Consider the following 53,665-nt stretch of genomic DNA (forward strand, 5'->3'; position numbering starts at 1 on the left):
TTCCGCGCCTTTTTCTCCGTAACGTAGCAGTTTCATCGGGTTCTCCTGTTTGTCTGTCGAACATGCAAACCGGGGTCAGACGCTCATGCCGCCATCAATGACGTGCACCGCACCTGAGGTGTATGAAGACGCGTCAGAGCCCAAGTAAAGGATCAGTTGCGCGATTTCCTCGACGCTGCCGATGCGCCCCATGGGCTGGCGGTCGACGAACTGTTGATAGACCTGAGCCTCGGAAACACCTTGTTGCTCGGCCTGGGCAGCGATGCGCGTGCGCAGCGACGGCGAATCCACCGTACCCGGACAAATAGCATTGCAACGAATGCCCTGCCCAATGAAATCTGTGGCCACCGACTTGGTCAGCCCGATTACCGCCGCCTTGCTGGCACTGTAGGCAAAGCGATTGGGCACGCCCTTCACGCTTGAAGCCACGGATGACATGTTGATGATCGAACCGCCGCCACGGGCAAGCATGCCGGGTAGAAACGCCTGAATCATGCGGTACATGGCCGTGACGTTCAGGTCCATGGAACGCTGCCAGCCGGTCTCGTCACAGTCCAGAATAGTTCCTGCGTGCACGTACCCTGCGCAGTTGAACAGCACATCCACCGGGCCGATCCGCTGGCAGGCCAGTCGAATGTCATGCGCCGATGTCACGTCCAGCCGAATGGCTTCAATTCCGTCGATGCCTTGCAGATCGTGCAGATCGATGTCGGTCGCAATGACCTCGGCACCAGCGTTCGCAAACGCCTTGGCACTGGCCAGACCGATGCCCTGCCCCGCCGCCGTTATAAGGACTCGCTTGTCGTTCATGATGCTTCTCCTTGCGAAAGAACAGCACCGACAACCCTAGTTTGCCAACACGCTGCGCGCCGAGAATCGGACCGATGCCGCTGATTCACGCTGAACTGAAAGTCTGCACGTAGACGCCTTCATTTCGATGACGTCGATGGGCTTGCCGTGCAGATCTGGTCGAAGCTAACCCGATAAACCTTTCAGATGCCTGAACACGACAGCCAATTAGAGGGCTGCCACATGGCGTTTTCTTAATAAATCGACGCTCTGGTTGGTGATAAAAACGATCGATCTGCAACAGCGCGGGCAGCGTTGAATCAGACCCACGTTTTTCCAACCGCGGAGGTTCCTCGCATGAACGACTATCTGTTAGGTCATTCCTCAGCAGAACTGGAGCGCCTTAAATTCCAGGCGAACATTCTGTCGCCCATCACCACGCGCCTGCTGATAGAAAGTGGCCTGGAGGAAGGCATGCATGTGCTGGACCTCGGCAGTGGGCCGGGCGACGTCGCCATGCTGGCGGGCAGACTGGTCGGGCCGACGGGCAGTGTCACAGGAATTGATCGCAGCCCCGAAGCCGTCGAACTTGCAAACTTCAGAGCCGCGGAAGCAGGGTTGAGAAACGTAAGGTTTGAGGTCTGTGATATTCAGGACTTTCAGAGCCCGTCACCTTTCGACTGCGTCGTGGGGCGCTGTGTGACGATCCATCAGCGCGATCCGGTCGCTTTTCTGCGTCAGGCGGCAAGCTTGGTCAAGCAAGGAGGAACACTGGCGCTGCATGAGGTGTTCATGGCGAACTTGCCGATGGAGTCGTACCCAAATATCCCTATGCTGACCACTGCGGGCCAACTTATCTGCGCAGCCTTCGACACCGGTGGCGTAACGCACGGCACTGCGGCACACCTGATCAAACACTTTTCAGAGGCCGGGCTGCCCCAACCTGAGCTCTTCTGTCAGCGGCACGTTGGCGGGGGCGAGCGCTCATTCATGTACCGCTGGGCCGCGGAAACGTTGAAAACCGTGTATCCGCACCTGATCAGTATCGGGCGGGTCACTGCCGACCCGGAATACCTGGAAACGTTTGAAGACCGACTGAGAGCCGAGGCAGTGGCCACCCGCGCCCAGATAATTGGGCCGAACCAGATCACCGCCTGGGTCAGGCTATGACAAGCGGCGTTTGAGTAAAAAGATCGAGGCGCAACGTCTGCGGTCATAATTAATACACATCATGAGTACTAATATCATCGCCAGTCGAACGGCCCCTGCCATCATGCGCCGGGGTCGTTCTTTTTTAGCTGGCAAGCGGTGTCCAGACTCAGGCTGAACCTGCTCCACCCAGCGCAGAAATCCTTGATGTCATCAGGAAAAACGTCATGAACAACTGTTCGATAACGCGCTCCCGTCGATTTCCGGTTACCCGTCTTGCGCTGCTCATCTCCCTGAATTCAGTGTGCCTGTTCAGCCCATCCAGCCAAGCCGATGACACACCTGCGGCACCCGTTGACGAAGCGGCGACAACACTTGGCACCGTGTCGGTCATCGGGCAGGGCGAGACGCGGCAGGTGCAGCGTGTCACGCAGAAAGATGTCGAGGCCTATTCCGCGGGTACCAGCCCACTGAAAGTTCTGCAGCGCCTGCCTGGGGTCAACTTCCAGTCCGGTGATCCGCTGGGACGCGAAGAAGGCAGTCAGCGCATCAGCCTGCGCGGATTCGACATGCACCACCTGGGCTACACGCTGGACGGCGTCACGCTGGGCAACATGAGCTTCGGCAACTTCAACGGACTGAGCATCACCCGGGCGATCATTGCCGAGAACATCAAGGCCAGCGAAGTGGCGCCGGGGATCGGCTCGCTGGGCACCGCGTCTAACAGTGATCTGGGCGGCACCATTCAGTTCACCACGTCCGACCCGGACAAGGAATTCGGCGCGCGCCTGTCGCAGACGCTGGGCAGCTATGACACCCGCCGCGAATTTATCCGCGTGGACACCGGCGAGTACAACGGCCTGTCCGCCTATGTGTCGGGCGAGAAATACGACGCAGACGCCTGGAAAGGCCACAACAATCCACAGCAGTCGGACGCGGTGAACGCCAAGGTCAATTACAACTTCGGCGACAACCGCATCAGTTTCTTTCACAGCACCTCATCCCACGAAGAGGCCAACCTGCCCTCGTTGTCGCAGAGCATCATTCAGCGACTGGGCTACAACTGGAGCTACTACACGCCGGACTGGACCCGCGCGGTCAATGCGGCCAACGGTATCTACACAGGCGGCGTGACCAGCGCGTCCGATGCAACTTACAACGCCAGCAGTCTGCGCGATGACGAACTGGACATTCTCAACGGCAACTTCTCCCTGACCGACGATCTGGTGCTGGACACCACGGTCTACCACCACCACGACTCCGGCCGGGGCAACTCGTATTACCCGTTCATCTTCACCAGCGGCTCGACGACGGTGCCCAGCAACTCGATCCGCAGCACGGTGTACGGCATCGACCGTACCGGCTTCCAGACATCGCTTACCTACTACCTGGGCCAGCATGAAATCCAGGGCGGTTTCTGGATTCAATCGAACAAGAACGACATCGCCCGTTACCTGTTCGATACCACCAACGCGACGCCGCAGAACCACATCGTCAAAACCAACGGTCTGCCGCTGGCGGCCACGGTGCTGGACCAGGACTACAACGACCTGACCCGACAGTTTTACCTGCGCGACACCTACACCCTGCTCGACGACCGTTTGAAGCTTGAGTTCGGCGCCAAGAACACCGTGACAACGTCCACCGCAAGGGGCAAGGGCGGTGGTTACGCCAGCGGTTCGCTGGAAGCGCGGGATCGATTCCTGCCGCAGGTGGGCGCGACGTACAAGCTCGATGACGAGGATGAAGTCTTCACCTCGTACTCCGAGAACATGGCCGCATTCCCCAGCGGCGGCTACAGCCCGTTCTTCACCACGCAGACCGCAGTCGATGCGCAGAACGGCTTCAAGGACCTCAAACCGGAAACCTCGAAGACCGTTGAACTGGGCGTACGGCGCAGCACTGCGCTGTATTCGGCCTCGGCGGCGATCTACAGCACGAAGTTCGATAACCGTCTGGTGGCCATCACCAATTGCACCGGTATCGTGATCTGCCAGAACGGCGTGGCCAACGTCGGTTCCGTGACCAGCCGGGGCATGGAGTTGTCATTCGGCCTGACGCCCGATGAGCACTGGCGCTGGTCCAACTCCCTGTCCTACAACCACAGCACCTACGATGACGACTACGTCAGCGGCGGCAACACCGTACCTGTGAAAGGCAAGACGGTCGTCGATACGCCGAAACTGATGTACGCCAGCAACCTGGACTGGAACTGGGAGCACTGGAACGCGGGGCTGCAAGGCAATTACCTCAGCAAGCGTTACTACACCTACACCAATGATTCGAGCGTGAGCGGCTACTGGGTGGCGAACGCCAACCTGGGGTATGACTTCGGCAAACTGGGCGCGGTGAAGGACACGAGTCTGTCGCTGAACGTGGTCAACCTGTTCGACAAACGCTACATCTCCACGCTCAACACCGACGCCAGCGCGGCCACCGACCCACTGGGCAACCTGCAGATTCTGCAGGTCGGTACGCCGCGCAGTGCGTTCGTGACGTTAGGTGTCAAGCTCTGAGGCTAACTGCACTCAGACGAAAAAGCGGTCCTTGAGCGGTACCAGCGCCGCACCGATGGCGGCAGCATCGCCATTGGTTTCGCTGAGCAACAACTTGGGACGCGGTGGCGGCGCCTGATAACGATGCGTCCCCCAGAAGGTGGTGGACGCGATCAGACGCCGTCCCAGCGCAGGCGGCAACTGCCCGCCGAACACCACGGCCTGAGGGTCGAACATACCCGCCAGCGCATTGACCAGCCGGTCCAGCGTCGGCTGGGTGCGCTCGATCCAGGTGTCGACACCCGGCCAGTCAGGATCGAAACGCGCGCGCAGGTCCTCGACAGAGTCCACCTCGATGCCATTTTTGTGCAGTTCCTCGACCAGATAACGCAACGCCGGTCGATTGACCGCTTCTTCGTCGGTATAGAGCGTGATCTCGCCTGCGTTGCCGTGACTGCCGAAGTACGGCTTGCCGTTGATGACCACGCCAGCACCAAAACCATAATTGAACGACAAGTAGATGAAGTTGCTGGCCCAGGCGCCCGCGCCCACCAGGCTCTCGCCGATGGCGGCCGTGGTCGCGTTGTTCTCGAGCCACACCGGCATGTTGAACCGCTCTTCCAGCACGGGCTGCAGATCCATCAACGACCAGTCACGCAAGGGCTCTGGCGCATTGACCTGACGGTTCTCGAGAAAGAAACCGGCGATGGCGAAGCCCATGCCCACCACACGCTCAGGCTTGATGCCGTTGCGCTGCAGGACTCGCTCGATGGTCTTCTGCAGTGCGTCCAGCGTGCTGTTGCGGCTCAATGGCGGCGTACGCAGGACGACCTGCTCCAGCAGGTTGCAGCTCAGGTCAGACACGCAGACCACCGCCGATCCTGTGTTGATCGAAACGCCAATGGAATAGACCGCCTCGTTGACCAGCTCGATGCGCGGGCTGGGCTGACCCCGGCCGTTCCTGACCCGCTCGCCACTGCGCAGCAGACCCCGACCGATCAGTTCCTCGATCAGTCGGTGTACGGATTGCTGCGCCAGATCCATCTCCGCCGAAACGGTGGCGCGAGTGATCGAGCCTCGACGACGAAGGATGTCCAGCAGTTTGCGTTCATTGAGGCTCAGCGAAGCGTGCGTATCAGGTTGCGTATCGCGATCAAGGGGCATGGGTTCGACAGTCAGAAAGAGGATTAAAACAGTCCGTGTGTAGAGCAGTGTATCGCCCCGCCACAAACCAAATACTTCAATCATGAAAATTTAATAATGGAGCTGCAGGTAACAAATACTACACATTACCTGTATTAGATAGCTTCCAGTTCACACGGGGTGCTTTCATGCTTTCAATCAGTCATACGCTCTGGGCGTTGACCTTGCTGGCCATCACCGGCCAGGCCAGCGCCACCGAGTTCTGGTACAGCCATAGCGGTCCGACAGCCTCGGCCATTGCCGATCTGTGCAGGCAGTTCAATGCCGAACGCGACGAACAGGACCGCCTGCACTGCATCCGCCAGGGCACTTATGAACAGACCCTGCAGAAGACCGTTGCCGCATACCGGGCCGGTATCAGCCCGGCGCTGGTCGAAATCTACGACGTCGCCACGCCTGACATGTTGCTGGGAGCCGCCACTGTTCCTGTCGAAGCCTTGATGTCCCGGCAGCAGAGAGCCTATTCGGCAGACACCTTTCTGCCTGCGCTCAAACGCTACTACTCCGACGAACATGGCGTGCTGGCCGCCCAACCGTTCGCCGTCTCGACTGCCGTGCTTTACGTCCACCGCGACGCACTGGCCACTGCGGGAATCACTGAAACACCGACCACCTGGACAGCCTTTTCCACGGCGCTGCGTGCCCTCAAGAACAACCACCATGAGTGCCCCATGGCGACCGACTTCTCGCCGTGGATCTGGCTGGAACAGACCAGCGCGGCCCAGGGTTCCGCCATCGCAGTCCGGTCCGGTGGCGTGGACCGGTATCGATTCGATCAGGGCACGCATTTGCAGTTGATGAACGATCTGGCGCAATGGAGCCGTGAAGGCCTGGTGCGACATCAAGAGTCGACTCGCAGTGGTCAGCAGGCACTGGCCTTTGCCAGCGACGAATGCGCGATGCTGCTGGATTCCACAGGTTCATGGAATACGGTACGCAGCACACTCAAGCCCGATATCGACGTCACTCTGATGCCGATTTACCCCGACACCCAAAGGCAGTCCAACCTGCCAGGCGGCTCTTCGCTGTGGGTCATGCAAGGGCATTCCACACACGAGTACGACGTCGTGTCGGAGTTTCTCGCGTTCGTGCTGCGTCCCGATAATCAGCGTGTGTTCAGCTCCCGCACCGGCTATCTGCCTGTGACCCAGGCGACGGCCAAAGCGGTTCGAAACGACGAGCGTGCCGCGCTGGCGATCAAGGTGGGTCTGTCGTCTCTCGATGACATCGACAGCGCGCCGGACAATCCACTGCGCTGTGGCTTCATCACCCTGATGCGGGTGATCTGGTCGCAGGAGACCGGGAACGCACTGGCAGGTCGGCAGAACATGGGGCGTGCCCTGAGCCAGACCGCTCTGCGCGGAAACGAATTGCTCGGCCTGTTTCAACAGATGCATCAGCCGCTTGCTCAGAATCAACAGAGCGAACGGCAGCCATGAAGGCCAGTGGATACTTCCCGCAGCCACGCGTGGCGTTGTTGTTCGCATTGCCGCAATTACTGGCGCTCGCCCTGTTTTTCTACTGGCCGGCGCTTCAGGCCATCTGGTGGTCGTTCCATCTGGTCTTGCCGTTCGGTGGGCATGAAGTGTTCGTGGGCCTGAGCAATTACTGGCGCGTGCTAAGGGATCCGGGCGTGCTCGCCTCTCTGGGCTCTACCCTGATCTTCAGCCTGTCGAGCGTCGCGCTGTCAATGCTCATCGCCCTGACACTGGCGCTGTGTCTTGAGCTGAAACTGCGCGGCAACGCCGTGTTTCGCAACCTGCTGATCTGGCCCTACGCAGTCTCCGGCGCCACCATCGGCATCGTCTTTCACGTGCTGGCCAACCCGGTCATGGGCATTCTGGCCTGGCTCAATGCAGTGGTGCCCGGCACATGGGCGCCTTACGCCAACCCGCTGCAAGGCATGCTGCTGTTGATCGTCGCCTACGCCTGGTGTCTGGTGCCGTTCAATTTCGTCATGCTGGTGGCGAGCCTGAAATCGGTTCCGGACGATTACCTCGCGGCAGCAGCGCTGGACGGCGCAGGCCCGTGGCGGCGCATGATCGACATGCAACTGCCGCTGATTGCGCCCTATTTGCTGTTCATCTTCATCATCGACCTGCTGGAAAGCCTCTCCAACAGTTTCGGGCTGATCGACACCCTCACCCAGGGCGGCCCCGGCGACACCACGCAGGTACTGGCCTATAAGATTTACACCGACGGCTTCCGCGGACTGGACCTGGCAGGGTCTTCAACGCTGTCAGTGCTCATGCTGTCGGCGGTCGTGCTGCTGAGCGTCGCGCAGTTCAAGCTCATGTCGCGGCTCAAACGACGCGGGGTGAAGCCATGATCCAGCACAACCGACTGCTCAACCTCGGCGCTTACCTGCTGCTGACCCTGGGGCTGATTTTCGCGCTGGGCCCGCTCTATATCGCAGTCTGCTCGGCCACCGTGGACAACCCGCAACTGCTGGAACATGGCCTGGCGGTTGTTCCGGGCGACCAGTTGCTGGTGAACCTGCAGAAAGTCACTCAGCGTCTGGACCTGTTGCGCCTGCTGGGCAACAGCCTGATCGTCGCGATCATGGTGGTCATCGGCAAGCTCGCGCTCTCGGCACTGACCGCGTTTGCCGTGGTGTACTTTCGCAGTCGCTACACCACCTGGATTTTCTTCGCTGTGCTGGGCGCGTTGTTGCTGCCGCTCGAAGTACGCATCATCCCGACCTACGCCGTGGCGAGTGATCTGCTCGGCCCGCTGCGTACCGTGCTGCGCTGGCTGGGCATCGAAAGCCTGCCGGTGCCGACTCTCAACCTTCTCGACAGTTACACCGGTTTGGCGCTGCCACTGATCGCCTCGGCCACCGGCACGTTCCTGTTCCGGCAGTTTTACCAGACGCTGCCCGCCGAGCTGGTTGAAGCAGCGCGCATGGACGGTGCCGGGCCGTGGCGCTTTTTCATCGACATTCTGGTGCCGCTGTCAAAAACCAATTTCGCGGCGCTGGGCACGCTGGTGTTCATCGGCGCCTGGAAAGACTACCTGTGGCCGCTGGTTGCGACCAATCGCGAAGACATGCGCACGCTGGTGCTGGGCGTGGCCAGCTTTCTGCCCACCGATGCCAGCCAGCTTCCCGAATGGAACCTGCTGATGGCCGCCGCCGTTGTCAGCATGCTGCCCCCTATCCTCGTCATTGCGCTCATGCAGCGATGGTTCGTCAAAGGCCTGATCGGAGTCGGCAAATGACCGCGCTTCTTCCTGTTACCGATTTCCCGACTGCGCGTTCACCCCAGATAACCCTCAGGAATCTGCACAAATCACAGAGTTCGGGACCGCTCTTTCAAGGGCTGGATCTGGTGTTCAAAGCCGGTGAACTGAACGTGATTCTGGGTCCGTCCGGCTGCGGAAAGTCCACCCTGTTGCGCATGATCGCCGGGCTGGAGGACGTCACTCAGGGCCAGATTCTGATGGGGGAGCGCGACGTCACAAAGCTGCCGCCCAAGGAGCGCGGCTGCGCCATGGTGTTCCAGAACTATGCGCTCTACCCGCACATGAGCGTTGCCGACAACATCGGCTACCCGCTCAAAATGGCGGGCATCGCCTACAAACAACGCGTGCTGCAAATCAAGGAGTGCGCCACCTCGCTGGGGCTGGAAACCCTGTTGGAGCGCAAGCCGGGCGAGCTGTCCGGTGGTCAGCGCCAGCGTGTAGCCATTGGCCGTGCCTTGATCCGCAAACCGCCCGTGCTGCTTTTCGACGAACCGCTGTGCAATCTGGACAGCGCGCTGCGCCATGAAATGCGCCTGTTGATTCGTCGCCTGCATCAACAGACCGGCGCAACGATTTTGTACGTCACCCACGATCAAACCGAAGCGATGACGCTTGCCGAGCATGTGGTGATTCTCAACCAGGGCCGTGTCGAACAGATCGGCACGCCAAGCGACATTTATGACCGGCCCGCCAGCACGTTCGTCGCGGGTTTTATCGGCACACCGCCCATGAACCTGCTGCCGGTTTATTGCCTGGAAGACAAGACCCTGACGCTGGCTGACGGGCAACGACTCCCCCTCAAACTGCACCTGTCTGGCGACAGTCCGGGCAAATGGCTCATGGGGCTGAGACCCGAGGCATTCAGTCTCAGCCAGGACGGTGTTCGCGCTGTCGTGGAGTCCTCGGAAAATCTCGGCAGCCACAGCCTGATCTACTGCCAACTGGCCGGCATTCGTTGCGTCGTCAACCTTGCCGGCCGCCATCTGCTCGCCCCCGGCACCCAGGTCCGTCTGGCTTTCGGCCCAACGGCACTGTTGTTCGACCCTGAGAGCGGTCGCCACCAGCCCGCTTCTTTCTCCAACCCTGTGTAAGTGATCCCTGACATGTCCAACCGTGCTCCGCTCGTTCGCTCATCGCTGATTGCCCATCGCGGCGCTAAAGCCTATGTACCGGAAAATACCCTGCTCGCTCTGGAAACCGCAGCGCAGCATGGCGCCAAATGGGTTGAAATCGACGTGAAGCTGACCCGCGACGGTCGGCCCATCGTCATCCACGACGACCTGCTGGACCGCACCACCAACGGAAAAGGCGCCGTCGTGCTGCACACCTTCGAAGACATCCGCAAACTGGACGCGGGGAGCTGGTTCTCACCCACCTTCGCTGGCCTGCAGGTGCCGACCTTCGAGGAAGTGGTGGCCTGTGCGTTACGCCTGAACCTCGGCTTGCAGGTCGAGCTCAAGCCCACCATCGGCGACGACGTGGAAACCGCCGAGGTCGTCATCCCGATACTCAGGCGAATGTGGCCGGTAACGCTGGAGGGCCTGTTTGTCTCGAGCTTTTCAGTGCGTTCGCTCGTCCGCGCCCGCCAGTTGTGGCCGCAAGTGCCGCTGGCGATGGCCTCTCTGGTCGCTCCCGCTGACCCGGCTGCGTTGCTGGCCGAGTACGGCTGCCGGATTCTGCATGTGCTGGACGACATGCTCGACGACCACCACCTCGCACGCCTTCGTCATAGTGGCGTCGAGTTCGCCGTGGCAACCATCAACAACCCCTATCGAGCGCGCTACCTGCTAGCCCGGGGCGCACAATCGATTCTCAGTGACTACCCTGACTTGCTCGACAAGCCCGACGAAGAGGATCTGCAATGAATGACCGGTTGAGCATTGCCCGGCGCTGCGTCGAACAGGCGAGCGCGCTGGCTCTTGAGCACTTCAACAATCGCCACACCCTGGACATCGCCACCAAAAGCCCTCAGGACCTGGTGTCCGAGGCAGACCTCGAGGTCGAGCATCTGATACGGGCCCGGCTCAATGAGTATTTTCCGGATGAGCCTGTACTGGGCGAGGAACTGGGCGGCGAAGTCATTATCGACGGCTGGGCGCTGGACCCCATCGACGGCACCGGCAACTTTCTGCGCGGCTCGCCGTTGTGGGGCATTTCGCTCGCCTATCTTTCAGCGGGACAGCCCGTGATCGGCGTCATCGCCTACCCGGCACTGGAGTACACCCTGTCAGCCCAGTCCGGTAAAGGTGTCTGGCTGAACGGCGACCCCTTCGCCCGCCCGGAACCGCCACAGAATTTGCGCATCGTCGGCATTGGTTCGAGCAATAACTGGCCTGCCGAGTCCCTGGCACAACTGGAACTGAGCCTGCGCCACAACGGCTGGGGGCTGGCCGCTTACCGTTGCGCCACCATTGGCCTGGGCTTCGCGGCGCTCGGTCAGATCGATGGTTACCTCGAACGGTTTACCAATTTGTGGGACATCGCCGCAGGCGCCGTTATCTGCCGGGAAGCGGGCTTGCTGTGCAGGATCGAGGGCAAACAGATACCGGCTGCCATGAGCGTTGCCGTGGGAAGCGAAGAGTTGATGGCTGTGTTTGCGGGGTCACGCGGCGATTGAACGTGCGGGAGAGCGCATCCGTCATTGCGACGGATGCGTGACAGACGTCAGGCCGTGGCCTGGGCAAGCGTCGGATAATCGGTATAACCCTCTGCACCACCGCCGTAGATCGTGGCCGGATTCATCGGCGTCAACGGCGCCCCCGTCTTCAGACGTTCGGTCAGATCCGGATTGCTGATGAAGGGACGACCGAACGCCACCAGATCAACATGACCATCCACCAACTGCGAAGTAGCCAGATCAAGGTCATAGCCGTTGTTGGCCAGATAGGTCTGATGGAAGCGTTTGCGCAATTGCCCGTAATCGAACGGCGCCGCATCACGCGGCCCGCCGGTCGCGCCCTCGACAACATGCAGGTAAACAACGCCCAACACATCGAGTTCTTCAACGATGTAGTTGTACTGCGGCTGAGGATCGCTGCTGCTGATCGCGCCAGCCGGAGATGCAGGCGAAATACGCACACCGGTGCGCTCGGCACCGATCTCGGCAACCACCGCAGCGGTGACTTCCAGCAACAGACGCGCACGATTCTCGACAGAGCCGCCGTAAGCATCAGTCCGCGCATTCGCGCCATCCTTGATGAACTGCTCCAGCAGATAACCGTTCGCGCCATGCACTTCCACACCATCAAAGCCGGCCGCAATGGCATTCGCCGCCGCCTGACGGAAATCATCCACGATGCCCGGCAATTCACTCAACTCCAGCGCACGCGGCTCGGAAACATCATGGAAACCGTTGTTCACGAACGTCTTGGTCTCCGCCCGAATCGCCGAAGGCGCAACCGGCGCAGCGCCATCCGGCTGCAAATCCACATGGGAAATACGCCCTACGTGCCATAACTGCACAAAAATACGCCCACCCCTGGCATGCACCTCGTCCGTCACCTTGCGCCAGCCATCGATCTGCGTCTGGGTATAGATACCCGGCGTGTCCTGATAACCCTGCGCCTGCGGCGAAACCTGAGTAGCCTCGGTGATCAGCAAACCGGCAGAAGCACGCTGACCGTAATAGGTTGCAGCCAGCTCACTCGGCACCAGTCCTGCGCCCGCACGGTTGCGGGTCAGAGGGGCCATGACAATACGATTGGCGAGGACGAGATTGCCTAGGCGATAAGTGTCGAAGAGGGTTTTTTCGGTCATTTCAGGGCCTGTGATCTGGAGAGTTTGGTCAGTAGGATGAGCTTTGGGTGCGTATGGGAGGAAGCGCTTGAGGACATCCCTGGATAGAAAACAGGATTATGATGATAACCAAAATCTAAACCGTCAAGCCTTTTGATGTTAAGCAACATCTATAGAGGAATGGAGATACGCAGGCATAAAAAAAGCGAAGCCCGGTGAGTGGCTTCGCTTTGGGTGTTGCGGTTCTGAAGGCGTTGCGATCAGAACGGAATATCATCATCAAAACTATCGAAATCAGCAGCCGGCTGCGGTGCTTGCTGCTGTGGCGCAGGGCGGGATTCGCGTTGCTGTGGAGGCTGCTGGTTGTAGTTCTGCTGTGGCGGAGCCGACTGCTGCGGGCGCGACTGCTGTGGACGAGGGGCGGACTGGTTGTAGTTACCGCCACCCTGGCCCTGTTGTGCGTCGCCCTGTGGACGGCCGCCCAGCAATTGCATGGTGCCTTGCATGTCGACGACGATTTCTGTGGTGTAACGCTTGATACCGTCTTTTTCCCACTCGCGGGTCTGCAGCTTGCCCTCGATGTAGACCTGCGAACCCTTGCGCAGGTATTCGCCAGCGATTTCGGCAACCTTGCCGAACATCGAAACACGGTGCCACTCGGTCTTCTCGACCTTCTGACCGGTCTGCTTGTCAGTCCACTGTTCGCTGGTTGCCAGACTCAGGTTGGTCACGGCGTTACCGTTAGGCAAGTAGCGAACTTCGGGATCCTGGCCGCATGTACCGACCAATATGACTTTGTTAACCCCACGGGCCATAACGTTCTCCTAGGCTTCGCACGCTTCTGATGCTGGGTTGATCAGCTTTTCGAGAGAGGCACGATCCAATAATTTTGTATCCAGTTTGATATAGATGGCTGCCTCCTCGGCAACCACCACTGCATCCGTTACGCCGGTTACGGACTTTAAACGCTCTGCCAGGCCTGCATCACGCTGCGCCTCTGGCGACAACGGCAGACGTAGGCTGGTCACGTAAGGCGGTTCACGCATGGTCATTGCAAACGCAAGCCAGACGGCGGCCATGGCTGCACCACCAAGGAACACCACATCAAGCCCACCGTGCTGGAACAACCAGCCGCCCAGTATCCCACCTGCGGCCGATCCGAGAAACTGGCTGGTGGAATAAACCCCCATTGCCGTCCCTTTTCCGCCAGCCGGTGACACTTTGCTGATCAGCGACGGCAAAGACGCCTCCAGCAGGTTGAACGCGGTGAAGAATACCACTGTCCCTATGACCAGTGTCCGCAACGTGTTACCAAATGCCCAAAAGTAAAGCTCGGACACCATCAGCACGGTCACGGCACCGAGCAGAACGCGCTTCATTTGGCGCTTCTTCTCACCGTATATGATGAACGGGATCATCGCAAAGAACGAAATCAGCAGTGCGGTCAGGTAGACCCACCAGTGCTGTTCCTTGGGCAGACCGGCTTTTTCGACCAGCGCCAGCGGCAGTGCCACGAAGCTGGACATGAGCATGGCATGCAACACGAAGATGCCCAGATCCAGACGCAGCAGGTCCGGGTGGCGCAACGTCTGCCCGAGCGCCTGTTTGGCGACGCCGGACTCGCGATGCAGCAGCGGGCCGTTCGCCTTGGGCACGATGAACGCGATGATCAGGATTCCCAGCAGTGCCATGCCACCAGTGGCCAGAAACAGCCCCGACAACCCGAACACGCCGGTGATGACCGGGCCGACGACCATTGCGACGGCGAACGACAGACCGATGGTCATGCCGATCATGGCCATGGCCTTGGTGCGGTGCTGTTCGCGGGTCAGGTCGGAGAGCAGTGCCATGACCGCAGCGGAAATCGCACCGGCACCCTGTAGGATACGGCCGGCGATGATGCCCCAGATGGAATCCGCATTCGCCGCGACAACGCTGCCGATGGCGAAAATGATCAGACCCAGGTAGATGACCGGACGCCGACCGATGCGGTCGGAAATGATCCCGAACGGGATCTGCAGCACAGCCTGGGTCAGGCCGTATGCGCCGATGGCCAGACCGATCAGCGCGGGGCTGGCGCCCGCCAAGTCCATGCCGTAAGTGGCCAGGACCGGAAGCACCATGAACATACCGAGCATGCGGAACGCAAAGACCAGCGCAAGACCGCCTGCGGCACGTGTCTCGCCGCTGCTCATTCGTTCGCTGTGGAGATCGTGCATGGAGAAACCTCGTGTGAACCGGCGGCGATTCTACCAGTCCCATCGATTGACGGGGTATATCGCGACGCTTTGCCGCGTTTACATGACAGAGTATTCATCTCTGCCTGTAAAGCCGGCGGATAGTGTGTATCCATCCAGTATTTATCCGTATACTCCCATGTTTTCGACGCCCGCCGTGCGAGGCCATTTTGGACAAGATCCTGATTCGTGGGGCTCGAACCCACAACCTGAAAAATATTGACCTGACCCTTCCACGCGACAAGCTGATCGTTATCACCGGATTGTCCGGCTCTGGCAAATCATCTTTGGCTTTCGACACGCTCTACGCCGAAGGGCAGCGGCGTTATGTCGAGTCGCTGTCAGCCTATGCCCGGCAGTTCCTGTCGATGATGGAAAAACCGGACGTCGATACCATCGAAGGCCTGTCGCCTGCGATTTCCATCGAACAGAAATCGACGTCCCACAACCCGCGTTCGACCGTGGGTACCATCACCGAGATTTACGACTACCTGCGTCTGCTGTATGCGCGAGTCGGCCAGCCTCGCTGCCCGGACCATGACATTCCACTGGAAGCCCAGACCGTCAGCCAGATGGTCGACCTGGTGCTGGCCCAACCGGAGGGCAGCAAGCTGATGTTGCTGGCGCCGGTCATTCGCGAGCGCAAGGGCGAACACCTGTCAGTCTTCGAAGAACTGCGTGCCCAGGGCTTCGTGCGGGCTCGGGTCAACGGCAAGTTGTGCGAGCTGGATGAACTGCCGAAGCTCGATAAACAGAAGAAGCATTCCATCGATGTGGTCGTGGACCGCTTCAAGGTGCGTGCGGACCTGCAGCAGCGTCTGGCCGAGTCTTTCGAAACAGCGTTGAAGCTGGCCGACGGCATTGCGCTGGTTGCGCCAATGGACGATGAACCGGGTGAAGAGACGATTTTCTCCGCACGCTTCGCCTGCCCGATCTGTGGCCATGCGATCAGCGAGCTGGAACCCAAGCTGTTCTCGTTCAACAACCCGGCTGGCGCGTGCCCGACCTGCGACGGTCTGGGCGTTAAGCAGTTCTTCGACATCAAGCGACTGGTGAATGCCGAACTGACGCTGGCCGAAGGCGCGATACGCGGCTGGGACAGGCGAAACGTCTACTACTTCCAGATGCTCGGCTCGCTTTCCAAGCACTACGGCTTCAGCCTGGAAGTACCGTTCAAGGAATTGCCTGCCGATCAGCAGAAGATCCTGCTCAACGGCAGTGGCTCGCAGAACGTCGACTTCCGCTACCTGAACGACCGTGGCGACATCGTCAAACGCGCACACCCTTTCGAGGGCATCGTGCCGAATCTGGAGCGTCGCTATCGGGAAACCGAATCGGCAACTGTCCGTGAAGAGCTGGCCAAGTTCCTCGGCACCCAGCCCTGCCCTGACTGCCGCGGCACGCGTCTGCGCCGTGAAGCGCGTCATGTGTGGGTGGGCGAGAAAACACTGCCTGCCGTCACCAATCTGCCGATTGGCGACGCCACTCACTACTTCGACACCCTGAAGCTGACCGGTCGCCGTGGCGAAATTGCCGACAAGATTCTCAAGGAAATCCGCGAGCGCCTGCAGTTTCTGGTGAACGTGGGCCTTGATTACCTAACCCTGGATCGCAGCGCGGACACCCTGTCAGGTGGCGAGGCGCAGCGTATTCGTCTGGCCAGCCAGATCGGTGCCGGTCTGGTCGGGGTGATGTACATCCTCGACGAGCCGTCCATTGGCCTGCACCAGCGTGACAACGACCGCCTGCTCGGCACACTCAAGCACCTGCGTGACATCGGCAACACGGTGATCGTGGTCGAGCATGACGAGGATGCGATTCGTCTGGCCGACTACGTGGTGGACATTGGCCCTGGGGCTGGTGTGCATGGCGGACATATCGTTGCCGAAGGCACGCCTGATGAGGTCATGTCGCATCCCGACTCTCTGACCGGCAAGTACCTGTCGGGCCGTGTGAAGATCGAAGTTCCGGCCAAGCGCACGCCTCGCAACAAGAAGCTTTCGCTGACACTGAAAGGCGCTCGCGGCAACAACCTGCAGAACGTGAACCTCGAGATTCCGATTGGTCTGCTGACCTGCGTCACGGGCGTCTCGGGATCGGGCAAATCGACGCTGATCAACAACACGCTGTTCCCGCTCAGCGCAACTGCACTGAATGGCGCGACCACGCTTGAAGCCGCCACACATGACAGCATCAACGGCCTGCAGCATCTGGACAAGGTCGTGGACATCGACCAGAGCCCGATCGGTCGCACGCCTCGCTCCAACCCGGCGACCTATACCGGGCTTTTCACGCCCATACGTGAACTGTTCGCCGGTGTGCCGGAGTCGCGTTCACGTGGTTACGGTCCGGGCCGGTTCTCGTTCAACGTCAAGGGCGGGCGCTGCGAAGCCTGTCAGGGCGATGGCTTGATCAAGGTGGAGATGCACTTTCTGCCGGACATCTACGTGCCGTGCGATGTGTGCAAGAGCAAGCGCTACAACCGCGAAACGCTGGAGATCAAGTACAAGGGCAAGAGCATCCATGAGGTGCTGGAAATGACCATCGAAGAGGCGCGTGAATTCTTCGATGCCGTTCCCGCCCTGGCGCGCAAGCTGCAGACCTTGATGGATGTGGGGCTTTCCTACATCAAGCTGGGTCAGTCGGCGACGACGTTGTCGGGGGGCGAGGCTCAGCGCGTCAAGCTGTCGCGCGAGCTGTCCAAGCGTGATACCGGCAAGACGCTGTACATCCTCGACGAGCCGACCACAGGCCTGCACTTCGCGGATATCCAGCAACTGCTCGACGTCCTGCACCGCCTGCGCGATCACGGCAACACCGTGGTCGTGATCGAGCACAACCTGGACGTCATCAAGACGGCGGACTGGCTGGTCGATCTGGGTCCGGAGGGCGGTTCGCGCGGCGGACAGATCATCGCCACCGGCACGCCGGAACAGGTCGCAGAGATGAAGCAGTCCTATACCGGGCATTACCTCAAGCCGTTGCTGATACGCGACAAGGCTTGATGGTTTCCGACCTGCCGGGTCTGGCTTCGGCCGGATCCGGTCAGGTCCCTGCCTGAAAGCTCGAATCGAAGACGAAAAAAAGCTCCTGTCACGCAAGTGCAGGAGCTTTTTTCGTTACAGCCGATGTCGGATCAGAACTGAGATTGCAGGTAGTTCTGCAAGCCGATGGACTTGATCAGACCCATTTGCTGTTCCAGCCAATAGGTGTGGTCTTCCTCGGTATCCGCCAATTGCACACGAAGGATGTCACGGCTGATGTAGTCCTTGTGCAGCTCGCAGAGGGCGATGCCCTTGCACAGCGCAGCACGGACCTTGTACTCGAGACGAAGATCGCTGGCGAGCATCTCAGGCACTGTGGTGCCGATATCCAGATCGTCCGGACGCATGCGCGGCGTGCCTTCAAGCATCAGGATACGACGCATCAACGCATCGGCGTGTTGCGCTTCTTCTTCCATCTCATGATTGATGCGCTCGTAGAGCTTGGCGAAACCCCAGTCTTCGTACATACGCGAATGGATGAAATATTGGTCACGAGCCGCCAGTTCGCCAGTGAGCAATGTGTTCAGATAATCGATTACTTCTGGATGGCCTTGCATCGCACCAGATCTCCTGCTTCAAAGGCGATAGTTTGAACCAAGCGTCGCCGCAGGTCACTCGGAAAAACGCAATAATCCGATAAAAAGCGTCGAATTTACGCCATCCAGAAGCGAAAAACCGCCCAAATGAGGGCGGTTCTGTTTCTCACTTCGACTCAGCCCAGTTTCACACCCAGAGCGTCGGCGATGCCTTGACCATAAGCGGCGTCAGCTTTGTAGAAGTGCTGCAACTGACGCTGCACGACGTCGCTGGATACGCCACCCATTGCAACGGCAATATTATTGATCAACAGCGCCTTCTGATCGGCGCTCATCAGGTTGAACAACTTGCCCGCCTGACTGTAGTAATCACCGTCCACGCGGTGGTCGTGACGATCAGCGGTACCGCTCAATGCCAGTGCTGGCTCTGCGTAGCGCGGATCCTGCCTGGGCGCATCCGAGTAGCTGTTTGGCTCGTAGTTCGGTGCAGCGCCACCATTGGTGCCAAATGCCATCGAACCGTCACGCTGGTAGCTGTAAACCGGGTTCTTCGGCGCGTTGATCGGCAGTTGCTGGTGGTTGGTGCCTACGCGATAGCGGTGGGCATCTGCGTAGGCGAACACACGACCTTGCAGCATACGGTCTGGCGAAAGCCCTACACCAGGCACCATGTTGCTCGGACCAAACGCTGCCTGCTCGACTTCAGCAAAGTAGTTAAGCGGATTGCGGTTCAACTCCATCTCACCGACTTCAATCAACGGGTACTCTTTCTGCGACCAGGTTTTGGTCACGTCGAACGGGTTCTCGTGATGGTTGTTGGCCTGAGCTTCAGTCATCAACTGAATGCACACCTGCCACTTCGGGAAGTCGCCTTTTTCGATAGCAGTGAAGAGATCGCGCTGAGCATAATCAGGATCGGTACCGGCAATGCGTGCAGCATCCTCGGGCGTGAGGTTCTTGATGCCTTGCCTGCTTTTGTAGTGCCACTTCACCCAGTGACGCTCGCCATTGGCGCTGATCAGGCTGTAGGTGTGGCTGCCAAAGCCGTGCATGTGGCGGTAGCCATCAGGAATACCGCGATCCGAAAACAGGATGGTGACCTGGTGCAAGGCTTCTGGAGAGTGCGACCAGAAGTCCCACATCATCTGCGGACTTTTCAGGTTGGTCTGCGGCAGACGCTTCTGCGTATGGATGAAGTCAGGGAATTTCAGCGGATCACGGATGAAGAACACCGGTGTGTTATTGCCCACGATGTCCCAGTTACCTTCCTGGGTATAGAACTTGACGGCGAAGCCACGAGGATCGCGTTCAGTGTCAGCCGAGCCGCGCTCGCCACCGACCGTGGAGAAGCGAATGAAGATGGGGGTCTGCTTGCCTACGGTGTTGAACAGATCGGCGCTGGTGTACTGAGTGATGTCTTTGGTCACGGTGAAGGTTCCGTGAGCACCCGAGCCCTTGGCGTGTACGCGACGTTCTGGAATGTTCTCGCGATTGAAGTGTGCGAGCTTCTCGATCAGATGGAAATCGTCCAGCAGCAAAGGACCCCGTGGGCCTGCCGAGCGGGAGTTCTGGTTGTCGGCGACTGGCGCACCACTGGCGGTCGTAAGCGTCTTCTGGGTCATGCAATGTCTTCCTCAGGCTCTATATAGCCGGCTAATCAGCTTGAGCGAGATTATTATTCGAAAGCATCACACGAGGAAATTTATTAATTGTTAAATGTTGATAGGTTTTCTTAATTTAAGGCAACAAAAAACCGGGCGCAGGGCCCGGTTTCTTGTTCAAACTGATGTCTTATTCAGCGGCTTCTACAGAGCCACCGACAGGACGATCAACCAACTCGACGTACGCCATAGGCGCGTTGTCGCCAGCGCGGAAACCGCACTTGAGGATGCGCAGGTAGCCGCCCTGACGGGTTGCGTAGCGCTTGCCCAGATCGTTGAACAGCTTGCCGACGATTTCTTTCGAACGAGTACGGTCGAAAGCCAGACGACGGTTAGCAACGCTGTCTTCCTTGGCCAGGGTGATCAGCGGCTCGGCAACGCGGCGCAGTTCCTTGGCTTTCGGCAGGGTAGTCTTGATCAGCTCGTGCTCGAACAGCGACACCGCCATGTTTTGAAACATGGCTTTGCGGTGAGAGCTGGTACGGCTCAGGTGACGTCCACTTTTACGATGACGCATGGTTCATTCCTTACCAAACTCGCGTTCGGTGATTACGACGATCAGGCCGTAGCCTTGTCGTCCTTCTTAAGACTTGCCGGCGGCCAGTTGTCGAGGCGCATGCCGAGGGACAGACCACGGGAGGCCAGAACGTCTTTGATCTCAGTCAAAGACTTCTTCCCAAGGTTCGGAGTTTTCAACAGTTCTACTTCGGTGCGCTGAATCAGGTCACCAATGTAGTAAATGTTCTCCGCCTTAAGGCAGTTAGCCGAACGTACAGTCAGTTCCAAATCGTCAACCGGACGGAGCAGGATCGGATCGATCTCGTCTTCCTGTTCGATTACCACTGGTTCGCTGTCGCCTTTGAGGTCGACGAACGCAGCCAACTGCTGTTGCAGAATGGTTGCAGCGCGGCGAATGGCCTCTTCAGGATCCAGCGTACCGTTGGTTTCCAGATCAATAACCAGCTTGTCCAGGTTGGTACGCTGTTCGACACGGGCGTTTTCCACCACGTATGCGATACGGCGAACCGGGCTGAACGAAGAGTCAAGCTGCAAGCGACCAATGCTGCGGCTTTCGTCTTCATCGCTTTGACGCGAGTCTGCCGGCTCATAACCACGACCACGAGCTACGGTGAGCTTCATGTTCAAGGCGCCGTTAGACGCCAGGTTAGCGATTACGTGATCGGGGTTAACGATCTCGACATCATGATCCAGCTGAATATCGGCAGCGGTAACCACCCCCGAACCCTTCTTCGACAAGGTCAGCGTAACTTCGTCTCGACCGTGCAGCTTGATAGCCAGACCTTTAAGGTTCAACAGGATTTCAATGACGTCTTCCTGTACACCTTCGATGGCGCTGTACTCATGGAGTACACCGTCAATCTCGGCCTCGACTACTGCACAGCCGGGCATGGAGGACAACAAAATGCGGCGAAGCGCGTTGCCCAGGGTATGGCCGAAACCACGCTCGAGAGGCTCGAGAGTGATCTTGGCGCGGGTTGGACTGACAACCTGCACATCAATATGGCGGGGTGTCAGGAACTCATTTACCGAAATCTGCATGGATGCACCTATTTTCTAGCCCTTACTTGGAGTAGAGCTCGACAATCAGGCTTTCGTTGATGTCGGCGGATAGATCACTGCGAGCTGGTACGTTCTTGAAAACGCCCGATTTCTTCTCAGTGTCTACTTCTACCCATTCTACGCGGCCACGTTGGGCACACAGATCGAGAGCCTGGACAATACGCAGTTGGTTCTTAGCCTTTTCGCGGATAGCAACAACGTCGCCAGCACGAACCTGATAAGAAGGAACGTTAACGGTTTTGCCGTTGACGCTAACAGACTTGTGCGAAACCAATTGACGGGATTCGGCACGAGTCGAGCCGAAGCCCATGCGGTATACAACGTTGTCCAGACGGCATTCGAGCAGCTGCAGCAGGTTCTCACCTGTTGCGCCTTTCTTGCCGGCGGCTTCTTTGTAGTAGCCGCTGAACTGACGCTCGAGAACGCCGTAGATACGACGGACTTTTTGCTTTTCACGCAGCTGAGTACCGTAATCGGACTGGCGACCGCGGCGCTGGCCGTGGATGCCTGGAGCTGCTTCGATGTTGCACTTGGATTCGATAGCGCGAACGCCGCTCTTCAGAAAGAGATCGGTGCCTTCACGACGAGCAAGTTTGCATTTTGGACCAATGTAACGAGCCATTTCTTACAGTCTCCTGGATTACACGCGGCGCTTCTTCGGCGGACGGCACCCGTTGTGCGGGATTGGCGTCACGTCGGTGATGCTGGCGATCTTATAGCCACAGCCGTTCAATGCACGGACAGCGGATTCACGACCTGGGCCTGGACCCTTGACATTGACGTCGAGGTTCTTCAGACCGTATTCCAGCGCAGCTTGACCAGCACGTTCAGCAGCTACCTGAGCAGCGAACGGCGTGGACTTGCGGGAACCACGGAAACCCGAACCGCCGGAGGTAGCCCACGAAAGAGCGTTACCTTGACGATCGGTAATGGTGACGATTGTGTTGTTAAACGACGCGTGGATGTGGGCGATGCCATCAACCACTGTCTTTTTAACTTTTTTACGAGGACGAGCAGCAGGTTTTGCCATGACTAAATTCCTGTCGTTGCGCTGGAGCGATTACTTGCGGATCGGCTTACGCGGACCTTTGCGAGTACGCGCGTTGGTCTTGGTACGCTGACCGCGTACTGGCAGACCACGACGATGACGCAGACCGCGATAGCAGCCCAGGTCCATCAAGCGCTTGATTTTCATGTTGATTTCGCGACGCAGGTCACCTTCAGTGGTGAACTTCGCCACTTCGCCACGCAGCTGTTCAATCTGCTCGTCGCTCAGATCTTTGATCTTCGCCGCCGGGTTAACCCCGGTGGTTGCACAAATTTTCTGTGCAGTGGTGCGACCAACACCATAGATGTAGGTCAGCGAGATAACAGTATGCTTGTTATCTGGAATGTTAACGCCTGCAATACGGGCCATTCAGTGGGACTCCAATTGACAGCTACCTACGCCCCGGAAGCCAAGAAATAGGGCGCGAGATAATATCGCTGTAGTAACAAATAATCAACCCAGCAGCGCACTAGCTGCTGGGCTTAAGCACAAATCACAATCAGCCTTGGCGCTGCTTATGACGTGGTTCCGCGCTGCAAATTACTCGAACAACACCTTCGCGGCGAATAATCTTGCAGTTACGGCACAGCTTTTTCACCGATGCACGAACTTTCATCACCAACTCCTCGAACCTTAGGGGTGCTTCAGCGCAGCATACCGCCGCTGCCACCGTAGCCCTTCAGGTTGGCTTTCTTCATCAGGGATTCATACTGGTGCGAAACGAGGTGAGATTGCACTTGGGACATGAAGTCCATCACAACCACGACCACGATCAGCAACGAGGTCCCGCCAAGGTAGAACGGTACGTTTGCCGCAACCACCAGAAACTGGGGAAGCAGACACACGGCCGTCATATAAAGAGCACCGAACATGGTCAAACGAGTCAAAACGCCATCAATGTAGCGCGCCGACTGCTCGCCTGGACGAATACCCGGAATAAAGGCACCGGACTTCTTCAGGTTTTCCGCTACGTCTTTCGGATTGAACATCAACGCCGTATAGAAGAAGCAGAAGAAAATAATCCCTGCACTAAACAGCAGAATATTCAACGGCTGACCAGGAGCGATCGACTGCGAGATGTCCTGCAACCAGCCCAGACCTTCAGACTGACCAAACCAGGAACCCAGCGAAGCCGGGAACAGCAAAATGCTGCTCGCAAAAATGGCCGGAATCACACCAGCCATGTTCACTTTCAGCGGCAAGTGGCTTGTCTGCGCAGCGAAGACCTTGCGGCCCTGCTGACGCTTGGCGTAGTGAACGGCGATACGACGCTGACCACGCTCAATGAAGACCACGAAACCGATGATCGCTACTGCCAGCAAACCGATCGCGACCAGAGCGAAGATATTGATATCACCCTGACGTGCAGACTCGAAAGACTGCCCTATCGCTCTCGGAAGACCGGCGACGATACCTGCGAAAATCAACATCGAGATACCGTTACCGACACCGCGTTCGGTAATCTGCTCGCCCAGCCACATCATGAACATCGCACCTGCCACGAAGGTGGTTACGGCCACAAAATGGAAACCCAGGTCCCCAGAAAACGCTACGCCCTGACTGGCCAGGCCGACGGACATGCCGACAGCTTGAACCAGAGCCAGGACTACGGTGCCATAGCGGGTGTACTGGCTAATCTTGCGACGGCCAGCTTCACCTTCCTTCTTCAACTGCTCCAGTTGCGGGCTGACGGCGGTCATCAACTGCATGATGATCGATGCCGAAATGTACGGCATGATCCCCAGTGCAAAGATGCTCATCCGTTCCAGCGCGCCACCGGAAAACATGTTGAACAAGCTAAGAATGGTCCCCTCATTCTGTCGAAACAGTTCTGCGAGTCGGTCCGGGTTGATACCTGGAACCGGGATGTGTGCGCCTATTCGGTAGACGATAATCGCCAGGAACAGAAAACGCAGACGAGCCCAGAGTTCAGACATACCGCCTTTGCCGAGCGCAGAGAGAGCACCTTGCTTAGCCATTTATTCCTCGAACTTGCCGCCAGCTGCTTCGATAGCCGCACGCGCACCTTTGGTGGCGGCGATACCTTTGATGGTGACAGCGCGAGTAACTTCGCCCGACAGCATGATTTTCACACGCTGTACGTTCTGGTTAATCACGTTGGCATCCTTCAGGGTCTGCACAGTTACGATGTCGCCTTCCACTTTGGCCAGCTCGGACAGACGCACTTCTGCGCGATCCATGGCTTTCAGGGAAACGAAACCGAATTTTGGCAGGCGACGATGCAGCGGCTGTTGGCCGCCCTCAAAGCCCGGAGCAATGGTGCCACCGGAGCGGGAGGTTTGACCTTTGTGGCCGCGGCCACCAGTCTTACCCAAACCGCTACCGATACCACGGCCCGGACGATGCTTTTCGCGACGGGAACCCGGCGCTGGACTCAGATCATTGAGTTTCATCGATTAACCCTCGACTCGCAGCATGTAGTAAGCCTTGTTGATCATCCCGCGATTTTCGGGAGTATCCAGGACTTCTACAGTGTGACCGATGCGACGCAGACCCAAACCCTTAATGCACAATTTGTGATTAGGGATGCGGCCGGTCATGCTTTTGATCAGCGTTACTTTTACGGTAGCCATGATCAGATGATCTCCTCAACACGCTTGCCACGTTTGGCAGCGATGGACTCAGGAGACTGCATGCCCTTCAGACCCTTGAAAGTGGCGTGAACCACGTTTACAGGGTTAGTCGAGCCGTAGCACTTGGCCAACACGTTCTGAACACCAGCAACTTCCAGCACTGCGCGCATAGCGCCGCCAGCGATGATACCGGTACCTTCAGAAGCAGGCTGCATGTACACCTTCGAAGCGCCATGGGCGGACTTCATTGCGTACTGCAGTGTGGTGCCGTTCAGATCCACCTGGATCATGTTGCGGCGAGCAGCTTCCATCGCTTTCTGGATTGCAGCAGGCACTTCACGTGACTTGCCACGGCCAAAGCCAACGCGCCCTTTACCATCACCCACTACGGTCAACGCAGTGAAAGTGAAGATACGGCCGCCTTTTACGGTTTTGGCCACGCGGTTAACTTGAACCAGCTTCTCGATGTAGCCTTCGTCGCGTTTTTGGTCGTTATTTGCCATAACTTAGAACTCCAGCCCGCCTTCACGAGCAGCATCAGCCAGCGCTTTGACACGGCCGTGGTACTTGAAGCCAGAACGGTCGAAAGCCACTTGCGATACGCCCGCGGCTTTTGCACGCTCGGCGACCAGCTTGCCAACCTTAGTGGCCGCGTCGATGTTGCCAGTGGCGCCATCACGCAGTTCTTTGTCCAAAGTCGAGGCGCTTGCCAGGACTTTGCTGCCGTCGGCCGAAATGACCTGGGCATAAATGTGCTGCGAAGAGCGGTGCACGCAGAGACGCACGACTTCCAGCTCGTGCATTTTCAGGCGTGCTTTGCGAGCGCGACGCAGTCGGGTAACTTTTTTGACGGTCATTTGCTATGCCCTACTTCTTCTTGGCTTCTTTACGGCGGACGACTTCGTCCGCGTAACGCACACCTTTGCCTTTGTAAGGCTCAGGACGGCGGAAGTCGCGGATCTCAGCGGCCACTTGACCAACCAACTGCTTATCGATACCGCGAATCAGGATATCGGTCTGGCTGGGGGTCTCAGCGGTGATGCCATTCGGCAATTCGTAATCCACCGGGTGCGAGAAGCCAAGTGCCAGGTTCAGGACCGTGCCTTTTGCTTGCGCTTTGTAACCAACACCGACCAGCTGGAGCTTGCGCTCGAAGCCTTGGCTTACGCCCTGGACCATGTTGTTAACCAGTGCACGAGTTGTGCCGGCCATTGCGCGGGTTTGTTGATCGCCATTGCGAGCAGCGAAACGCAGCTCACCAGCTTCTTCAACAATCTCAACAGACGAATGGACGTTCAGTTCTAGAGTGCCCTTGGCACCCTTCACCGAAAGCTGCTGGCCGACGAGTTTGACTTCGACGCCGGATGGCAACTTAACGGGGTTCTTAGCTACGCGTGACATGCTTATCCCCCCTTAGAACACAGTGCAAAGCACTTCGCCACCGACACCGGCAGCGCGCGCAGCACGATCCGTCATCACACCTTTGTTGGTGGAGACGATAGACACACCGAGACCGCCACGAACTTTTGGCAGATCGTCGGAGGACTTGTACTGACGCAAGCCTGGGCGGCTGACGCGCTTAACTTCTTCAATGACCGGACGGCCTTCGAAGTACTTAAGCTCGATGGACAGCGATGGTTTAACTTCGCTGCTGATCTGATAACCCGCAATGTAGCCTTCGTCCTTCAGGACTTTTGCTACAGCAACCTTCAACGTGGAAGATGGCATGCTTACGACGGGCTTTTCAGCCATCTGGGCATTACGGATACGAGTTAGCATGTCCGCTAACGGGTCCTGCATACTCATGGGCTAGACGCTCCTAAAACAAAATAATTAGCCTTACGGCTACAGCTTATCGCCGAGATTTTCCGGGCAAGTGAAAACACGGGCTCAGGCGAGCCGGCAATTCTAGTCCTACCCCGGAAATGAATCAAGCCCCAAAAGGGGCTTGATTCAAATTCAGGCTTCATTCCAACCGACAACCTGCGCCGTCGATCGGATTGAAGCGAGAGTTGCGCCTTACCAGCTGGCTTTAACCAGACCTGGTACGTCGCCACGCATGGCAGCTTCACGCAGCTTGTTACGGCCAAGGCCGAACTTGCGGTAAACGCCGTGTGGACGACCAGTGATGCGGCAACGGTTACGCATGCGCGCAGCGCTTGCGTCACGTGGTTGCTTCTGCAGAGCTACGGTAGCTTCCCAACGCGCTTCTGGACTTGCGTTCAGATCAACGATGATTGCTTTAAGCTCGGCACGCTTCTTGGCGTACTTGGCAACAGTGAGCTGACGCTTCAGCTCACGGTTTTTCATGCTCTTCTTGGCCATTTTCCTACTCCAATCAGTTGCGGAACGGGAATTTGAAAGCACGCAGCAATGCGCGGCCTTCATCATCGTTCTTGGCAGTGGTGGTCAGGGTGATGTCCAGACCGCGGAGAGCATCGATCTTGTCGTAGTCGATTTCCGGGAAAATGATCTGCTCTTTCACGCCCATGCTGTAGTTACCACGACCATCGAAGGACTTGGCATTCAGGCCGCGGAAGTCGCGAACCCGAGGCAGGGAGATCGACAGCAGACGATCCAGGAATTCATACATACGATCGCGGCGCAGAGTCACTTTGACGCCGATCGGCCATCCTTCACGGACTTTAAAGCCAGCGATGGATTTCCGAGCGTAAGTCACAACGACTTTTTGACCGGTGATCTTTTCCAGGTCAGCAACAGCGTGCTCGATGATTTTCTTGTCGCCGATCGCTTCGCCCAGACCCATGTTCAGGGTGATTTTGGTAACGCGCGGAACTTCCATCACGTTCGCGAGCTTAAGTTCTTCCTTAAGCTTCGGAGCGATTTCCTTCCGGTAAATCTCTTTTAGTCGTGCCATGGTCTTCTACCTAGCAGTGTTCAAGCATCAACCGCTTTTTGGGTCGACTTGAAGACACGAATTTTCTTGCCGTCTTCAACTTTGAAACCAACGCGGTCAGCCTTGTTGGTTGCGCCGTTGAAAATGGCGACGTTGGAAGCGTGCAGTGGCGCTTCTTTCTCGACGATACCGCCCTGTACGCCCGACATCGGGTTAGGCTTGGTATGGCGCTTCACCAGGTTGATCCCACCAACGACCAGACGGTCGTCAGCGAGAACCTTGAGCACCTTACCGCGCTTACCTTTGTCTTTGCCGGCGATCACGATGATCTCGTCGTCACGACGAATCTTTTGCATGTCGGATCTCCTTACAGAACTTCTGGGGCGAGCGAGACGATCTTCATGAACTTCTCAGTACGAAGTTCACGCGTCACTGGCCCAAAGATACGGGTACCGATCGGCTCCTGCTTGTTGTTCAACAGAACAGCAGCATTGCCATCGAAGCGGATGATGGAGCCGTCTGCACGACGAACGCCATGGCGAGTGCGGACTACAACAGCAGTCATCACTTGGCCTTTCTTCACCTTGCCGCGCGGAATTGCTTCCTTCACGGTTACTTTGATGATGTCACCGATACCAGCGTAACGACGATGGGAGCCACCCAGCACCTTGATGCACATAACGCGGCGTGCGCCGCTGTTATCGGCCACATCGAGCATGGATTGAGTCTGAATCATATAATTTCTCCGACCCTTAGCCCTTAGACTTCCACAGCGCGTTCGAGGATATCAACCAATGCCCAAGACTTGGTCTTGGCTACCGGACGAGTTTCACGAATCGTGACCTTGTCGCCGATATGGCACTGGTTGGTTTCGTCGTGCGCGTGCAGCTTAGTCGAACGCTTAACGTATTTACCGTAGATTGGGTGCTTTACGCGACGCTCAATCAGAACGGTGATGGTCTTGTCCATCTTGTCGCTGACGACACGGCCAGTCAGCGTACGGACGGTTTTTTCGGCTTCAGCCATGATTACTTACCTGCCTGCTGGTTGAGCACAGTCTTCACGCGAGCGATGTCACGCTTAACTTGCGAGAGCAGGTGAGACTGCCCCAACTGGCCAGTTGCTTTCTGCATACGCAGATTGAACTGGTCGCGCAGCAGGCCGAGCAGTTGCTCGTTCAGCTGCTGTGCTGATTTTTCACGAAGTTCATTCGCTTTCATCACATCACCGTCCGCTTAACAAAGGAGGTGGCGAGTGGCAGCTTTGCAGCAGCCAGGGCGAAAGCCTCACGCGCCAGCTCTTCAGTAACACCCTCGATTTCATACAGGACTTTGCCTGGCTGAATCTGGGCAACCCAGTACTCGACGTTACCCTTACCTTTACCCATCCGAACTTCGAGTGGCTTCTTGGTGACAGGCTTGTCCGGGAATACACGGATCCAGATCTTGCCGCCACGTTTTACGTGACGGGTCAGAGCACGACGCGCTGACTCGATCTGACGAGCGGTGAGACGACCACGAGCGACAGACTTCAGCGCGAACTCGCCGAAGCTGACTTTGCTACCGCGCAGTGCCAGACCACGGTTGTGGCCGGTCATCTGCTTGCGGAACTTCGTACGCTTTGGTTGCAACATTTGGCGTACCCCTTACTTAGCAGCTTTTTTACGAGGCGCTGGTGCTTGTGGTTTCAGTTCTTCTTGGCGACCACCAATTACTTCGCCTTTGAAGATCCAAACCTTTACACCGATCACACCATAAGTGGTGTGAGCTTCGTAGTTGGCATAGTCGATGTCGGCACGCAGGGTGTGCAATGGCACACGCCCTTCGCGATACCATTCAGTACGTGCGATTTCAGCACCGCCGAGACGACCGCTCACTTGGATTTTGATGCCTTTGGCACCAATGCGCATTGCGTTCTGTACAGCGCGCTTCATAGCGCGACGGAACATTACACGACGCTCCAGCTGCTGAGCTACGCTCTGCGCAACCAACATACCGTCCAGCTCCGGCTTGCGGATCTCTTCGATATTGATGTGCACAGGCACACCCATTTGCTTGGTCAGGTCCTGACGCAGTTTCTCAACATCTTCACCTTTCTTGCCGATCACGATGCCGGGACGAGCGGTGTGGATGGTGATACGTGCAGTCTGAGCCGGACGATGGATATCGATACGGCTTACGGACGCGCTTTTTAGTTTGTCTTGGAGATACTCTCGCACCTTCAGATCAGCGAACAAATAGTCCGCATAAGTCCGACCGTCGGCGTACCAGACGGAGGTGTGCTCCTTGACGATTCCCAGGCGAATGCCAATGGGATGTACTTTCTGACCCATCTCTTCGACTCCGTTACTTGTCAGCAACCTTGACAGTGATATGGCAAGACCGCTTGACGATGCGATCAGCACGGCCTTTGGCACGTGGCATGATTCGCTTCAGCGAACGCCCTTCGTTGACGAAAACGGTGGAGACCTTAAGGTCATCAACGTCTGCGCCTTCGTTATGCTCGGCGTTGGCTACAGCCGACTCCAGCACTTTCTTCAGGATCTCGGCGGCTTTCTTACTGCTGAAAGCCAACAGGTTGAGCGCTTCGCCCACCTTCTTCCCGCGGATCTGGTCGGCGACCAAGCGGGCTTTCTGGGCGGAGATTCGAGCGCCCGACAACTTAGCGGCTACTTCCATCGTTCCTTACCCCTTAACGCTTGGCTTTCTTGTCTGCCACGTGCCCACGATATGTGCGGGTACCGGCAAACTCGCCCAGTTTATGGCCGACCATGTCTTCGCTCACGAGAACGGGAACATGTTGACGACCGTTATGCACTGCAATGGTCAAACCGACCATTTGTGGCAGGATCATCGAACGACGCGACCAGGTTTTAACTGGTTTGCGATCGTTCTTTTCCGCCGCCACTTCGATCTTCTTCAGTAGGTGAAGATCAATAAAAGGACCTTTTTTCAGAGAACGTGGCACTGTCGTATCCCTCTATTTACTTGCGACGACGGACGATCATTTTGTCGGTACGCTTATTACCACGAGTCTTCGCGCCCTTAGTCGGGAAGCCCCACGGCGATACCGGATGACGACCACCAGAGGTACGACCTTCACCACCACCATGTGGGTGGTCAACCGGGTTCATGGCAACACCACGAACGGTTGGGCGAACGCCACGCCAGCGTTTGGCACCAGCTTTACCCAGCGAACGCAGGCTGTGCTCGGAGTTCGAGACTTCGCCAAGCGTTGCACGGCATTCAGCCAATACTTTACGCATTTCACCGGAGCGAAGACGCAGGGTTACGTACACACCTTCACGAGCGATCAGCTGTGCGGAAGCACCAGCGGAACGTGCGATCTGTGCGCCTTTACCTGGCTTCAATTCGATGCCGTGTACGGTGCTACCGACTGGAATGTTGCGCAGTTGAAGAGCGTTGCCCGGCTTGATTGGTGCCAGAGCACCCGCAATCAGCTGGTCGCCAGCACTAACGCCTTTAGGGGCGATGATGTAGCGGCGCTCGCCGTCTGCGTAAAGCAGCAGAGCAATGTGAGCAGTACGGTTTGGATCGTATTCGATACGCTCGACAGTGGCAGCGATGCCATCTTTGTCGTTGCGACGGAAGTCGACCAGACGATAATGCTGCTTATGGCCACCACCGATGTGACGGGTAGTGATACGGCCATTGTTGTTACGACCACCAGACTTCGATTTTTTCTCGAGCAGCGGTGCGTGAGGAGCGCCTTTATGCAGCTCCTGGTTGACCACCTTGACCACAAAACGGCGGCCAGGGGAAGTCGGTTTGCATTTAACGATTGCCATGATGCACCCCTTCCTTACTCAGCACTGCTGCTGAAATCGAGATCTTGGCCTGGCTGAAGGGAGATAACTGCCTTCTTCCAGTCATTACGCTTGCCCAGACCGCGAGCAGTGCGCTTGCTCTTACCCAGAACATTCAGGGTAGTAACACGCTCTACTTTCACGCTGAACAGGCTTTCGACGGCCTTCTTGATTTCCAGCTTGGTTGCGTCAGTTGCAACCTTGAAAACGAACTGGCCTTTCTTGTCAGCCAGAACCGTGGCCTTTTCGGAAACGTGCGGGCCAAGTAGAACTTTAAATACGCGTTCCTGGTTCATCCCAGCAGCTCCTCGAATTTCTTCACGGCCGACACGGTGATCAACACCTTGTCGTATGCGATCAGACTAACTGGATCGGAACCCTGTACGTCACGAACATCAACGTGCGGCAGGTTACGAGCAGCCAGGTACAGATTCTGGTCAACAGCGTCAGACACGATCAGGACATCAGTCAGACCCATGCCATTCAGCTTGCTCAGCAAGTCTTTGGTTTTCGGTGCTTCAACAGCGAAGTCCTGAACCACGACCAGACGATCAGTACGAACCAGTTCAGCAAGGATGGAGCGCAGTGCTGCGCGATACATCTTCTTGTTGAGCTTCTGAGAGTGGTCCTGTGGACGAGCTGCGAAAGTGGTACCGCCGCCACGCCAGATTGGGCTACGGATAGTACCGGCACGAGCGCGGCCAGTACCCTTTTGACGCCATGGGCGCTTACCGCCACCGGATACGTCAGAACGGGTCTTTTGCTGCTTGCTACCCTGACGACCGCCAGCCATGTAGGCCACGACTGCCTGGTGAACCAGCGTCTCGTTGAATTCGCCGCCAAATGTCAGTTCGGAAACTTCGATTGCTTGAGCGTCATTTACATTTAATTGCATGTCAGCTTCCCCTTAACCGCGAGCCTTGGCTGCCGGACGTACAACCAGGTTGCCGCCAGTAGCGCCAGGAACAGCACCCTTGACCAACAACAGATTGCGTTCAGCGTCCACGCGCACTACTTCCAGGGACTGCACGGTCACGCGCTCAGCGCCCATATGACCGGACATTTTTTTGCCCTTGAATACACGACCAGGAGTCTGGCACTGGCCGATAGAGCCCGGGACGCGGTGGGAGACGGAGTTACCGTGGGTGTTATCCTGACCACGGAAATTCCAGCGCTTGATCGTACCCTGGAAGCCTTTACCTTTGGACTGACCGGTTACATCAACCAGTTGACCTGCAGCGAAGATTTCAGCGTTGATCAGATCGCCAGCCTGGTAGTCGCCTTCTTCAAGACGGAACTCCATGATGGTACGACCGGCAGCTACGTTCGCCTTGGCGAAGTGGCCAGCCTGAGCGGCTGTAACACGCGAAGCACGACGCTCGCCGACAGTGACTTGCACTGCACGATAGCCATCGGTTTCTTCGGTTTTGAACTGAGTGACGCGATTCGGCTCGATCTCAATGACCGTGACCGGAATGGAGACACCTTCTTCGGTGAAAATACGGGTCATACCGCATTTACGACCGACTACACCAATAGTCATGTTGTAAACCTCATGAGTGTACGGGGCTTTCACCCGCTATGGCCGCCCATTTCAGAGCGTTACACGACTAAGACCCAAGTCTTAGCCGAGGCTGATCTGAACTTCCACACCGGCCGCAAGATCGAGCTTCATAAGAGCGTCAACGGTTTTATCCGTTGGCTGGACGATGTCCAGAACGCGCTTGTGAGTACGGATCTCATACTGGTCGCGCGCGTCTTTGTTGACGTGCGGAGAAACCAGAACGGTGAACCGCTCTTTACGAGTCGGCAGTGGAATCGGACCACGCACCTGTGCACCAGTACGTTTCGCGGTTTCCACGATTTCCTGGGTTGATTGGTCGATCAGGCGATGGTCAAAAGCCTTCAACCTGATACGGATTTGCTGGTTTTGCATTGGATTCAGACTCCAGATTGCTGTTCCCACCGAGCGCAATACGCCCGTTAAAAGGAGGCGCAATTCTATAGACGAGCAGACAGGGTGTCAACCCAATAAAAAAGCCCCCGCAAGGCGGGGGCTCTTTCAGGACATCAACGCTTAGGCGATGATTTTGGCTACGACGCCAGCGCCGACGGTACGACCGCCTTCACGGATAGCGAAACGCAGACCGTCTTCCATTGCGATAGGCTTGATCAGGGTAACGGAAACTTTAACGTTATCACCTGGCATAACCATTTCGGTGCCTTCCGGCAGTTCGCAGCTACCAGTTACGTCGGTAGTACGGAAGTAGAACTGTGGACGATAGCCTTTGAAGAACGGAGTGTGACGACCGCCTTCTTCCTTGCTCAGAACGTAGATTTCAGCTTCGAACTGAGTGTGCGGCTTGACGGTGCCTGGCTTGACCAGAACCTGGCCACGCTCAACGTCGTCACGCTTGGTGCCACGCAGCAGAACGCCGCAGTTCTCACCAGCACGACCTTCGTCCAGCAGCTTGCGGAACATCTCGACGCCAGTGCAAGTAGTCTTGGTAGTGTCACGCAGACCTACGATTTCTACTTCTTCCTGGATCTTGATGATGCCACGCTCAACACGACCGGTTACAACAGTACCGCGACCGGAGATGGAGAAAACGTCTTCGATTGGCATCAGGAACGGCTTGTCGATAGCACGAACTGGTTCTGGGATGTAGCTGTCCAGAGTTTCAACCAGTTTCTTGACAGCAGTAGTGCCCATCTCGTTGTCGTCTTGGCCGTTCAGAGCCATCAGAGCCGAACCGATGATGATCGGAGTGTCGTCACCTGGGAAATCGTAGGTGCTGAGCAGGTCACGCACTTCCATTTCAACCAGTTCCAGCAGCTCAGCGTCGTCAACCATGTCAGCCTTGTTCAGGAAGACAACGATGTACGGAACGCCAACCTGACGGGACAGCAGGATGTGCTCGCGAGTCTGAGGCATCGGGCCGTCAGCAGCGGAGCAAACCAGGATAGCGCCGTCCATCTGCGCAGCACCGGTGATCATGTTTTTTACGTAGTCGGCGTGACCTGGGCAGTCAACGTGCGCGTAGTGGCGAACGGCCGAATCGTATTCAACGTGAGCGGTGTTGATGGTGATACCACGAGCCTTCTCTTCCGGGGCGCTGTCGATCTTGTCGAAGTCAACCTTGGCGGAACCGAAAACTTCGGAGCAAACACGAGTCAGAGCTGCGGTCAGCGTGGTTTTACCATGGTCAACGTGACCGATGGTGCCAACGTTGACGTGCGGTTTGTTACGTTCAAATTTTTCTTTAGCCACGACAAATAACTCCTAGCCTAAAGGCGCTGAATCAGCCTTGTTTTTTGGTTACAGTTTCGACGATGTGCGACGGCGCTGTATTGTATTTTTTGAATTCCATAGAGTAGCTTGCGCGACCCTGAGACATGGAGCGAACGTCGGTCGCATAACCGAACATCTCACCCAACGGAACCTCGGCGCGGATAACCTTGCCGGAAACCGTATCTTCCATACCCAGAATCATGCCGCGACGACGGTTAAGGTCGCCCATCACGTCACCCATATAGTCTTCAGGCGTAACAACCTCTACCGCCATGATCGGCTCAAGCAACTCACCACCGCCCTTCTGGGCCAGTTGCTTGGTCGCCATGGAAGCAGCCACCTTAAACGCCATCTCGTTCGAGTCGACGTCGTGGTAAGAACCATCAAACACGGTAGCCTTCAGGCCGATCAGCGGATAGCCGGCAACAACGCCGTTCTTCATCTGCTCTTCGATACCCTTCTGGATAGCCGGGATGTATTCCTTAGGAACAACACCACCCACCACTTCGTTCACGAATTGCAGACCTTCCTGACCTTCGTCAGCAGGCGCAAAACGGATCCAGCAGTGACCGAACTGGCCACGACCGCCGGATTGACGAACGAACTTGCCTTCGATTTCGCAGTTCTTCGTGATGCGCTCACGATAGGAAACCTGAGGCTTGCCGATGTTGGCTTCGACGTTGAACTCACGGCGCATCCGGTCAACCAGGATGTCCAGGTGCAACTCGCCCATGCCAGAGATGATCGTTTGACCAGTCTCTTCATCAGTTTTTACGCGGAAAGACGGGTCTTCCTGAGCAAGTTTGCCCAGTGCGATACCCATTTTTTCCTGGTCATCCTTGGTCTTTGGCTCAACGGCAACCGAAATAACCGGCTCCGGGAAGTCCATGCGAACCAGGATGATTGGCTTGTCAGCGTTGCACAAGGTTTCACCAGTGGTGACGTCCTTCATGCCGATCAGGGCCGCGATGTCGCCAGCGCGTACTTCCTTGATCTCTTCGCGGGCGTTTGCGTGCATCTGCACCATACGACCCACGCGCTCTTTCTTGCCCTTGACCGAGTTGATCACTCCGTCGCCGGATGCCAACACGCCCGAGTAAACGCGGACGAAGGTCAGGGTACCCACGAATGGGTCGGTAGCGATCTTGAACGCCAGAGCCGAGAACGGCTCGTCGTCGTCTGCATGACGCTCCATTTGAATTTCCTCGTTATCAGGGTCGGAACCCTTGATAGCAGGAATATCGATTGGAGCCGGCAGGTAGTCGATCACGGCGTCGAGAACCAGGGGAACGCCCTTGTTCTTGAACGAAGAACCGCAAACAGCCAGAACGATCTCGCCAGCAATGGTGCGCTGACGCAGAGCGGCCTTGATTTCCGCGTTGGTGAGCTCTTCACCTTCGAGGTACTTGTTCATCAGCTCTTCATTGGCTTCGGCCGCAGCCTCGACCATGTTGCTGCGCCACTCGTCAGCCAGCTCCTGAAGCTCTTCAGGGATCGGCTTGCGAACAGGAACCATACCCTTGTCGGAATCATTCCAGTAAACAGCTTCCATGGACATCAGATCGATCTGACCCTGGAAGTTGTCTTCGGAACCGATAGCCAACTGGATTGGCACTGGCGTGTGGCCCAGGCGCTGCTTGATCTGAGCGATAACGCGCAGGAAGTTAGCACCGGCACGGTCCATCTTGTTCACGTAAACGATACGTGGAACACCGTACTTGTTGGCTTGACGCCATACGGTTTCGGACTGCGGCTCTACGCCGGAAGTACCACAGAACACCACGACCGCGCCGTCGAGTACACGCAGGGAACGTTCAACTTCAATGGTGAAGTCAACGTGGCCCGGGGTATCGATGACGTTGAAGCGATACTGGTCCTTGTGCTGCTTTTCCGAACCCTGCCAGAAGGCAGTGATGGCAGCAGAAGTAATGGTAATACCACGCTCCTGCTCTTGAACCATCCAGTCCGTGGTCGCGGCGCCGTCATGCACCTCGCCCATCTTGTGACTTTTGCCGGTGTAAAAAAGGACGCGCTCGGTGGTGGTGGTTTTACCAGCATCCACGTGAGCGACGATACCAATGTTACGGTAACGGCCAATCGGTGTAGTACGAGCCATAAAGCCCTCGCAAAATTAGTGACGCTGAAATTAGAAGCGGTAGTGCGAGAAAGCCTTGTTGGCCTCAGCCATACGGTGCACATCTTCACGCTTCTTGACCGCAGCACCTTTACCTTCGGCGGCGTCCAACAGTTCGCCAGCCAAACGCAGAGCCATAGACTTCTCACCGCGCTTGCGCGCGAAGTCTACCAGCCAACGCATTGCCAGAGCATTACGACGGGACGGACGAACTTCGACAGGAACCTGGTAAGTAGCACCGCCTACACGGCGCGACTTTACTTCGACCAGCGGAGCGATGGCGTCGAGAGCTTTCTCGAAGATTTCCAGGGGATCGCTGTTCTTACGCTCTTTAACCTTCTCCAGCGCGCCATAAACGATACGCTCGGCAACGGCTTTCTTGCCGCTTTCCATCACGTGGTTCATGAACTTCGCCAGAATCTGGCTTCCGTATTTTGGATCGTCAAGCACTTCGCGCTTGGCTGCTACGCGTCTTCTTGGCATGGATAAGCCCTCAAACGGTCTTCAGGTTAGCTCGGGACCACCATCCTGAAAAGGATGCGCCCGACCTTACTCTTATCGACTCAGAAAAATAGAAATCTGCAATTTTAATCAGAAACCAAATACTACTTAGGCTTCTTGGTACCGTATTTCGAGCGACCCTGGTTACGGCCTTTAACGCCGGAGGTATCCAGAGAACCACGAACGGTGTGATAACGAACACCTGGCAAGTCTTTTACACGACCGCCACGGATCAGTACCACGCTGTGCTCTTGCAGGTTGTGACCTTCACCACCGATGTACGAGGAAACCTCGAAACCGTTGGTCAGGCGCACACGGCAGACTTTACGCAATGCCGAGTTAGGTTTTTTCGGCGTGGTGGTATACACACGAGTGCACACACCGCGACGCTGCGGGCAGTTCTGCAGCGCAGGCACGTCGGATTTCTCGACGATACGCTTACGCGGCTGACGTACCAGCTGGTTGATAGTTGCCATCTACTAGCTCCACTGTTGTCTTGCGACGCTATTGTCTTACAAGAAAAGCAAATGACAGGGCACAAGCCCCGCCAAATTTAGGGGTACAAGAGTCTAAAGAGGATCCTGTCCCCAGTCAAGACAAAGCCCCGACGTCCACATCAGGCGAACAGCACGAATGCTGTGCGACTGATGCGAGTGCCGAGGCTTTAGTCTCAGTTACCGCTGGAGTTCAACGCTTCAGTCAGAGCGGCTTCTACCTCGCTCGCACTGACACGCATCGGTTTGTCCATTTCACGGCGACGCTTGCGCTCGCTGTGATAAGCCAGACCGGTACCGGCCGGGATCAGACGACCCACGACCACGTTCTCCTTCAGGCCGCGCAGGTAGTCGCGCTTGCCAGTCACAGCTGCTTCGGTCAGTACGCGGGTTGTCTCCTGGAAGGAGGCCGCGGAAATGAACGACTCAGTGGACAGCGATGCCTTGGTGATACCCAGCAGTACGCGTGTGAACTTGGAGACAAACTTGTCTTCCGTGCTCAGACGCTCGTTCTCTACCAGTACGTGAGTCAACTCCATCTGGTCGCCCTTGATGAAGCTGGAATCGCCAGACTCGGCAATCTCAACCTTACGCAGCATCTGACGCAGAATGGTCTCGATGTGCTTGTCGTTGATCTTCACGCCCTGCAGACGGTATACGTCCTGGATCTCGTTGACGATGTACTTGGCCAGCGCACTCACACCCAGCAGACGCAGGATGTCGTGTGGATCGCTCGGACCGTCGGAGATAACTTCGCCGCGGTTCACTTGTTCGCCTTCGAAGACGTTCAGGTGACGCCACTTCGGAATCAGCTCCTCGTACGGATCGCTACCGTCGTTCGGGGTAATGACCAGACGGCGCTTGCCTTTGGTCTCTTTACCGAACGCGATGGTACCGCTGACTTCTGCAAGGATCGAAGCCTCTTTCGGACGACGCGCTTCGAACAGGTCGGCAACACGCGGCAGACCACCGGTGATGTCACGGGTCTTCGAAGTTTCCTGCGGAATACGAGCGATAACATCACCGATCGCGATCTGCGCACCGTCCGCAACACCAACAAGGGCGTTTGCAGGCAGGAAGTACTGGGCAGGTACGTCAGTACCCGGCAGCAACAGATCCTTGCCATCCAGACCTACCATCTTCACGGCCGGACGGATGTCCTTGCCGGCAGCTGGACGGTCTTTGGCATCGAGCACTTCAATGTTGGTCATACCGGTCAATTCGTCGGTCTGACGCTTGATCGTGATGCCTTCTTCCATGCCGACGTAGGTAACAGTACCTTTCATCTCGGTGACGATTGGGTGAGTGTGCGGATCCCACTTGGCAACGATAGAGCCAGCGTCGACCTTGTCGCCTTCCTTCACCGAAATCACTGCACCGTATGGCAGCTTGTAACGCTCACGCTCACGACCGAAGTCATCGGCGATTGCCAGCTCACCGGAGCGGGATACCGCAACCAGGCAACCGTCAACACGCTCAACGTGCTTCAGGTTGTGAAGACGGACAGTACCGCCATTCTTCACCTGAACGCTGTCAGCTGCGGAGGTCCGGCTTGCCGCACCACCGATGTGGAACGTACGCATTGTCAGCTGGGTACCCGGCTCACCGATGGACTGTGCAGCGATAACGCCGACAGCTTCACCAATGTTGACCTGATGACCACGAGCCAGGTCGCGACCGTAGCACTTGGCGCAAATGCCGTAGCGGGTTTCACAGCTGATCGGCGAGCGAACGATCACTTCGTCGATGCTGTTCAGCTCGATGAACTCGACCCACTTCTCGTCTACCAGCGTACCGGCAGGCACGATCACTTCTTCAGTGCCTGGCTTGAATACGTCACGGGCGATAACTCGACCCAGTACGCGCTCACCCAGAGGCTCGACAACGTCACCGCCTTCAATGTGCGGAGTCATCAGCAAGCCGTGTTCGGTGCCGCAATCGACTTCGGTAACTACCAGATCCTGCGCGACGTCTACCAGACGACGAGTCAGATAACCGGAGTTAGCGGTTTTCAGTGCGGTATCCGCAAGACCCTTACGAGCACCGTGAGTCGAGATGAAGTACTGAAGTACGCTCAAACCTTCACGGAAGTTCGCAGTGATCGGCGTTTCGATGATGGAGCCGTCCGGCTTGGCCATCAGACCACGCATACCGGCCAGCTGACGGATCTGGGCAGCAGAACCACGCGCACCGGAGTCAGCCATCATGTACATCGAGTTGAAGGACTCCTGGTCGACTTCGACGCCATGACGGTCGATCACCCGCTCTTTCGAGAGGTTCGACATCATCGCCTTGGATACTTCGTCGTTCGCCTTGGACCAGAGGTCGATCACCTTGTTGTACTTCTCGCCCTGAGTAACCAGGCCCGAGGCGTACTGACTTTCGATCTCTTTAACTTCTTCGGTGGCCGCGTCAATGATGCGAGCCTTCTCGTCCGGGATAACGAAGTCGTTAACGCCGATCGAAACACCCGAGATAGTCGAGTAGGCAAAACCGGTGTACATCAACTGGTCAGCGAAAATGACGGTCTCTTTCAGACCAACCACGCGGTAGCACTGGTTGATCAGCTTGGAGATCGCCTTCTTCTTCATCGGCTGGTTGACGACGTCGTAGGACAGGCCGGCCGGAACCACCTGGAACAACAGCGCACGGCCGACAGTGGTGTCAACGATACGGGTGTTCTTGACGCTGCCACCATCACGATCGTTGACCGTTTCGTGGATGCGGACCTTGACCTTGGCGTGCAGCGCTGCTTCGCCGGCGCGGAATACGCGGTCGACTTCCTGCAGGTCTGCAAACACACGGCCTTCGCCCTTGGCGTTGATCGCTTCACGGGTCATGTAGTACAGACCCAGTACAACGTCCTGCGAAGGAACGATGATTGGCTCACCGTTGGCTGGCGACAGGATGTTGTTGGTCGACATCATGAGCGCACGCGCTTCGAGCTGGGCTTCCAGCGTCAAAGGAACGTGAACGGCCATCTGGTCGCCGTCGAAGTCGGCGTTGTACGCAGCACAGACCAGAGGGTGCAGCTGGATAGCCTTACCTTCGATCAGTACCGGTTCAAATGCCTGGATACCCAGACGGTGAAGCGTTGGCGCACGGTTCAGAAGCACTGGGTGTTCGCGAATCACTTCAGCGAGAACGTCCCACACTTCCGGCAGCTCGCGCTCGACCATCTTCTTGGCAGCTTTGATCGTCGTGGCCAGGCCACGCATTTCCAGCTTGCCGAAAATGAACGGTTTGAACAGCTCGAGAGCCATCTTCTTAGGCAGACCGCACTGATGCAGACGCAGGGTCGGGCCAACGGTAATTACCGAACGACCGGAGTAGTCAACGCGCTTACCGAGCAGGTTCTGACGGAAACGACCTTGCTTACCCTTGATCATGTCAGCCAGGGATTTCAGAGGACGCTTGTTGGAACCGGTGATTGCGCGACCGCGACGACCGTTGTCCAGCAGGGCATCGACCGCTTCCTGCAGCATGCGCTTTTCGTTGCGCACGATGATGTCAGGAGCGGACAGATCCAGCAGACGCTTCAAACGGTTGTTACGGTTGATCACTCGACGATACAGATCGTTGAGGTCGGACGTCGCAAAACGGCCACCGTCCAATGGAACCAGAGGACGCAGATCTGGCGGCAGAACCGGCAGAACGGTCAGCACCATCCACTCAGGGAGGTTGCCGGAACCCTGGAAGGCTTCCATCAGCTTCAGACGCTTGGACAGCTTCTTGATCTTGGTCTCGGAATTGGTTTGCGGAATCTCTTCACGCAGACGGCCAATTTCGTGCTCCAGATCGATAGCGTGCAGGAGTTCACGGACAGCTTCGGCACCCATACGGGCGTCGAAGTCGTCACCGAACTCTTCCAGCGCTTCGAAGTACTGCTCGTCGTTCAACAGCTGACCCTTTTCGAGGGTGGTCATGCCTGGATCAATAACGACATAGCTCTCGAAGTAGAGAACGCGTTCGATATCACGCAGGGTCATGTCCATCAGCAGGCCGATACGGGACGGCAGGGACTTCAGGAACCAGATGTGAGCGACTGGCGAGGCCAGTTCGATGTGAGCCATGCGCTCGCGACGAACCTTGGCCAGAGCCACTTCCACACCGCATTTTTCGCAGATGACACCGCGGTGCTTCAGGCGCTTGTACTTACCGCACAAGCACTCGTAATCTTTTACCGGGCCAAAGATCTTGGCGCAGAACAGACCGTCACGCTCAGGCTTGAACGTACGGTAGTTGATGGTTTCCGGTTTTTTAACTTCACCGAACGACCACGAGCGGATCATCTCAGGCGACGCGAGGCCGATGCGGATAGCATCGAACTCTTCGACTTGACCCTGGTTTTTCAGCAAATTCAGTAGGTCTTTCAAGGCCTTTCCTCCTGGCGGAGCAGGGAGCAGGGATTTACGCCCTGCTCCCGATTCACGTCACGTGTTATTCGGTTTCCAGATCGATATCGATACCGAGCGAACGGATTTCTTTGATCAACACGTTGAAAGACTCGGGCATGCCCGGCTCCATACGGTGATCGCCGTCCACGATGTTTTTGTACATCTTGGTACGACCGTTCACATCGTCCGACTTGACTGTGAGCATTTCCTGCAGAGTGTACGCCGCGCCGTATGCTTCCAGCGCCCACACTTCCATCTCCCCGAAACGCTGACCACCGAACTGTGCCTTACCACCCAGCGGCTGCTGGGTAACCAGGCTGTAAGAACCAGTGGAACGCGCGTGCATCTTGTCGTCCACCAAGTGGTTCAGCTTCAGCATGTACATGTAGCCAACTGTTACAGGACGCTCAAACTTGTTGCCTGTGCGACCGTCGAACAGTTGCATCTGGCCGCTCTCTGGCATGTCAGCCAGCTTGAGCATTGCCTTGATTTCGCTTTCCTTGGCGCCGTCGAACACCGGAGTGGCCATCGGAACGCCGTTACGCAGGTTCTTCGCCAGATCCAGAACTTCCTGGTCGGTGAATTCGTCCAGGTTTTCCTGACGGCCACCGATCTCGTTGTAGATCTCGGTGAGGAACTTGCGCAGCTCAACCACTTTACGCTGCTCTTCGAGCATGCGGTTGATCTTCTCACCCAGGCCCTTGGCCGCGAGGCCCAGGTGGGTTTCAAGGATCTGACCGACGTTCATACGCGAAGGTACGCCCAACGGGTTGAGTACGATATCCACCGGCGTACCGTTGGCATCGTGCGGCATGTCTTCAACCGGCATGATCACGGAGACCACACCCTTGTTACCGTGACGACCGGCCATCTTGTCGCCCGGCTGGATGCGACGACGGATTGCCAGGTAGACCTTGACGATCTTCAGTACGCCAGGTGCCAGGTCATCGCCCTGTTGCAGCTTGCGCTTCTTGTCTTCGAACTTGTCGTCCAGCAGACGGCGACGATCGACGATGTAGGCCTGAGCTTTTTCGAGCTGCTCGTTCAGAGCATCTTCAGCCATGCGCAGCTTGAACCACTGACCATGCTCAAGACCGTCGAGGACTTCGTCGGTGATTTCCTGACCTTTCTTCAGGCCAGCACCGCCTTCTGCAACACGACCGACCAAGGCAGAGCGCAGACGCTCGAATGTAGCGCCTTCAACGATGCGGAACTCTTCGTTCAGATCCTTGCGGATCTCGTCGAGTTGCGACTTCTCGATGGACAGTGCACGTGCGTCACGCTCGACACCATCACGGGTGAAGACCTGAACGTCGATGACAGTACCTTTGGTACCGGTCGGTACGCGCAGGGAAGTGTCTTTAACGTCGCTGGCTTTCTCACCGAAGATCGCACGCAGCAGCTTTTCTTCCGGAGTCAGCTGGGTCTCGCCTTTCGGAGTGACCTTGCCGACCAGGATGTCGCCGGCGCCGACTTCGGCACCCACGTAAACGATACCGGCTTCGTCCAGCTTGTTCAGCGCCGCTTCACCCACGTTCGGGATGTCGGCAGTGATTTCCTCTGGGCCAAGCTTGGTGTCACGGGCCACACAGGTCAGTTCCTGAATGTGGATCGTGGTGAAGCGATCTTCCTGAACCACACGCTCGGACAGGCAGATGGAGTCTTCGAAGTTGAAACCGTTCCAGGCCATGAACGCGATGCGCATGTTCTGACCCAGTGCCAGCTCACCCATGTCGGTGGACGGACCATCGGCCATGATGTCGCTGCGCTGAACGCGATCACCCTTGCTCACCAGCGGACGCTGGTTGATGCAGGTGTTCTGGTTGGAACGGGTGTATTTGGTCAGGTTGTAGATATCTACACCGGCCTCACCTGTTTCAACTTCGTCGTCAGCAACACGAACCACGATACGGCTGGCGTCAACCGAGTCGATCACACCGCCACGACGAGCCACGACGCAAACGCCGGAGTCACGCGCAACGTTGCGCTCCATGCCGGTACCGACCAGCGGCTTGTCAGCACGCAGTGTAGGTACAGCCTGACGCTGCATGTTGGAACCCATCAACGCACGGTTGGCGTCGTCGTGCTCAAGGAACGGGATCAGGGACGCTGCTACCGATACAACCTGCTTGGGCGAAACGTCCATCAGGGTAACGTCGGCAGGTGCCTTGACCGTAAATTCGTTGAGGTGACGTACCGCAACCAGCTCGTCGATCAGCTCTTGCTTGTCGTTCATTGCGGCCGAAGCCTGTGCAATGACGTGATCCGCTTCTTCGATTGCCGACAGGAAAACGATCTCGTCGGTAACCAGACCTTCTTTAACAACGCGGTACGGGCTCTCGAGGAAACCGTACTGGTTGGTGCGAGCGTAGGCTGCCAACGAGTTGATCAGACCAATGTTCGGACCTTCCGGCGTTTCAATCGGGCATACGCGGCCGTAGTGAGTCGGGTGAACGTCTCGAACTTCAAAGCCAGCGCGCTCACGAGTCAGACCGCCAGGGCCGAGTGCAGAGACACGACGCTTGTGGGTGATCTCGGACAGCGGGTTGTTCTGGTCCATGAACTGGGAAAGCTGGCTGGAACCGAAGAACTCTTTCACCGCTGCAGCGACTGGCTTGGCGTTGATCAGGTCCTGAGGCATCAAGCCTTCGCTCTCTGCCATCGACAGACGCTCTTTGACCGCGCGCTCTACACGCACCAGACCTACACGGAACTGGTTTTCGGCCATTTCACCAACGCAACGAACACGACGGTTACCGAGGTGGTCGATGTCATCGACGATGCCTTTGCCGTTACGGATGTCAACGAGGGTCTTCAAGACCGCTACGATGTCTTCCTTGCACAGCACGCCCGAACCTTCGATCTCGGTGCGACCGATACGACGGTTGAACTTCATCCGGCCTACAGCCGACAGGTCGTAGCGCTCCGGGCTGAAGAACAGGTTGTTGAACAGAGTCTCGGCAGCATCCTTGGTTGGTGGCTCGCCAGGACGCATCATCCGATAGATCTCGACCAGCGCTTCCAGTTGGTTGCTGGTGGAATCGATCTTCAATGTATCGGAGACGAACGGACCGCAGTCGATGTCGTTGGTGTACAACGTTTCGATGCGAACAACCTGAGCCTTGGCGATCTTGGCCAGGATTTCAGTGTTCAGCTCGGTGTTGCACTCGGCGATGATTTCGCCGGTAGCCGGATGCACGATGACCTTGGCTGTGGTGCGGCCCAGGACGTAGTCCAGCGGCACTTCGAGCTCTTTGATCCCGGCCTTTTCCAGCTGGTTGATGTGACGAGCAGTAATACGGCGACCTTGCTCGACAATGACCTTGCCTTTGTCGTCCAGGATATCCAGGACAGCAATCTCACCACGCAGGCGCTGAGGCACCAGCTCCAGGCTCAGGTTTTCACCGCGAACATGGAATACGTTGGTGGTATAGAAAGCATCGAGCACTTGCTCGGTGGTGTAACCCAATGCGCGCAGCAGTACGGACGCAGGCAGCTTGCGACGACGGTCGATACGGACGAATACGCAGTCTTTCGGATCGAACTCGAAGTCCAGCCATGAACCGCGGTAAGGAATGATACGAGCGGAGTACAGCAGCTTACCGGAGCTGTGCGTCTTGCCACGGTCGTGGTCGAAGAATACGCCAGGCGAACGGTGCAGCTGAGACACGATAACGCGCTCGGTACCGTTGATTACGAAGGTACCGTTTTCAGTCATCAGGGGGATTTCACCCATGTAGACTTCTTGCTCTTTGATGTCCTTGATCGCTTTGTTCGACGACTCTTTGTCGAAGATGATCAGACGAACCTTGACTCGCAGAGGTACAGCGTAAGTCACACCGCGCAGCACGCATTCCTTGACATCAAATGCCGGTTCGCCCAAGCGATAACCTACATACTCCAGCGCAGCATTGCCGGAGTAGCTGATGATCGGGAAAACGGATTTGAAGGCTGCATGCAGACCGACGTCGCGGAACTGATCTTTGGTCGCTCCCGCCTGCAGGAATTCGCGATACGAATCCAGCTGGATGGCCAAGAGATACGGCACATCCATTACGTCCGGCAACTTGCTAAAGTCCTTGCGGATACGTTTTTTCTCAGTATATGAGTAAGCCATCAGCGTTCCCCAGCTTGGTCACCTGCTTGTTTGGCTCCCTCCCGACGGAAGCAGCCAGAAAATCGTGCAAACCCCTTGGTTTGCGCCACCGTCATCGGTGGGTCTTGCACGTTACAGACATTGGCCGCGCCAATCGTCTATAACGGAAAAAGGCCGGTGGCAAAAGCCACCAGCCATCAGCCTTTCGCTAGATGCGTGGGCTGGACACTCAAATCGATGCTTATTTCAGCTCGACTTTAGCGCCTGCTTCTTCCAGAGTAGCTTTGGCTTTGTCAGCTGCGTCTTTGGCAACAGCTTCCAGGACCATTGCTGGGGCGCCGTCAACGACTGCCTTGGCTTCTTTCAGGCCCAGACCGGTCAGTTCACGAACTGCCTTGATGACGTTAACTTTCTTCTCGCCAGCTTCCAGCAGCATGACGTTGAATTCAGTTTGCTCTTCAACAACAGCAGCAGCAACAGCTGGACCAGCCGAAGCAGCGGCAGCAGTAACGCCGAATTTTTCTTCGAAAGCTTTGATCAGCTCAACAACTTCCATTACGGACATGTTGCCAACGGCTTCGAGGATATCGTTTTGAGAGATAGACATGACTCTAATTCCTGATTTGGGGACGGCCTACGCGACCATCGAAAAAAACAAAAAACGCGAGAAGCGGCGAACCCTTAGGCTGCAGCTGCTTCTTTCTGGTCGCGAACAGCCGCCAGAGTACGAGCCAACTTGCTGGTAGCGCCTTGAATCACGCTCATCAGCTGAGAAATTGCTTCGTCACGGGTCGGCAGGGTTGCCAGTACATCGATCTGATTAGCTGCGAGGAACTTGCCCTCGAACGCAGCTGCCTTGATCTCGAACTTGTCCTGACCTTTTGCGAATTCCTTGAACAGACGAGCAGCAGCGCCCGGATGTTCGTTGGAGAATGCGATCAAGGTCGGGCCTGTGAACACGTCGTTGAGGACACTGAAATCAGTGTCGGCAACAGCGCGCTTGAGCAGGGTGTTACGTACAACACGTACGTAAACGCCAGCTTCACGAGCCTCTTTACGGAGTCCGGTCATAGCGCTAACTGTCACGCCGCGGGCATCAGCCACGACTGCGGACAGACCAGCTTTGGCAGCCTCGTTGACTTCAGCGACGATGGCCTTCTTGTCTTCGAGTTTAATTGCCACGGGTTTAACTCCTGCTTGTTACCGTTTCACCTGGCCGAAGCCTGATGTCGTTTTGGTGTCTGATTCGGTAAGGAACCGGGAGCACCATCTGCGTAGGCTTGAGTTTTAAGACTTGCGCCGCCTACGGTCTTGGATAGCCCCCGCCAGGCAGGGACCCCAATTTTTTTGGCGGCACGTCAGACGTGCCGCCTTTGTCTTACGCGTCCAGCGAGCCCTGATCGATCACCAGGCCTGGGCCCATAGTGGTGCTCAGAGTAACGCGCTTGACGTAGATACCTTTCGAGGAAGCAGGCTTGATACGCTTCAGATCAGCGATCAGTGCTTCAACGTTTTCCTTCAGCTTGACGGCGTCGAAGCCGACCTTGCCAACGGAAGTGTGGATGATGCCGTTCTTGTCGGTGCGATAACGAACCTGACCAGCCTTGGCATTCTTGACGGCGTTAGCAACGTCAGGAGTAACAGTGCCGACTTTCGGGTTAGGCATCAGACCGCGAGGACCCAGAACCTGACCCAACTGACCCACAACACGCATTGCGTCCGGGGAAGCAATAACCACGTCGTAGTTCAGGTCGCCAGCTTTCATTTCGGCAGCCAGGTCGTCCATACCAACGCGATCAGCGCCGGCAGCCAGAGCGGCTTCAGCAGCAGGACCCTGGGTGAAAACTGCAACGCGTACAGTTTTGCCAGTGCCGTGCGGCAGAACGGTAGCGCTACGAACTACCTGGTCGGATTTACGAGGGTCAACGCCCAGGTTTACAGCGATGTCAACGGACTCGCTGAACTTGACAGTCGACAGCTCGGTCAGCAGAGCAGCTGCGTCTACAAAGTTGTAGGCCTTGCCAGCTTCGATCTTGCCAGCGATTGCCTTTTGACGCTTGGTCAGCTTAGCCATTACACACCCTCCACGTTAAGGCCCATGCTACGAGCGGAACCGGCGATGGTACGCACGGCCGCATCCATGTCAGCAGCAGTCAGATCCGCATTTTTTGCTTTTGCGATTTCTTCCAGCTGAGCACGGGTCACGGTGCCAACTTTAACGGTGTTCGGGCGAGCCGAGCCGCTGGTCAGACCTGCAGCTTTCTTCAGCAGAACCGACGCAGGGGTACTTTTTGTTTCGAAAGTGAAGCTACGGTCGCTGTATACAGTGATGATCACTGGAGTCGGCAGGCCTGGCTCAATACCCTGGGTACGGGCGTTGAACGCTTTGCAGAATTCCATGATGTTCACACCGTGCTGACCCAGAGCCGGGCCTACTGGCGGGCTTGGGTTAGCCTGAGCGGCTTTCACTTGCAGCTTGATGTATGCACTAATCTTCTTGGCCATGAGGCACTCCAATTACGGGTACAAGCGCCAATAAAGGCTCCCCGGTTGCTTACGCGTATATCCCAGTGACGAAAAAACCCCACAGCCTTAGGCTGCGGGGTATGGGATTCCAGCTCAGTTATGCCTTTTCGACCTGACTGAACTCCAACTCTACCGGAGTAGAGCGTCCGAAAATGAGCACCGCCACCTGGATACGGCTCTTTTCGTAGTTGACTTCTTCGACCGTACCGTTGAAATCGGCAAACGGACCGTCGGTAACGCGAACAACCTCGCCCGGCTCGAACAGAGTCTTCGGCTTTGGCTTGTCGCTACCGTCGGCGACACGACGCAGAATCGCTTCTGCCTCTTTGTCGGTGATAGGTGCAGGCTTATCAGCGGTACCGCCGATGAAGCCCATGACACGCGGGGTATCCTTGACCAAGTGCCAAGTACCCTCATTCATGTCCATCTGAACCAGCACGTAACCAGGGAAGAACTTGCGTTCGCTTTTGCGTTTCTGGCCATTACGCATTTCAACCACTTCTTCAGTGGGAACCAGAATTTCGCCGAAGCCATCTTCCATGCCTGCGAGCTTCACACGCTCGACCAACGAGCGCATGACATGCTTCTCGTAACCCGAGTAAGCATGCACTACGTACCAACGCTTAGCCACGGGACACCCTTAGCCAACAATCAAGGAAACAAGCCAGCCGAGCAGGGAATCAAGCCCCCACAACAGCAACGCCATAACCAGAACAACAGCCACAACAATCAGCGTGGTCTGCGTGGTTTCTTGGCGAGTAGGCCAAACGACTTTACGGATCTCGGCACGTGCCTCCTTCGCCAGAACGAAGAAGGACTTGCCCTTGCCAGTCTGCAGAGCGACAAACGCAGCTGCAGCAGCGATAACAAGGAGAGCGAGAACACGGTACAGGATCGGCTCAGCAGAATAGTACTGATTGCCGACGACACCCACGACGACCAAAACGACTACGAGGAGCCACTTCAGCATATCGAAGCGAGAGTCTGATGCTTCAGCCTTGGGATTCATCTACGGAGATCCTGTGAAAAGAAAGCCAGATTACATCTAGGGAATCTGGCAGGTCAGGAGGGAATCGAACCCCCAACCTACGGTTTTGGAGACCGTCGCTCTGCCAATTGAGCTACTGACCTAAAAGCAAAATCAGGCCGACCATTATGCGGACCTGACAACAGTATTTCAACACCTTATTCAAATCCCACCAACCAATGGCGCAGACCTGAACAGCTCTAGGCAAACCGCGCAATGCGCGTCTACCTAAAACAAAGGCAGATATTTTCATATCTGCCTTTAGCAATGGAGCTCTTGAGCGGATTCGAACCGCTGACCTCACCCTTACCAAGGGTGTGCTCTACCAACTGAGCTACAAGAGCAATACAATCTGCATAAGCTGCAAACATGGAGCGGGTAGCGGGAATCGAACCCGCATCATCAGCTTGGAAGGCTGAGGTTCTACCACTAAACTATACCCGCGCAATTTGCAGCTCGCGCTAAATCTGGTGGAGGGGGAAGGATTCGAACCTTCGAAGTCGTAGACGTCAGATTTACAGTCTGATCCCTTTGGCCGCTCGGGAACCCCTCCTGAGCAGGGCAGCATTCTCAACTCATGCCACCCTTCTGTCAACCTTTTTCTCAGTAAAAACCTGAGGTTACATGCGTTGACCATTTCCACTTCGTTCGCGAGACTTACACCTCACTGCGAAGCGGGCGCCATTCTATGCAAACTATTCTGCAGTTGCAATGCCTTCACATGACATTATTTTGTTTTTTAACTGAGGGAAGTCCTGAGCCAGCTGGTTAATGACTCCAGACTCGACAAGACGTCGACTTTCAGGCGCGATTTTCAGCCAGTAACCCGCACCGGCGCCGGGCTGCAGAGCCTGGAACTGCGACTGGATATCCAGGCTATTGAGCCGCTGCTCCACCGCGCGAGCGTCTTCTTGGCGTGAGAAACCGCCCAGGTAAAGGCAGTTCGAATCGGCATCTCGGGGCAGATGCGCAGGATCAGACTCACTCAGCAAGCGTATGTCCTGCTGCGCAGCGCGATGCAATGCCAGCGGAAGCACTTCCTTCGCCCGCAGAGGCGCCTCTTGTTGATGCCAGATGTAGTAGAAGCCATTCAACATCAACAGAAGAAGAAACAACCAACGCATAGAAACCTCAGGGCAGCGGGCAAGCCAGGGCCAGACCGACAAAAACCAGATCAGGAACAATACGAGCACCCGGGAGAACATCGGCGATCAGACTCGCATCACCGCCCGTGATGAATACGGCAAAATCCTCGCCCCAATATTCTCGCGCAATTTCCAGCTGCGTCATCGCAAAACCACGAATCATCAGAGAGCAGCCACGCTCTACCGCCTCAGCAGTAGAACGACCGGGAACGAGATCCGTAAGAGCTCGCTGCGCTGTTGCATCGTCATACCTTATACGACGTGTGTGGGTGCGCAGCTGATCACGCATCAGAGGCATGCCCGGGCATATGAAACCGCCCAGGTGCTTGCCATCAGAAGCCACGAAGTCAGAAGTGACAGCAGTACCGAGATCGATGACCAGACAAGCCTTTCGAACGCCATGGTAGGCACCGACAAAGGCCAGCCAGCGATCAAGCCCAAGTCGCTCGAATTCCTCATAGCCGTTCACGACGCCTGCCAGCTCACGCGCTGGCAAAGCGCAGACCGGACTGACAGCGAATTCACTGGCAAGTATCGACACCAGCGCCTCCGTCTCTACAGCGTTGCGCACACTCACCAGACGACAATGACTCAACGCTAGGCCCGGCAGCTTCTGTAGATTGCCCAGCAAGGCACTGTCCGAATCGACGACACCACCCGCCAGTACCGCAGCATCGCCTCGCGAGGTTACACGCCACTTGATGAAGCTGTTGCCACAGTCAAGTTCAAGAATCATCGCGCAACCTCAGGCTGAGCTCACCACCGCTAAAGCTTTTTTCCACGCCATCCACTTCCAAACGCAATGCGCCGAGCGCATCGATACCCAAGACAATACCGTTTACAGGCTCGACACCCGAGAGCAACGTGACGGCCGAGCCCTGCCACAAGTGACCACACTCCCACTCATCACGAAATGCCTCGAATCCCTTTTGACGATGCTCAACCAGATACGACTCAATCTTTTGACTCATGCGAACAGCCAGCTCATTGCGATCCACAAGGGCACCGGTCTCGAGACGGATAGACGTCCAGGACTGATCAACCTCGGCGCAAAGCTGCATATTTACGTTGACCCCCACGCCTATGATCACGTGACAGACGTCAGCAGGGTCTCCGATCAACTCAAGCAGTATTCCGGCGATCTTCTTTCTACCTACGAGGACATCGTTGGGCCATTTAAGGCCTGCACGCTCAACGCCCATATCGCGAAGCACAGTCATGACGGCAAGACCTATGAGTAGGCTCAACCCCTCCAACTGGCGCATACCGCCGTCGATACGCAGCGCAAGGCTGTAGTACATGTTGGCCGCAAAAGGGCTTACCCACTTACGACCACGACGCCCCCTGCCTGAGCTTTGTCGCTCAGCCAGAACGAGAGCAGGCATGCTGCAATCACGAGAGATAAGCCGTGCAGCTTCGGCATTGGTTGAGTCAACAGAGTCGAGCGTATGAAAAGTCCAGCCATCGGGAAGGCCTAGACGCGACAACGCGTCGCCATCCAGCAAAGACACAGGCGTGGATAGCTTATAACCACGCCCACGTACCTTATGAATTTCGATACCCAGATCCGTCTCGAGCAGTTGAAGCTGTTTCCAGACCGCGCTTCGGCTGATTCCGAGGGCATCTCCCAAGACCTGTCCTGAATGAAAGGCCCCATCAGCAATAAGCTTCAACAACGTCAACATGTAAGGATCGCCTTGCAATAAGGCACGCATGATAGCCACGCGGAAGCACGCTGCATAGAAACGAACGCTGGATTTTTGAAACGCAGAAAAGACAAAACCCCTCACCGCGTAAGCGATGAGGGGTTTCGGAATTTAATCTTGACGATGACCTACTCTCACATGGGGAAACCCCACACTACCATCGGCGATGCATCGTTTCACTGCTGAGTTCGGGATGGGATCAGGTGGTTCCAATGCTCTATGGTCGTCAAGAAATTCGGGTACCGAAGCGTGCCGTGCGGCGCGATTCAGCAAATTGGGTATGTGATATCGGTATCGTTCGTGACGCAAACTTTCGGTTCGTGTCGTCTTCACAGTCACCGCAATCTGT

60 protein-coding genes, 4 tRNA genes and 1 rRNA gene (1 of these 65 cut by a window edge) are annotated in these 53,665 nt (G+C 56.8%); 9 read left to right on the forward strand and 56 right to left on the reverse strand.

Annotation, left to right across the window (positions count from 1 at the left end; translation table 11 throughout):
* Both QRN20_RS11245 and QRN20_RS11250 read right to left on the reverse strand, forming a co-directional pair.
* Positions 1-36, reverse strand: the beginning of a protein-coding gene (locus tag QRN20_RS11245; protein ID WP_043305261.1) for an ureidoglycolate lyase. Its footprint begins 813 nt before the window's first position; 36 of the gene's 849 nt are visible here — the first part of the coding sequence; it begins with the start codon at positions 34-36; its stop codon lies off the left edge, out of view.
* A 39-nt stretch (positions 37-75) separates the two neighbouring features.
* A complete protein-coding gene (locus QRN20_RS11250; protein ID WP_122412626.1) occupies positions 76-810 on the reverse strand; it encodes an SDR family oxidoreductase in 735 nt (244 codons plus the stop codon).
* Between the two features lie 336 nt (positions 811-1,146).
* Between QRN20_RS11250 and QRN20_RS11255 the strand changes: the two genes are divergently transcribed.
* Together QRN20_RS11255 and QRN20_RS11260 are read left to right on the forward strand one after the other, a co-directional pair.
* Positions 1,147-1,959 carry a class I SAM-dependent methyltransferase gene (locus QRN20_RS11255; protein WP_069143129.1) on the forward strand — a complete coding sequence of 271 codons (813 nt, stop codon included), beginning with the start codon at positions 1,147-1,149 and terminating at the stop codon, positions 1,957-1,959.
* 206 nt (positions 1,960-2,165) lie between these two features.
* Positions 2,166-4,454 (forward strand): TonB-dependent receptor, encoded by a 2,289-nt coding sequence (locus tag QRN20_RS11260; RefSeq protein ID WP_122418149.1) that lies wholly within the window; start codon positions 2,166-2,168, stop codon positions 4,452-4,454.
* A 12-nt stretch (positions 4,455-4,466) separates the two neighbouring features.
* Here the strand turns inward: QRN20_RS11260 and QRN20_RS11265 are convergent, their stop codons facing one another.
* The gene (locus QRN20_RS11265; RefSeq protein ID WP_122412628.1) at positions 4,467-5,597 is read right to left on the reverse strand and encodes an ROK family transcriptional regulator; all 1,131 of its coding nucleotides are present in this window, start codon (positions 5,595-5,597) and stop codon (positions 4,467-4,469) included.
* 167 nt (positions 5,598-5,764) lie between these two features.
* On the opposite strand from QRN20_RS11265, the gene QRN20_RS11270 reads away from it, so the two are divergent.
* From QRN20_RS11270 to QRN20_RS11295, 6 genes are read left to right on the forward strand one after another with little or no spacing between them, the layout of a single operon-like run.
* Positions 5,765-7,075 (forward strand): extracellular solute-binding protein, encoded by a 1,311-nt coding sequence (locus QRN20_RS11270; protein ID WP_122501365.1) that lies wholly within the window; start codon positions 5,765-5,767, stop codon positions 7,073-7,075.
* Positions 7,072-7,965: a carbohydrate ABC transporter permease gene (locus QRN20_RS11275; protein WP_122501364.1), complete on the forward strand. Its 894-nt coding sequence runs from the start codon at positions 7,072-7,074 to the stop codon at positions 7,963-7,965. Before QRN20_RS11270 ends, QRN20_RS11275 begins: the two co-directional genes overlap by 4 nt.
* A complete protein-coding gene (locus QRN20_RS11280; protein WP_004883716.1) occupies positions 7,962-8,855 on the forward strand; it encodes an ABC transporter permease subunit in 894 nt (297 codons plus the stop codon). The genes QRN20_RS11275 and QRN20_RS11280 overlap by 4 nt, the downstream gene beginning before the upstream one ends.
* The gene (locus QRN20_RS11285) at positions 8,852-9,970 is read left to right on the forward strand and encodes an ABC transporter ATP-binding protein (protein WP_122501363.1); all 1,119 of its coding nucleotides are present in this window, start codon (positions 8,852-8,854) and stop codon (positions 9,968-9,970) included. Before QRN20_RS11280 ends, QRN20_RS11285 begins: the two co-directional genes overlap by 4 nt.
* A gap of 12 nt (positions 9,971-9,982) precedes the next feature.
* Positions 9,983-10,744 (forward strand): glycerophosphodiester phosphodiesterase family protein, encoded by a 762-nt coding sequence (locus QRN20_RS11290; protein WP_029241911.1) that lies wholly within the window; start codon positions 9,983-9,985, stop codon positions 10,742-10,744.
* A complete protein-coding gene (locus QRN20_RS11295; protein ID WP_029241912.1) occupies positions 10,741-11,496 on the forward strand; it encodes an inositol monophosphatase family protein in 756 nt (251 codons plus the stop codon). Before QRN20_RS11290 ends, QRN20_RS11295 begins: the two co-directional genes overlap by 4 nt.
* Positions 11,497-11,543: 47 nt before the next feature.
* On the opposite strand, the gene QRN20_RS11300 is transcribed toward QRN20_RS11295, so the two are convergent.
* From QRN20_RS11300 to QRN20_RS11310, 3 genes are all read right to left on the reverse strand, one after another.
* Positions 11,544-12,635 carry an alkene reductase gene (locus QRN20_RS11300; protein ID WP_122501362.1) on the reverse strand — a complete coding sequence of 364 codons (1,092 nt, stop codon included), beginning with the start codon at positions 12,633-12,635 and terminating at the stop codon, positions 11,544-11,546.
* A gap of 239 nt (positions 12,636-12,874) precedes the next feature.
* Positions 12,875-13,429: a single-stranded DNA-binding protein gene (locus QRN20_RS11305; protein WP_004883704.1), complete on the reverse strand. Its 555-nt coding sequence runs from the start codon at positions 13,427-13,429 to the stop codon at positions 12,875-12,877.
* A gap of 9 nt (positions 13,430-13,438) precedes the next feature.
* Positions 13,439-14,833 (reverse strand): MFS transporter, encoded by a 1,395-nt coding sequence (locus tag QRN20_RS11310; RefSeq protein ID WP_004883702.1) that lies wholly within the window; start codon positions 14,831-14,833, stop codon positions 13,439-13,441.
* Positions 14,834-15,021: 188 nt separating this feature from the next.
* On the opposite strand from QRN20_RS11310, the gene uvrA reads away from it, so the two are divergent.
* Complete coding sequence (gene uvrA, locus QRN20_RS11315; protein WP_004883700.1) at positions 15,022-17,856, forward strand: excinuclease ABC subunit UvrA; 2,835 nt, start codon at positions 15,022-15,024, stop codon at positions 17,854-17,856.
* 131 nt (positions 17,857-17,987) lie between these two features.
* Here the strand turns inward: uvrA and bfr are convergent, their stop codons facing one another.
* From bfr to rrf, 50 genes are all read right to left on the reverse strand, one after another.
* Complete coding sequence (gene bfr / locus QRN20_RS11320; protein ID WP_004883697.1) at positions 17,988-18,452, reverse strand: bacterioferritin; 465 nt, start codon at positions 18,450-18,452, stop codon at positions 17,988-17,990.
* Between the two features lie 155 nt (positions 18,453-18,607).
* On the reverse strand, positions 18,608-20,053 hold the full coding sequence (locus QRN20_RS11325) for a catalase (protein ID WP_122412632.1): 1,446 nt from the start codon (positions 20,051-20,053) through the stop codon (positions 18,608-18,610).
* 169 nt (positions 20,054-20,222) lie between these two features.
* Entirely contained in the window at positions 20,223-20,609 is a 387-nt protein-coding gene (rplQ, locus tag QRN20_RS11330; protein ID WP_002555463.1) for a 50S ribosomal protein L17, read from the reverse strand.
* 41 nt (positions 20,610-20,650) lie between these two features.
* The gene (locus QRN20_RS11335) at positions 20,651-21,652 is read right to left on the reverse strand and encodes a DNA-directed RNA polymerase subunit alpha (RefSeq protein WP_003176403.1); all 1,002 of its coding nucleotides are present in this window, start codon (positions 21,650-21,652) and stop codon (positions 20,651-20,653) included.
* A gap of 22 nt (positions 21,653-21,674) precedes the next feature.
* Positions 21,675-22,295, reverse strand: coding sequence for a 30S ribosomal protein S4 (rpsD, locus tag QRN20_RS11340; protein WP_002555465.1), 621 nt, complete (start codon positions 22,293-22,295; stop codon positions 21,675-21,677).
* Between the two features lie 18 nt (positions 22,296-22,313).
* On the reverse strand, positions 22,314-22,703 hold the full coding sequence (gene rpsK / locus QRN20_RS11345) for a 30S ribosomal protein S11 (protein WP_002555466.1): 390 nt from the start codon (positions 22,701-22,703) through the stop codon (positions 22,314-22,316).
* Positions 22,704-22,733: 30 nt separating this feature from the next.
* A complete protein-coding gene (gene rpsM, locus QRN20_RS11350; protein WP_004883692.1) occupies positions 22,734-23,090 on the reverse strand; it encodes a 30S ribosomal protein S13 in 357 nt (118 codons plus the stop codon).
* A 130-nt stretch (positions 23,091-23,220) separates the two neighbouring features.
* The gene (gene rpmJ, locus QRN20_RS11355; RefSeq protein ID WP_002555468.1) at positions 23,221-23,337 is read right to left on the reverse strand and encodes a 50S ribosomal protein L36; all 117 of its coding nucleotides are present in this window, start codon (positions 23,335-23,337) and stop codon (positions 23,221-23,223) included.
* Positions 23,338-23,365: 28 nt separating this feature from the next.
* Complete coding sequence (secY, locus tag QRN20_RS11360) at positions 23,366-24,700, reverse strand: preprotein translocase subunit SecY (protein ID WP_004883689.1); 1,335 nt, start codon at positions 24,698-24,700, stop codon at positions 23,366-23,368.
* A complete protein-coding gene (gene rplO / locus QRN20_RS11365; protein ID WP_004883688.1) occupies positions 24,701-25,135 on the reverse strand; it encodes a 50S ribosomal protein L15 in 435 nt (144 codons plus the stop codon).
* A 3-nt stretch (positions 25,136-25,138) separates the two neighbouring features.
* Complete coding sequence (gene rpmD, locus QRN20_RS11370) at positions 25,139-25,315, reverse strand: 50S ribosomal protein L30 (RefSeq protein WP_003444363.1); 177 nt, start codon at positions 25,313-25,315, stop codon at positions 25,139-25,141.
* Positions 25,316-25,317: 2 nt separating this feature from the next.
* On the reverse strand, positions 25,318-25,818 hold the full coding sequence (gene rpsE, locus QRN20_RS11375; RefSeq protein ID WP_024687031.1) for a 30S ribosomal protein S5: 501 nt from the start codon (positions 25,816-25,818) through the stop codon (positions 25,318-25,320).
* A 3-nt stretch (positions 25,819-25,821) separates the two neighbouring features.
* Entirely contained in the window at positions 25,822-26,172 is a 351-nt protein-coding gene (rplR, locus tag QRN20_RS11380; RefSeq protein WP_002555473.1) for a 50S ribosomal protein L18, read from the reverse strand.
* Positions 26,173-26,182: 10 nt separating this feature from the next.
* Entirely contained in the window at positions 26,183-26,716 is a 534-nt protein-coding gene (gene rplF, locus QRN20_RS11385; protein ID WP_004883684.1) for a 50S ribosomal protein L6, read from the reverse strand.
* A gap of 12 nt (positions 26,717-26,728) precedes the next feature.
* Positions 26,729-27,121, reverse strand: a complete 393-nt coding sequence (rpsH, locus tag QRN20_RS11390) for a 30S ribosomal protein S8 (RefSeq protein ID WP_004883681.1) — start codon at positions 27,119-27,121, stop codon at positions 26,729-26,731.
* A gap of 213 nt (positions 27,122-27,334) precedes the next feature.
* Positions 27,335-27,640, reverse strand: a complete 306-nt coding sequence (gene rpsN, locus QRN20_RS11395) for a 30S ribosomal protein S14 (protein WP_002555476.1) — start codon at positions 27,638-27,640, stop codon at positions 27,335-27,337.
* Positions 27,641-27,653: 13 nt separating this feature from the next.
* Complete coding sequence (gene rplE / locus QRN20_RS11400; RefSeq protein ID WP_029241915.1) at positions 27,654-28,193, reverse strand: 50S ribosomal protein L5; 540 nt, start codon at positions 28,191-28,193, stop codon at positions 27,654-27,656.
* Between the two features lie 20 nt (positions 28,194-28,213).
* Positions 28,214-28,528 (reverse strand): 50S ribosomal protein L24, encoded by a 315-nt coding sequence (gene rplX / locus QRN20_RS11405; protein WP_002555478.1) that lies wholly within the window; start codon positions 28,526-28,528, stop codon positions 28,214-28,216.
* Positions 28,529-28,539: 11 nt separating this feature from the next.
* Positions 28,540-28,908, reverse strand: a complete 369-nt coding sequence (gene rplN, locus QRN20_RS11410; protein WP_002555479.1) for a 50S ribosomal protein L14 — start codon at positions 28,906-28,908, stop codon at positions 28,540-28,542.
* Positions 28,909-28,931: 23 nt separating this feature from the next.
* Complete coding sequence (rpsQ, locus tag QRN20_RS11415) at positions 28,932-29,198, reverse strand: 30S ribosomal protein S17 (protein ID WP_002555480.1); 267 nt, start codon at positions 29,196-29,198, stop codon at positions 28,932-28,934.
* A 2-nt stretch (positions 29,199-29,200) separates the two neighbouring features.
* Positions 29,201-29,392: a 50S ribosomal protein L29 gene (gene rpmC / locus QRN20_RS11420; protein WP_002555481.1), complete on the reverse strand. Its 192-nt coding sequence runs from the start codon at positions 29,390-29,392 to the stop codon at positions 29,201-29,203.
* Complete coding sequence (rplP, locus tag QRN20_RS11425; RefSeq protein WP_002555482.1) at positions 29,392-29,805, reverse strand: 50S ribosomal protein L16; 414 nt, start codon at positions 29,803-29,805, stop codon at positions 29,392-29,394. The genes rpmC and rplP overlap by 1 nt, the downstream gene beginning before the upstream one ends.
* Positions 29,806-29,817: 12 nt before the next feature.
* Positions 29,818-30,504 (reverse strand): 30S ribosomal protein S3, encoded by a 687-nt coding sequence (gene rpsC, locus QRN20_RS11430; protein WP_003176422.1) that lies wholly within the window; start codon positions 30,502-30,504, stop codon positions 29,818-29,820.
* Positions 30,505-30,517: 13 nt separating this feature from the next.
* The gene (gene rplV / locus QRN20_RS11435) at positions 30,518-30,850 is read right to left on the reverse strand and encodes a 50S ribosomal protein L22 (protein WP_002555485.1); all 333 of its coding nucleotides are present in this window, start codon (positions 30,848-30,850) and stop codon (positions 30,518-30,520) included.
* 13 nt (positions 30,851-30,863) lie between these two features.
* The gene (gene rpsS / locus QRN20_RS11440; RefSeq protein ID WP_004883670.1) at positions 30,864-31,139 is read right to left on the reverse strand and encodes a 30S ribosomal protein S19; all 276 of its coding nucleotides are present in this window, start codon (positions 31,137-31,139) and stop codon (positions 30,864-30,866) included.
* Between the two features lie 16 nt (positions 31,140-31,155).
* Positions 31,156-31,980, reverse strand: a complete 825-nt coding sequence (gene rplB, locus QRN20_RS11445; protein ID WP_003186055.1) for a 50S ribosomal protein L2 — start codon at positions 31,978-31,980, stop codon at positions 31,156-31,158.
* Between the two features lie 14 nt (positions 31,981-31,994).
* Positions 31,995-32,294, reverse strand: a complete 300-nt coding sequence (rplW, locus tag QRN20_RS11450; RefSeq protein WP_002555488.1) for a 50S ribosomal protein L23 — start codon at positions 32,292-32,294, stop codon at positions 31,995-31,997.
* Positions 32,291-32,893: a 50S ribosomal protein L4 gene (gene rplD / locus QRN20_RS11455; RefSeq protein WP_004883668.1), complete on the reverse strand. Its 603-nt coding sequence runs from the start codon at positions 32,891-32,893 to the stop codon at positions 32,291-32,293. Before rplD ends, rplW begins: the two co-directional genes overlap by 4 nt.
* 12 nt (positions 32,894-32,905) lie before the next feature.
* Complete coding sequence (gene rplC / locus QRN20_RS11460; RefSeq protein ID WP_024687032.1) at positions 32,906-33,541, reverse strand: 50S ribosomal protein L3; 636 nt, start codon at positions 33,539-33,541, stop codon at positions 32,906-32,908.
* An 81-nt stretch (positions 33,542-33,622) separates the two neighbouring features.
* Entirely contained in the window at positions 33,623-33,934 is a 312-nt protein-coding gene (gene rpsJ, locus QRN20_RS11465) for a 30S ribosomal protein S10 (protein ID WP_003186070.1), read from the reverse strand.
* 141 nt (positions 33,935-34,075) lie between these two features.
* Positions 34,076-35,269, reverse strand: coding sequence for an elongation factor Tu (tuf, locus tag QRN20_RS11470; RefSeq protein WP_025995600.1), 1,194 nt, complete (start codon positions 35,267-35,269; stop codon positions 34,076-34,078).
* Between the two features lie 31 nt (positions 35,270-35,300).
* Positions 35,301-37,406: an elongation factor G gene (fusA, locus tag QRN20_RS11475; protein ID WP_004883662.1), complete on the reverse strand. Its 2,106-nt coding sequence runs from the start codon at positions 37,404-37,406 to the stop codon at positions 35,301-35,303.
* Positions 37,407-37,436: 30 nt separating this feature from the next.
* Positions 37,437-37,907, reverse strand: a complete 471-nt coding sequence (rpsG, locus tag QRN20_RS11480) for a 30S ribosomal protein S7 (protein ID WP_002555493.1) — start codon at positions 37,905-37,907, stop codon at positions 37,437-37,439.
* A 122-nt stretch (positions 37,908-38,029) separates the two neighbouring features.
* Positions 38,030-38,401 (reverse strand): 30S ribosomal protein S12, encoded by a 372-nt coding sequence (gene rpsL / locus QRN20_RS11485; protein WP_002555494.1) that lies wholly within the window; start codon positions 38,399-38,401, stop codon positions 38,030-38,032.
* A 194-nt stretch (positions 38,402-38,595) separates the two neighbouring features.
* Complete coding sequence (rpoC, locus tag QRN20_RS11490) at positions 38,596-42,795, reverse strand: DNA-directed RNA polymerase subunit beta' (RefSeq protein WP_004883660.1); 4,200 nt, start codon at positions 42,793-42,795, stop codon at positions 38,596-38,598.
* A 64-nt stretch (positions 42,796-42,859) separates the two neighbouring features.
* Positions 42,860-46,933, reverse strand: a complete 4,074-nt coding sequence (rpoB, locus tag QRN20_RS11495) for a DNA-directed RNA polymerase subunit beta (RefSeq protein WP_029241916.1) — start codon at positions 46,931-46,933, stop codon at positions 42,860-42,862.
* A gap of 220 nt (positions 46,934-47,153) precedes the next feature.
* Positions 47,154-47,519 (reverse strand): 50S ribosomal protein L7/L12, encoded by a 366-nt coding sequence (rplL, locus tag QRN20_RS11500; protein ID WP_004883656.1) that lies wholly within the window; start codon positions 47,517-47,519, stop codon positions 47,154-47,156.
* 74 nt (positions 47,520-47,593) lie between these two features.
* Positions 47,594-48,094, reverse strand: coding sequence for a 50S ribosomal protein L10 (rplJ, locus tag QRN20_RS11505; RefSeq protein ID WP_004883655.1), 501 nt, complete (start codon positions 48,092-48,094; stop codon positions 47,594-47,596).
* Between the two features lie 196 nt (positions 48,095-48,290).
* The gene (gene rplA, locus QRN20_RS11510; RefSeq protein WP_004883652.1) at positions 48,291-48,986 is read right to left on the reverse strand and encodes a 50S ribosomal protein L1; all 696 of its coding nucleotides are present in this window, start codon (positions 48,984-48,986) and stop codon (positions 48,291-48,293) included.
* Positions 48,986-49,417 carry a 50S ribosomal protein L11 gene (gene rplK / locus QRN20_RS11515; RefSeq protein WP_004883650.1) on the reverse strand — a complete coding sequence of 144 codons (432 nt, stop codon included), beginning with the start codon at positions 49,415-49,417 and terminating at the stop codon, positions 48,986-48,988. Before rplK ends, rplA begins: the two co-directional genes overlap by 1 nt.
* A 118-nt stretch (positions 49,418-49,535) precedes the next feature.
* Positions 49,536-50,069 (reverse strand): transcription termination/antitermination protein NusG, encoded by a 534-nt coding sequence (nusG, locus tag QRN20_RS11520; protein WP_003317113.1) that lies wholly within the window; start codon positions 50,067-50,069, stop codon positions 49,536-49,538.
* A 9-nt stretch (positions 50,070-50,078) separates the two neighbouring features.
* Positions 50,079-50,447, reverse strand: a complete 369-nt coding sequence (gene secE / locus QRN20_RS11525) for a preprotein translocase subunit SecE (RefSeq protein ID WP_004883646.1) — start codon at positions 50,445-50,447, stop codon at positions 50,079-50,081.
* 46 nt (positions 50,448-50,493) lie between these two features.
* Positions 50,494-50,569, reverse strand: a tRNA-Trp gene (locus QRN20_RS11530).
* Between the two features lie 164 nt (positions 50,570-50,733).
* Positions 50,734-50,809, reverse strand: a tRNA-Thr gene (locus QRN20_RS11535).
* Positions 50,810-50,835: 26 nt separating this feature from the next.
* Positions 50,836-50,909: transfer RNA gene (locus QRN20_RS11540), tRNA-Gly, on the reverse strand.
* Positions 50,910-50,933: 24 nt separating this feature from the next.
* Positions 50,934-51,018: transfer RNA gene (locus QRN20_RS11545), tRNA-Tyr, on the reverse strand.
* Positions 51,019-51,160: 142 nt separating this feature from the next.
* Positions 51,161-51,589, reverse strand: a complete 429-nt coding sequence (locus tag QRN20_RS11550) for a hypothetical protein (RefSeq protein ID WP_025995603.1) — start codon at positions 51,587-51,589, stop codon at positions 51,161-51,163.
* Positions 51,590-51,596: 7 nt separating this feature from the next.
* Positions 51,597-52,346, reverse strand: a complete 750-nt coding sequence (locus tag QRN20_RS11555; protein WP_029241917.1) for a pantothenate kinase — start codon at positions 52,344-52,346, stop codon at positions 51,597-51,599.
* Positions 52,336-53,295 (reverse strand): bifunctional biotin--[acetyl-CoA-carboxylase] ligase/biotin operon repressor BirA, encoded by a 960-nt coding sequence (gene birA / locus QRN20_RS11560; protein ID WP_029241918.1) that lies wholly within the window; start codon positions 53,293-53,295, stop codon positions 52,336-52,338. Before birA ends, QRN20_RS11555 begins: the two co-directional genes overlap by 11 nt.
* Before the next feature lie 136 nt (positions 53,296-53,431).
* Positions 53,432-53,547, reverse strand: a 5S ribosomal RNA gene (rrf, locus tag QRN20_RS11565).
* Positions 53,548-53,665 lie beyond the last annotated feature (118 nt).

Source organism: Pseudomonas sp. fls2-241-TYG-175 (assembly GCF_030209155.1).
Classification (GTDB): Bacteria; Pseudomonadota; Gammaproteobacteria; order Pseudomonadales; family Pseudomonadaceae; genus Aquipseudomonas; species Aquipseudomonas viridiflava.

Bases quoted from the DNA above. Each gene is read 5' to 3' on its own strand.
- rplV (WP_002555485.1), bottom strand. From the start codon at position 30,850: ATGGAAGTAGCCGCTAAGTTGTCGGGCGCTCGAATCTCCGCCCAGAAA.
- rplR (WP_002555473.1), bottom strand. From the start codon at position 26,172: ATGACCGTCAAAAAAGTTACCCGACTGCGTCGCGCTCGCAAAGCACGC.
- QRN20_RS11275 (WP_122501364.1), top strand. From the start codon at position 7,072: ATGAAGGCCAGTGGATACTTCCCGCAGCCACGCGTGGCGTTGTTGTTC.
- rpoB (WP_029241916.1), bottom strand. From the start codon at position 46,933: ATGGCTTACTCATATACTGAGAAAAAACGTATCCGCAAGGACTTTAGC.
- fusA (WP_004883662.1), bottom strand. From the start codon at position 37,406: ATGGCTCGTACTACACCGATTGGCCGTTACCGTAACATTGGTATCGTC.
- rplE (WP_029241915.1), bottom strand. From the start codon at position 28,193: ATGGCACGACTAAAAGAGATTTACCGGAAGGAAATCGCTCCGAAGCTT.
- QRN20_RS11305 (WP_004883704.1), bottom strand. From the start codon at position 13,429: ATGGCCCGTGGGGTTAACAAAGTCATATTGGTCGGTACATGCGGCCAG.
- rplA (WP_004883652.1), bottom strand. From the start codon at position 48,986: ATGGCTAAGCTGACCAAGCGTCAAAAGGCAATCGCTGGCAAGATCGAA.
- QRN20_RS11325 (WP_122412632.1), bottom strand. From the start codon at position 20,053: ATGACCCAGAAGACGCTTACGACCGCCAGTGGTGCGCCAGTCGCCGAC.
- rplQ (WP_002555463.1), bottom strand. From the start codon at position 20,609: ATGCGTCATCGTAAAAGTGGACGTCACCTGAGCCGTACCAGCTCTCAC.
- QRN20_RS11335 (WP_003176403.1), bottom strand. From the start codon at position 21,652: ATGCAGATTTCGGTAAATGAGTTCCTGACACCCCGCCATATTGATGTG.
- rpsD (WP_002555465.1), bottom strand. From the start codon at position 22,295: ATGGCTCGTTACATTGGTCCAAAATGCAAACTTGCTCGTCGTGAAGGC.
- rpsK (WP_002555466.1), bottom strand. From the start codon at position 22,703: ATGGCAAAACCTGCTGCTCGTCCTCGTAAAAAAGTTAAAAAGACAGTG.
- rpsG (WP_002555493.1), bottom strand. From the start codon at position 37,907: ATGCCAAGAAGACGCGTAGCAGCCAAGCGCGAAGTGCTTGACGATCCA.
- secY (WP_004883689.1), bottom strand. From the start codon at position 24,700: ATGGCTAAGCAAGGTGCTCTCTCTGCGCTCGGCAAAGGCGGTATGTCT.
- rplL (WP_004883656.1), bottom strand. From the start codon at position 47,519: ATGTCTATCTCTCAAAACGATATCCTCGAAGCCGTTGGCAACATGTCC.
- QRN20_RS11250 (WP_122412626.1), bottom strand. From the start codon at position 810: ATGAACGACAAGCGAGTCCTTATAACGGCGGCGGGGCAGGGCATCGGT.
- QRN20_RS11295 (WP_029241912.1), top strand. From the start codon at position 10,741: ATGAATGACCGGTTGAGCATTGCCCGGCGCTGCGTCGAACAGGCGAGC.
- rplO (WP_004883688.1), bottom strand. From the start codon at position 25,135: ATGAAACTCAATGATCTGAGTCCAGCGCCGGGTTCCCGTCGCGAAAAG.
- QRN20_RS11555 (WP_029241917.1), bottom strand. From the start codon at position 52,346: ATGATTCTTGAACTTGACTGTGGCAACAGCTTCATCAAGTGGCGTGTA.
- QRN20_RS11290 (WP_029241911.1), top strand. From the start codon at position 9,983: ATGTCCAACCGTGCTCCGCTCGTTCGCTCATCGCTGATTGCCCATCGC.
- rplX (WP_002555478.1), bottom strand. From the start codon at position 28,528: ATGCAAAAGATTCGTCGTGACGACGAGATCATCGTGATCGCCGGCAAA.
- rpsJ (WP_003186070.1), bottom strand. From the start codon at position 33,934: ATGCAAAACCAGCAAATCCGTATCAGGTTGAAGGCTTTTGACCATCGC.
- birA (WP_029241918.1), bottom strand. From the start codon at position 53,295: ATGTTGACGTTGTTGAAGCTTATTGCTGATGGGGCCTTTCATTCAGGA.
- QRN20_RS11550 (WP_025995603.1), bottom strand. From the start codon at position 51,589: ATGCGTTGGTTGTTTCTTCTTCTGTTGATGTTGAATGGCTTCTACTAC.
- rplW (WP_002555488.1), bottom strand. From the start codon at position 32,294: ATGAACCAGGAACGCGTATTTAAAGTTCTACTTGGCCCGCACGTTTCC.
- QRN20_RS11265 (WP_122412628.1), bottom strand. From the start codon at position 5,597: ATGCCCCTTGATCGCGATACGCAACCTGATACGCACGCTTCGCTGAGC.
- rpsL (WP_002555494.1), bottom strand. From the start codon at position 38,401: ATGGCAACTATCAACCAGCTGGTACGTCAGCCGCGTAAGCGTATCGTC.
- bfr (WP_004883697.1), bottom strand. From the start codon at position 18,452: ATGCAAGGCCATCCAGAAGTAATCGATTATCTGAACACATTGCTCACT.
- rplK (WP_004883650.1), bottom strand. From the start codon at position 49,417: ATGGCCAAGAAGATTAGTGCATACATCAAGCTGCAAGTGAAAGCCGCT.
- rplB (WP_003186055.1), bottom strand. From the start codon at position 31,980: ATGGCAATCGTTAAATGCAAACCGACTTCCCCTGGCCGCCGTTTTGTG.
- rplC (WP_024687032.1), bottom strand. From the start codon at position 33,541: ATGACTATTGGTGTAGTCGGTCGTAAATGCGGTATGACCCGTATTTTC.
- QRN20_RS11300 (WP_122501362.1), bottom strand. From the start codon at position 12,635: ATGACCGAAAAAACCCTCTTCGACACTTATCGCCTAGGCAATCTCGTC.
- rpmD (WP_003444363.1), bottom strand. From the start codon at position 25,315: ATGGCTACCGTAAAAGTAACGCTGATCAAAAGCATGACCGGCCGCATC.
- rpsQ (WP_002555480.1), bottom strand. From the start codon at position 29,198: ATGGCTGAAGCCGAAAAAACCGTCCGTACGCTGACTGGCCGTGTCGTC.
- QRN20_RS11260 (WP_122418149.1), top strand. From the start codon at position 2,166: ATGAACAACTGTTCGATAACGCGCTCCCGTCGATTTCCGGTTACCCGT.
- rpmC (WP_002555481.1), bottom strand. From the start codon at position 29,392: ATGAAAGCGAATGAACTTCGTGAAAAATCAGCACAGCAGCTGAACGAG.
- rpsE (WP_024687031.1), bottom strand. From the start codon at position 25,818: ATGGCAAATAACGACCAAAAACGCGACGAAGGCTACATCGAGAAGCTG.
- rpmJ (WP_002555468.1), bottom strand. From the start codon at position 23,337: ATGAAAGTTCGTGCATCGGTGAAAAAGCTGTGCCGTAACTGCAAGATT.
- rpsN (WP_002555476.1), bottom strand. From the start codon at position 27,640: ATGGCCAAGAAGAGCATGAAAAACCGTGAGCTGAAGCGTCAGCTCACT.
- QRN20_RS11270 (WP_122501365.1), top strand. From the start codon at position 5,765: ATGCTTTCAATCAGTCATACGCTCTGGGCGTTGACCTTGCTGGCCATC.
- rplD (WP_004883668.1), bottom strand. From the start codon at position 32,893: ATGCAATTAAATGTAAATGACGCTCAAGCAATCGAAGTTTCCGAACTG.
- rplF (WP_004883684.1), bottom strand. From the start codon at position 26,716: ATGTCACGCGTAGCTAAGAACCCCGTTAAGTTGCCATCCGGCGTCGAA.
- QRN20_RS11255 (WP_069143129.1), top strand. From the start codon at position 1,147: ATGAACGACTATCTGTTAGGTCATTCCTCAGCAGAACTGGAGCGCCTT.
- QRN20_RS11285 (WP_122501363.1), top strand. From the start codon at position 8,852: ATGACCGCGCTTCTTCCTGTTACCGATTTCCCGACTGCGCGTTCACCC.
- rpsC (WP_003176422.1), bottom strand. From the start codon at position 30,504: ATGGGTCAGAAAGTACATCCCATTGGCATTCGCCTGGGAATCGTCAAG.
- rpsH (WP_004883681.1), bottom strand. From the start codon at position 27,121: ATGAGTATGCAGGACCCGTTAGCGGACATGCTAACTCGTATCCGTAAT.
- secE (WP_004883646.1), bottom strand. From the start codon at position 50,447: ATGAATCCCAAGGCTGAAGCATCAGACTCTCGCTTCGATATGCTGAAG.
- QRN20_RS11280 (WP_004883716.1), top strand. From the start codon at position 7,962: ATGATCCAGCACAACCGACTGCTCAACCTCGGCGCTTACCTGCTGCTG.
- rplP (WP_002555482.1), bottom strand. From the start codon at position 29,805: ATGTTGCAACCAAAGCGTACGAAGTTCCGCAAGCAGATGACCGGCCAC.
- QRN20_RS11310 (WP_004883702.1), bottom strand. From the start codon at position 14,833: ATGCACGATCTCCACAGCGAACGAATGAGCAGCGGCGAGACACGTGCC.
- rpsM (WP_004883692.1), bottom strand. From the start codon at position 23,090: ATGGCCCGTATTGCAGGCGTTAACATTCCAGATAACAAGCATACTGTT.
- rplN (WP_002555479.1), bottom strand. From the start codon at position 28,908: ATGATTCAGACTCAATCCATGCTCGATGTGGCCGATAACAGCGGCGCA.